At 70.7% G+C, this 56,778-nt stretch carries 51 protein-coding genes and 1 pseudogene (2 of these 52 cut by a window edge); 28 read left to right on the plus strand and 24 right to left on the minus strand.

The genetic code is table 11. The features are described 5' to 3' along the window. Positions 1–73: the 5' portion of a hypothetical protein gene (locus ABZ434_RS21435; protein ID WP_359139057.1), read on the minus strand. The gene continues 1,031 nt to the left of window position 1, outside the view; the window shows 73 of its 1,104 coding nt (coding positions 1–73); it begins with the start codon at positions 71–73; its stop codon lies beyond the left edge, outside the window. A gap of 68 nt (positions 74–141) precedes the next feature. On the opposite strand from ABZ434_RS21435, the gene ABZ434_RS21440 reads away from it, so the two are divergent. Continuing rightward, complete coding sequence (locus ABZ434_RS21440) at positions 142–1,287, plus strand: cystathionine gamma-synthase (protein ID WP_359139060.1); 1,146 nt, start codon at positions 142–144, stop codon at positions 1,285–1,287. Between the two features lie 115 nt (positions 1,288–1,402). Here the strand turns inward: ABZ434_RS21440 and ABZ434_RS21445 are convergent, their stop codons facing one another. The 6 genes from ABZ434_RS21445 to ABZ434_RS21470 form a co-directional block, all read right to left on the minus strand. After that, positions 1,403–1,594, minus strand: a complete 192-nt coding sequence (locus tag ABZ434_RS21445; RefSeq protein ID WP_329540659.1) for a DUF1059 domain-containing protein — start codon at positions 1,592–1,594, stop codon at positions 1,403–1,405. A gap of 57 nt (positions 1,595–1,651) precedes the next feature. Continuing rightward, positions 1,652–2,797: a DUF6596 domain-containing protein gene (locus tag ABZ434_RS21450; protein WP_359139064.1), complete on the minus strand. Its 1,146-nt coding sequence runs from the start codon at positions 2,795–2,797 to the stop codon at positions 1,652–1,654. Between the two features lie 16 nt (positions 2,798–2,813). After that, on the minus strand, positions 2,814–3,221 hold the full coding sequence (locus ABZ434_RS21455; protein ID WP_359139067.1) for a YciI family protein: 408 nt from the start codon (positions 3,219–3,221) through the stop codon (positions 2,814–2,816). A gap of 155 nt (positions 3,222–3,376) precedes the next feature. Beyond that, positions 3,377–3,628: a hypothetical protein gene (locus ABZ434_RS21460; RefSeq protein WP_359139070.1), complete on the minus strand. Its 252-nt coding sequence runs from the start codon at positions 3,626–3,628 to the stop codon at positions 3,377–3,379. Beyond that, positions 3,625–4,119: a sigma factor-like helix-turn-helix DNA-binding protein gene (locus ABZ434_RS21465; RefSeq protein ID WP_359139222.1), complete on the minus strand. Its 495-nt coding sequence runs from the start codon at positions 4,117–4,119 to the stop codon at positions 3,625–3,627. The genes ABZ434_RS21460 and ABZ434_RS21465 overlap by 4 nt, the downstream gene beginning before the upstream one ends. An 80-nt stretch (positions 4,120–4,199) precedes the next feature. Then, a complete protein-coding gene (locus ABZ434_RS21470) occupies positions 4,200–4,730 on the minus strand; it encodes a MarR family transcriptional regulator (RefSeq protein WP_359139073.1) in 531 nt (176 codons plus the stop codon). Positions 4,731–4,886: 156 nt separating this feature from the next. Here ABZ434_RS21470 and ilvA point away from each other — a divergent pair, with 156 nt between their 5' ends. The 3 genes from ilvA to ABZ434_RS21485 all read left to right on the plus strand — a co-directional run bounded on the left by ilvA (position 4,887) and on the right by ABZ434_RS21485 (position 8,115). Further along, on the plus strand, positions 4,887–6,116 hold the full coding sequence (ilvA, locus tag ABZ434_RS21475) for a threonine ammonia-lyase (RefSeq protein WP_359139076.1): 1,230 nt from the start codon (positions 4,887–4,889) through the stop codon (positions 6,114–6,116). Positions 6,117–6,262: 146 nt separating this feature from the next. Beyond that, positions 6,263–7,267 carry an ATP-binding cassette domain-containing protein gene (locus ABZ434_RS21480; RefSeq protein WP_359139079.1) on the plus strand — a complete coding sequence of 335 codons (1,005 nt, stop codon included), beginning with the start codon at positions 6,263–6,265 and terminating at the stop codon, positions 7,265–7,267. Beyond that, on the plus strand, positions 7,264–8,115 hold the full coding sequence (locus ABZ434_RS21485) for an ABC transporter permease (RefSeq protein WP_359139082.1): 852 nt from the start codon (positions 7,264–7,266) through the stop codon (positions 8,113–8,115). Before ABZ434_RS21480 ends, ABZ434_RS21485 begins: the two co-directional genes overlap by 4 nt. A 70-nt stretch (positions 8,116–8,185) precedes the next feature. On the opposite strand, the gene greA is transcribed toward ABZ434_RS21485, so the two are convergent. After that, the gene (gene greA, locus ABZ434_RS21490; RefSeq protein ID WP_356320081.1) at positions 8,186–8,683 is read right to left on the minus strand and encodes a transcription elongation factor GreA; all 498 of its coding nucleotides are present in this window, start codon (positions 8,681–8,683) and stop codon (positions 8,186–8,188) included. Positions 8,684–8,872: 189 nt separating this feature from the next. Continuing rightward, positions 8,873–9,283 carry a DUF4307 domain-containing protein gene (locus tag ABZ434_RS21495; protein WP_359139086.1) on the minus strand — a complete coding sequence of 137 codons (411 nt, stop codon included), beginning with the start codon at positions 9,281–9,283 and terminating at the stop codon, positions 8,873–8,875. A gap of 97 nt (positions 9,284–9,380) precedes the next feature. On the opposite strand from ABZ434_RS21495, the gene mca reads away from it, so the two are divergent. Then, positions 9,381–10,262 (plus strand): mycothiol conjugate amidase Mca, encoded by an 882-nt coding sequence (gene mca, locus ABZ434_RS21500; RefSeq protein ID WP_359139089.1) that lies wholly within the window; start codon positions 9,381–9,383, stop codon positions 10,260–10,262. 1 nt (position 10,263) lies between these two features. Beyond that, positions 10,264–10,509 carry a hypothetical protein gene (locus ABZ434_RS21505; RefSeq protein ID WP_359139092.1) on the plus strand — a complete coding sequence of 82 codons (246 nt, stop codon included), beginning with the start codon at positions 10,264–10,266 and terminating at the stop codon, positions 10,507–10,509. 221 nt (positions 10,510–10,730) lie between these two features. On the opposite strand, the gene ABZ434_RS21510 is transcribed toward ABZ434_RS21505, so the two are convergent. Next, positions 10,731–13,964 (minus strand): tetratricopeptide repeat protein, encoded by a 3,234-nt coding sequence (locus ABZ434_RS21510; protein ID WP_359139095.1) that lies wholly within the window; start codon positions 13,962–13,964, stop codon positions 10,731–10,733. A 126-nt stretch (positions 13,965–14,090) separates the two neighbouring features. Between ABZ434_RS21510 and ABZ434_RS21515 the strand changes: the two are divergent. Together ABZ434_RS21515 and ABZ434_RS21520 are read left to right on the plus strand one after the other, a co-directional pair. Continuing rightward, positions 14,091–14,462, plus strand: a pseudogene (locus ABZ434_RS21515) (monooxygenase); the annotation flags it as partial. Positions 14,463–14,545: 83 nt separating this feature from the next. Next, the gene (locus ABZ434_RS21520; RefSeq protein WP_359139098.1) at positions 14,546–16,579 is read left to right on the plus strand and encodes a thioredoxin domain-containing protein; all 2,034 of its coding nucleotides are present in this window, start codon (positions 14,546–14,548) and stop codon (positions 16,577–16,579) included. Between the two features lie 46 nt (positions 16,580–16,625). Here ABZ434_RS21520 and ABZ434_RS21525 read toward each other — a convergent pair whose 3' ends face one another. The 3 genes from ABZ434_RS21525 to ABZ434_RS21535 form a co-directional block, all read right to left on the minus strand. Continuing rightward, entirely contained in the window at positions 16,626–17,258 is a 633-nt protein-coding gene (locus ABZ434_RS21525; RefSeq protein ID WP_359139101.1) for a TetR family transcriptional regulator, read from the minus strand. 11 nt (positions 17,259–17,269) lie between these two features. Further along, positions 17,270–18,787 carry a DHA2 family efflux MFS transporter permease subunit gene (locus ABZ434_RS21530; RefSeq protein WP_359139104.1) on the minus strand — a complete coding sequence of 506 codons (1,518 nt, stop codon included), beginning with the start codon at positions 18,785–18,787 and terminating at the stop codon, positions 17,270–17,272. Between the two features lie 140 nt (positions 18,788–18,927). Continuing rightward, entirely contained in the window at positions 18,928–19,629 is a 702-nt protein-coding gene (locus tag ABZ434_RS21535) for a hemolysin III family protein (RefSeq protein WP_359139107.1), read from the minus strand. Positions 19,630–19,838: 209 nt separating this feature from the next. Here ABZ434_RS21535 and ABZ434_RS21540 point away from each other — a divergent pair, with 209 nt between their 5' ends. Further along, on the plus strand, positions 19,839–21,665 hold the full coding sequence (locus ABZ434_RS21540) for a phosphoenolpyruvate carboxykinase (GTP) (protein WP_359139109.1): 1,827 nt from the start codon (positions 19,839–19,841) through the stop codon (positions 21,663–21,665). 421 nt (positions 21,666–22,086) lie between these two features. Here the strand turns inward: ABZ434_RS21540 and ABZ434_RS21545 are convergent, their stop codons facing one another. From ABZ434_RS21545 to ABZ434_RS21560, 4 genes are all read right to left on the minus strand, one after another. Then, a complete protein-coding gene (locus ABZ434_RS21545; protein WP_359139111.1) occupies positions 22,087–22,503 on the minus strand; it encodes a hypothetical protein in 417 nt (138 codons plus the stop codon). 82 nt (positions 22,504–22,585) lie between these two features. After that, complete coding sequence (locus ABZ434_RS21550) at positions 22,586–23,797, minus strand: pyridoxal phosphate-dependent aminotransferase (protein ID WP_359139114.1); 1,212 nt, start codon at positions 23,795–23,797, stop codon at positions 22,586–22,588. A gap of 237 nt (positions 23,798–24,034) precedes the next feature. Then, positions 24,035–24,862: an arylamine N-acetyltransferase gene (locus ABZ434_RS21555; protein WP_359139117.1), complete on the minus strand. Its 828-nt coding sequence runs from the start codon at positions 24,860–24,862 to the stop codon at positions 24,035–24,037. A gap of 100 nt (positions 24,863–24,962) precedes the next feature. Further along, positions 24,963–25,187, minus strand: a complete 225-nt coding sequence (locus ABZ434_RS21560) for a DUF4287 domain-containing protein (protein ID WP_359139120.1) — start codon at positions 25,185–25,187, stop codon at positions 24,963–24,965. A gap of 142 nt (positions 25,188–25,329) precedes the next feature. Between ABZ434_RS21560 and ABZ434_RS21565 the strand changes: the two genes are divergently transcribed. The 5 genes from ABZ434_RS21565 to ABZ434_RS21585 all read left to right on the plus strand — a co-directional run bounded on the left by ABZ434_RS21565 (position 25,330) and on the right by ABZ434_RS21585 (position 30,082). Beyond that, the gene (locus tag ABZ434_RS21565; protein WP_359139123.1) at positions 25,330–26,196 is read left to right on the plus strand and encodes a GyrI-like domain-containing protein; all 867 of its coding nucleotides are present in this window, start codon (positions 25,330–25,332) and stop codon (positions 26,194–26,196) included. Positions 26,197–26,390: 194 nt separating this feature from the next. Further along, complete coding sequence (locus tag ABZ434_RS21570) at positions 26,391–27,230, plus strand: type II CAAX endopeptidase family protein (RefSeq protein ID WP_359139126.1); 840 nt, start codon at positions 26,391–26,393, stop codon at positions 27,228–27,230. Next, positions 27,227–28,381: a histidine kinase gene (locus ABZ434_RS21575; protein ID WP_359139129.1), complete on the plus strand. Its 1,155-nt coding sequence runs from the start codon at positions 27,227–27,229 to the stop codon at positions 28,379–28,381. Before ABZ434_RS21570 ends, ABZ434_RS21575 begins: the two co-directional genes overlap by 4 nt. Continuing rightward, positions 28,378–29,037, plus strand: a complete 660-nt coding sequence (locus ABZ434_RS21580; RefSeq protein ID WP_359139131.1) for a response regulator transcription factor — start codon at positions 28,378–28,380, stop codon at positions 29,035–29,037. Before ABZ434_RS21575 ends, ABZ434_RS21580 begins: the two co-directional genes overlap by 4 nt. A gap of 115 nt (positions 29,038–29,152) precedes the next feature. Next, a complete protein-coding gene (locus ABZ434_RS21585; RefSeq protein ID WP_359139134.1) occupies positions 29,153–30,082 on the plus strand; it encodes a serine protease in 930 nt (309 codons plus the stop codon). A gap of 55 nt (positions 30,083–30,137) precedes the next feature. On the opposite strand, the gene ABZ434_RS21590 is transcribed toward ABZ434_RS21585, so the two are convergent. The 3 genes from ABZ434_RS21590 to ABZ434_RS21600 form a co-directional block, all read right to left on the minus strand. Then, a complete protein-coding gene (locus ABZ434_RS21590) occupies positions 30,138–30,965 on the minus strand; it encodes a DUF1206 domain-containing protein (RefSeq protein ID WP_359139137.1) in 828 nt (275 codons plus the stop codon). A gap of 76 nt (positions 30,966–31,041) precedes the next feature. Further along, positions 31,042–32,676, minus strand: a complete 1,635-nt coding sequence (locus tag ABZ434_RS21595) for a D-aminoacylase (RefSeq protein WP_359139139.1) — start codon at positions 32,674–32,676, stop codon at positions 31,042–31,044. A 143-nt stretch (positions 32,677–32,819) separates the two neighbouring features. Continuing rightward, positions 32,820–34,136 carry an alanine racemase gene (locus tag ABZ434_RS21600; protein WP_359139141.1) on the minus strand — a complete coding sequence of 439 codons (1,317 nt, stop codon included), beginning with the start codon at positions 34,134–34,136 and terminating at the stop codon, positions 32,820–32,822. A 171-nt stretch (positions 34,137–34,307) separates the two neighbouring features. On the opposite strand from ABZ434_RS21600, the gene ABZ434_RS21605 reads away from it, so the two are divergent. The 4 genes from ABZ434_RS21605 (at position 34,308) to ABZ434_RS21620 (ending at position 38,261) form a co-directional block, all read left to right on the plus strand. Then, positions 34,308–35,399 (plus strand): sugar kinase, encoded by a 1,092-nt coding sequence (locus ABZ434_RS21605; protein WP_359139144.1) that lies wholly within the window; start codon positions 34,308–34,310, stop codon positions 35,397–35,399. A 64-nt stretch (positions 35,400–35,463) separates the two neighbouring features. After that, on the plus strand, positions 35,464–36,222 hold the full coding sequence (locus ABZ434_RS21610; RefSeq protein WP_359139147.1) for an IclR family transcriptional regulator: 759 nt from the start codon (positions 35,464–35,466) through the stop codon (positions 36,220–36,222). A 6-nt stretch (positions 36,223–36,228) separates the two neighbouring features. Next, on the plus strand, positions 36,229–36,648 hold the full coding sequence (locus tag ABZ434_RS21615; RefSeq protein WP_359139150.1) for a RidA family protein: 420 nt from the start codon (positions 36,229–36,231) through the stop codon (positions 36,646–36,648). Positions 36,649–36,785: 137 nt separating this feature from the next. Continuing rightward, positions 36,786–38,261, plus strand: a complete 1,476-nt coding sequence (locus ABZ434_RS21620) for a gluconate:H+ symporter (RefSeq protein ID WP_359139153.1) — start codon at positions 36,786–36,788, stop codon at positions 38,259–38,261. Positions 38,262–38,301: 40 nt separating this feature from the next. Here ABZ434_RS21620 and ABZ434_RS21625 read toward each other — a convergent pair whose 3' ends face one another. The 4 genes from ABZ434_RS21625 to ABZ434_RS21640 all read right to left on the minus strand — a co-directional run bounded on the left by ABZ434_RS21625 (position 38,302) and on the right by ABZ434_RS21640 (position 45,179). Next, positions 38,302–40,584 (minus strand): protein kinase, encoded by a 2,283-nt coding sequence (locus ABZ434_RS21625; protein ID WP_359139156.1) that lies wholly within the window; start codon positions 40,582–40,584, stop codon positions 38,302–38,304. A gap of 217 nt (positions 40,585–40,801) precedes the next feature. Further along, entirely contained in the window at positions 40,802–42,532 is a 1,731-nt protein-coding gene (locus tag ABZ434_RS21630; protein ID WP_359139159.1) for a glycoside hydrolase family 18 protein, read from the minus strand. Between the two features lie 562 nt (positions 42,533–43,094). Further along, on the minus strand, positions 43,095–44,666 hold the full coding sequence (locus ABZ434_RS21635; RefSeq protein ID WP_359139162.1) for a trypsin-like serine protease: 1,572 nt from the start codon (positions 44,664–44,666) through the stop codon (positions 43,095–43,097). A gap of 120 nt (positions 44,667–44,786) precedes the next feature. Beyond that, positions 44,787–45,179, minus strand: coding sequence for a hypothetical protein (locus ABZ434_RS21640; protein ID WP_359139165.1), 393 nt, complete (start codon positions 45,177–45,179; stop codon positions 44,787–44,789). A gap of 535 nt (positions 45,180–45,714) precedes the next feature. Here ABZ434_RS21640 and ABZ434_RS21645 point away from each other — a divergent pair. The 10 genes from ABZ434_RS21645 to ABZ434_RS21690 form a co-directional block, all read left to right on the plus strand. Then, the gene (locus tag ABZ434_RS21645; RefSeq protein ID WP_359139167.1) at positions 45,715–49,305 is read left to right on the plus strand and encodes a colicin D domain-containing protein; all 3,591 of its coding nucleotides are present in this window, start codon (positions 45,715–45,717) and stop codon (positions 49,303–49,305) included. Between the two features lie 46 nt (positions 49,306–49,351). Then, on the plus strand, positions 49,352–49,588 hold the full coding sequence (locus ABZ434_RS21650) for a hypothetical protein (RefSeq protein ID WP_359139170.1): 237 nt from the start codon (positions 49,352–49,354) through the stop codon (positions 49,586–49,588). Between the two features lie 519 nt (positions 49,589–50,107). Continuing rightward, complete coding sequence (locus ABZ434_RS21655) at positions 50,108–50,968, plus strand: hypothetical protein (protein WP_359139173.1); 861 nt, start codon at positions 50,108–50,110, stop codon at positions 50,966–50,968. 171 nt (positions 50,969–51,139) lie between these two features. Beyond that, a complete protein-coding gene (gene cpaB / locus ABZ434_RS21660) occupies positions 51,140–51,850 on the plus strand; it encodes a Flp pilus assembly protein CpaB (protein WP_359139176.1) in 711 nt (236 codons plus the stop codon). Positions 51,851–51,857: 7 nt separating this feature from the next. Beyond that, positions 51,858–53,129, plus strand: coding sequence for an AAA family ATPase (locus ABZ434_RS21665; protein ID WP_359139178.1), 1,272 nt, complete (start codon positions 51,858–51,860; stop codon positions 53,127–53,129). Between the two features lie 16 nt (positions 53,130–53,145). Further along, positions 53,146–53,553, plus strand: a complete 408-nt coding sequence (locus ABZ434_RS21670; RefSeq protein WP_359139181.1) for a TadE family protein — start codon at positions 53,146–53,148, stop codon at positions 53,551–53,553. A gap of 3 nt (positions 53,554–53,556) precedes the next feature. Then, a complete protein-coding gene (locus tag ABZ434_RS21675; RefSeq protein WP_359139183.1) occupies positions 53,557–53,934 on the plus strand; it encodes a TadE/TadG family type IV pilus assembly protein in 378 nt (125 codons plus the stop codon). A gap of 63 nt (positions 53,935–53,997) precedes the next feature. After that, positions 53,998–55,335, plus strand: a complete 1,338-nt coding sequence (locus ABZ434_RS21680) for a CpaF family protein (RefSeq protein ID WP_359139186.1) — start codon at positions 53,998–54,000, stop codon at positions 55,333–55,335. A gap of 10 nt (positions 55,336–55,345) precedes the next feature. Then, a complete protein-coding gene (locus ABZ434_RS21685) occupies positions 55,346–56,284 on the plus strand; it encodes a type II secretion system F family protein (RefSeq protein WP_359139189.1) in 939 nt (312 codons plus the stop codon). Positions 56,285–56,298: 14 nt separating this feature from the next. Continuing rightward, on the plus strand, positions 56,299–56,778 hold the 5' portion of the coding sequence (locus tag ABZ434_RS21690; RefSeq protein ID WP_359139192.1) for a DUF5936 domain-containing protein. 405 nt of this gene lie beyond the right edge of the window; only the first 480 of its 885 coding nucleotides appear in the window; it begins with the start codon at positions 56,299–56,301; its stop codon lies off the right edge, out of view.

The raw sequence follows: 56,778 nt of genomic DNA on the forward strand, positions 1-56,778 counted from the left end.
GACGGCGCAGCACGAAGGGGCCGACGACCGCGGCAAGCATGCACAGCGCGAGCAGGAACCACAGAATCTCCATGCCCCCATTGTCACCGGACGGCACGGTGCCCGGTCGAGCGCCCTCACGACGAACTACGCTCGGTGCCCATGAGCGACCAGCACAGCTTCGAGACTCTCGCGATCCATGCGGGAAACACCGCCGATCCCCTCACCGGCGCCGTTGTTCCGCCCATTTACCAGGTGTCCACGTACAAGCAGGACGGTGTGGGCGGTCTGCGCGGCGGCTACGAGTACAGCCGCAGCGCCAACCCCACGCGCACCGCGCTGGAGGAGAACCTCGCGGCCCTGGAGGGCGGCCGCCGCGGACTCGCCTTCGCCTCCGGCCTCGCCGCCGAGGACTGCCTGCTCCGTACGCTGCTGACGCCCGGCGACCACGTGGTCATCCCGAACGACGCCTACGGCGGCACGTTCCGGCTGTTCGCGAAGGTCGCCTCGCGCTGGGGCGTGGAGTTCTCGGTCGCCGACACCTCGGACGTGGCGGCGGTACGGGCGGCGATCACCCCGCGCACCAAGGCGATCTGGGTGGAGACCCCGTCCAACCCGCTGCTCGGCATCACCGACATCGCGGCCGTCGCCGACGTGGCCCGCACGGCGGGCGCGCGCCTGGTCGTCGACAACACCTTCGCCAGCCCCTACCTCCAGCAGCCCCTCGCCCTGGGCGCCGATGTCGTGGTCCACTCCACCACGAAGTACATGGGCGGTCACTCGGACGTCGTCGGCGGCGCACTGATCGTCAACGACCCCGACTTGTCGGAGGAGTTGGCGTACCACCAGAACGCGATGGGAGCCGTCGCCGGGCCGTTCGACGCCTGGCTGGTGCTGCGCGGCATCAAGACCCTCGCCGTCCGGATGGACCGGCACAGCGAGAACGCCACCAAGGTCGCCGACCTGCTGACCCGCCACCCCAAGGTCACCCAGGTCCTCTACCCCGGGCTGCCCGAGCACCAGGGGCACGAGATCGCCGCCAAGCAGATGAAGGCGTTCGGCGGGATGGTGTCGTTCCGCGTCGCGGGCGGCGAGGAAGCGGCCGTCGAGGTCTGCAACCGCGCGAAGCTCTTCACGCTCGGTGAGTCGCTCGGCGGCGTCGAGTCGCTGCTGGAGCACCCGGGCCGGATGACGCACGCCTCCGCCGCCGGATCCCCGCTGGAGGTCCCGGCCGACCTGGTCCGGCTCTCCGTCGGCATCGAGAGCGGCGACGACCTGCTGGCCGACCTGACGCAGGCGCTCGGCTGAGGCCTGCCGTCGGATCATGCCGCGCCGGCCCCGCGGGGGCCGGAATGCGCCTCTTCGGCGTGATCCGTCAGGGGCGGGGCCGGACGACCCGGTCCCGCTCCTGACCTTCCCGTCCTCAGACAGAGACCTTCTCGTCCTCCAGCGAGGCCCTGACCTGCTCCCGCAGCTCGGGGCTGTCGGTGTGCTCATGGACGGAGACCGCGTGCTCGGTCGCGGCCCGCACGACTTCCTCCTCCTCGCCGGAGATGGTCAGCGAGCAGTTCGACACGCTCGGATACTTGCGGCAGTCGGCGATCTTCCTGGTCATCACAGCCTCCTCGGCCGATGCCTTTCCAGGATAAATCGGGTGGCCCCGCGCGACCCGTCAGTCACCTCGGCGGGCATTGAGCCGGGCGGCCTGGCGCGTCAGGTGATCACGCTCTGCGAGGTTGGGAGCCCGGTGGGCCGCCTCCGCGTACAGCCGCGCCGCCCTGCCCAGGTCGCCGTCACGTTCGTGGAGGTACGCCGCCACCGCAGTGTGGCGGGGCAGTGACGTGTCCAGCGCCGCCAGTGCCGCCAGTCCGGCGCGCGGCCCGTCGGCCTCCCCGACGGCGACCGCGCGGTTGAGCCGGACGACCGGGCTGTCGGTCAGGCGCGCGAGCTCGTCGTACCACTCGACGATCTGCACCCAGTCGGTCTCCTCGGCGGCCGGCGCATCGGCGTGGAGGGCCGCGATGGCGGCCTGGGCCTGGAACTCGCCCAGCCGGTCGCGGGCGAGAGCCGCCTGAAGGATCCCGACGCCCTCGGCGATCGACGCGGTGTCCCACCGGCGGCGGTCCTGCTCGGCGAGCGGCACCAGGCTGCCGTCGGACGCGGTCCGGGCCGCCCGTCGGGCGTGGTGGAGCAGCATCAGGGCGAGCAGCCCCGCCACCTCGGGGTGGTCGACGGCGGACGCGAGCTGCCGGGTGAGCCGGATGGCCTCGGCGGCCAGGTCGACATCGCCGGAGTAGCCCTCGTTGAAGACCAGGTAGAGGACGCGCAGCACGGTGGCGACGTCGCCGGGCCGGTCGAACCGCACGTCGGAGACGGTGCGCTTGGCCCGGCTGATGCGCTGGGCCATGGTGGCCTCGGGCACCAGGTAGGCCGCGGCGATCTGGCGCGTGGTCAGCCCGCCGACCGCGCGCAGGGTGAGCGCGACGGCCGACGCCGGGGTCAGCGACGGGTGGGCGCACAGGAAGTAGAGCTGGAGCGTGTCGTCCCCCGCGGGCGCCGGCCCGGGCACCGGCTCCTCCTCGACCCGGTCCTCGCGGCGGCGGCGCGCGGTGTCGGCGCGCGTCGTGTCGAGGAACTTGCGCCAGGCCACGGTGATCAGCCACCCCTTGGCATCCCGGGGCGGGTCGGCCTCCCAGACCCGGAGCGCCTCCACCATCGCGTCCTGCACGGCGTCCTCGGCCGCCGCGAAGTCGGCTCCGCGGCGGACGAGGACGGTGAGCACGCCCGGTGTGAGGCTCCTGAGCAAGACCTCATCCATCGGATTCATCCGGGAGTCACTCCGAGATGGTGGGCGGCTCGGTCAGGAACGGGCGCAGCTCCAGCCACTCGTGGATCGGCTTGCCGCCCGCGCCGGGAGCGGCCGACAGTTCCCCGGTCAGCTCGACGGCGCGTTCGTAGCTGTCCACGTCGATGATCATCCAGCCGGCGATGAGGTCCTTGGTCTCGGCGAACGGTCCGTCGGTGACCGGCGGGCGCCCCTCACCGTCGTAGCGGACCCAGGCACCCTCGGGGGCGAGCGCCTGGCCGTCGACGAACTCCCCGGTCTTCTCCAGCCGGGCCGCGAAGTCGTTCATGTACCGCATGTGGGCCGAGATCTCGTCCGGCGTCCACTGGTCCATGCACACGTCGTTCACCGCGGCCGGGGCGCCGCGGTAGTGCTTCAGCAGCAGGTACTTGGCCATGATGGATCTCCTTGGTGCTCGTGCGACCCGCTGTGGTCGCGTTCACCCCGGGGACGGAGCCGGTCACGGGTTCTCGACATCGCCGGCCGCATTGTTTTTCCCGAGTTCGCGGACGAGCGTAGGGGAGCCGTTGGGTGATTCCCGGGTCCGCCGCCCTACCAGCCGTCCAGCGGCGGCGTCGTCTCGGCGGGCGGCACCTGCCAGGGCTGGACCATCACCGCCCACACGAGGAACGCCACGACTGCCGCGCCCGCCGTCACCAGCCACAGCCGGCGCAACACCCGCCCACGGCGCAGCAGCCGGGCGCCGCGCTCCACCGCCCGCGCCGGCAGGTCCGCCGGCACCTGCGGACGGGAGGCCTCCAGCATCCGCCGGACCTCGTCCTCCCTGCGCCCGGTACCGCTCACGGCGCGGCCCGCGAGGACCGGGAGCGGCCCCGTCGCACCGTCGGGACCCGGGTGCCGCGCATCGTGGCCACCGCGCGGTTGCAGACGGCGCGGATCCGGTCCACCGGAACCCCGAGCAGCGCCGCCGTCTGCTCCTCCGGGACACCTTCGTACAGGCGCAGCACCAGGACCAGCCGCTCCTGCGGGGTCAGCCGGTCCAGCAGCCCGCCGCGCGGCCGGTGGTGGCGCCACGTCTCCCGGGCGAACCGGACTGCCAGGTCCTGCCGGGTGCGGTTGTAGGGGTCCTCGCCGTGCAGCCGGTCCCAGTCCGCGTACGTCCGGGCCAGCGCGGCCGTCAGGATCCGCTGCGCGCGCCTGTTGGCCCCGGGCGGGTCCACCGGTTCGGCCGTGAGCAGGGTCGCGGTGTGCAGCAGCCGGCCCGCCGCGCCCGCCATGAAGGCCTCGAACTCCCGGGCACGCTGCCGCTGCAGGACCGCCTGACGCTCTCGCACGAGGTCCATCGGAGCGCTCCTCGGGCCCCGGGTCAACCCCCAGGGGCCCGGTGGGATCGAGCCCTCCGCAGCGAGAGGCCCTAGCCCGCCGACGGGGGCTGGTGCGCCGCCTGCCGGGCGGCGAGGGCACCGTTGAAGCGGGTGAGCAGCGCGCAGAACGTGTCCCGTTCGTCCTCGGTCCACTCGTCCGTCACCTGGGACATCAACTCGCGCCGCGAGGCCCGGACCTCCTCCAGCCGCGCCTGACCGCGCGGGGACAACTGGAGCACGACCGCACGGCCGTCCTCCGGATGCGAGGTGCGCTTGACCAGACCGGTGTCCACGAGCGGTGCGACCTGCCGGGTCACCGTCGAGGAGTCGATCCCCATGCCGGCGGCCAGTGCCTTCACGCCCATGGGGCCCTCCCGGTCCAGCCGGTTGAGCAGCAGATACGCGGCCCGGTCCATGGAGTTGCGCACCTGGCCGACGCCGCCGAGGCGGGTCTGCTCGGCACGCCTGGCGAAGACCGCCACCTGGTGCTGCAGAGCGTCGAGAAGGTGATGGTGACCCGGGTTCTCCGGGGCGGCGCCCCCGGAAGGAGACGCGGCAGTCGTCATGTCCTGAGGGGGCATGGCCGGGAGCTCTCTTCGTGCGGTGTCGGATGGGTGGGGGACAGAGTACGCGGCCCCGGGGCAACGCGTACCAGTGCCGCACAAACCTGCGGACATCGACGCAGGAGGGGACCGGCCGCGGCGGCTGCAACCCCTTTCAGCTGCAAGACTTGCGGTATGAACTTCCCGCCGCCCGGCCGTTTTCCCCCGCTGATCCTCGATGACGTCCGGGGGGCGCAGAAGATGCTCTCCGGGGTCTCCAGGGTCACTCCGCTGGAGGGCAGCCGCCATCTGTCGGCGCTGGTGGGTGCACCCGTCCGCTTCAAGTGCGAGAACCTGCAGCGGACCGGTTCGTTCAAACTGCGGGGCGCGTACGTACGTATCTCGGGTCTCACTCCGGTCGAAAGGGCTGCGGGTGTCGTCGCCGCGAGCGCCGGAAACCATGCGCAGGGTGTAGCGCTCGCGTCTGCACTCCTCGGCGTACGGTCAACGGTCTTCATGCCGGTCGGAGCACCCCTGCCCAAGGTCGCCGCGACCCGTGAGTACGGAGCGCAGGTGCGGCTGCACGGTCATGTCGTCGACGAGACGCTCGCCGCGGCGCAGGAGTACGCGCACGAGACGGGCGCGGTCTTCATCCACCCCTTCGACCACCCGGACATCATCGCGGGGCAGGGCACGGTGGGCCTGGAGATCCTGGAGCAGTGCCCCGAGGTGCGCACGATCGTCGTCGGCATCGGCGGCGGCGGGCTCGCGGCGGGGATCGCCGTGGCGGTGAAGGCGATCAGACCTGAGGTGCGGATCGTCGGTGTGCAGGCGGCCGGCGCCGCCTGCTACCCGCCGTCGCTGGCAGCCGGCCACCCCGTGTCGATCGGTTCGCTGCAGACGATGGCGGACGGCATCAAGGTGGGACGCCCCGGCGACGTGCCGTTCGGCCTGGTCCAGGAGCTGGTCGACGAGGTCCGTACGGTCTCCGAGGACGAGCTGTCCAGCGCCCTGCTGCTCTGCCTGGAGCGGGCGAAGATGGTGGTGGAGCCGGCCGGGGCGAGCCCGGTGGCCGCGTTGCTCAGCGACCCGAAGTCGTTCCGCGGGCCGGTGGTGGCGCTGCTGTCCGGCGGCAACGTGGACCCGTTGCTGATGCAGCGCATCCTGACCCACGGCATGTCGGCGGCCGGGCGCTATCTGAGCCTGAGGCTGCGTCTGACGGACCGTCCCGGCGCGCTGGCGACCATGCTGGGCGTGCTCACGTTGGCCGATGCCAACGTCCTGGACGTCAGCCATGTGCGTACCGACCCCCGCCTCGGCCTCAGTGAGGCGGAGGTGGAACTGCATCTGGAGACGAAGGGCCCGGAGCACTGCGAAGAGGTCGCGGCGGCGCTGCGCGGGGCGGGATATCTCGTGATGGGCTGACCCCTTGTCGGTCGCGATGTATCGCGTTAGTGTGCCTCCGCCCGACCCGGGCGTACGCGCGTTCGTCTCGTGTTCACCGGGCGCGGAAACTCGGGCAAATCTAGGATCTGTGAGGAAGTCACCCGAACGCACTGGGGGAATCCCATATGCCAGGCGCCATCTACGCCGAAGGTCTGGTGAAGACCTTCGGCGACGTACGAGCACTCGGCGGCGTCGACCTCGACGTGCCGCAAGGCACCGTCCTCGGACTTCTCGGCCCCAACGGGGCCGGCAAGACGACCGCCGTACGCGTCCTCACGACGCTGCTCAGGCCCGACAGCGGCAGCGCCTTCGTCGCGGGCATCGACGTACTGAAGAATCCCAACGAGGTGCGGCGTTCGATCGGGCTCTCCGGCCAGTTCGCCGCCGTCGACGAGTACCTGACCGGCCGTGAGAACCTGCACATGGTCGGCCAGCTCTACCAGATGTCCTCACGCGCCGCGAAGGCCCGTGCCGGGGAACTGCTGGAGCGGTTCAACCTCGCGGACGCGGCCGACCGCACCGCCAAGACCTACTCCGGCGGCATGCGCCGCCGGCTCGACCTCGCGGCCGCGCTCGTCGTCTCCCCGCCGGTCATGTTCATGGACGAGCCCACCACCGGACTCGACCCGCGCAACCGGCAGCAGCTCTGGGAGGTCATCGAGGAGCTCGTCGCCGGCGGCACGACGCTACTGCTGACCACGCAGTACCTGGAGGAGGCGGACCGCCTCGCCCACGACATCTGCGTGATCGACCACGGCCTCGTCATCGCCCGCGGCACCTCCGACCAGCTCAAGGCCCGCACCGGCGGAGAGCGCATCGAGGTCGTCGTCCAGCAGCGCGACCGGATCGACGCGGCCCGCGACGTCCTCGCCCATCTGGGCAAGGGCGAGGTCGCCGTCGTCCCGCACATGCGCAAGCTGACCGTCCCGGTCGACGGCGGCGCCAAGCTCCTCGCCGAGGTCATCCGGGACCTGGACGGCCGCGGTGTGGAGATCGACGACATCGGACTGCGCCGTCCCACCCTCGACGACGTGTTCATCTCCCTCACCGGCCACGCCGCCGAGCAGGAGAAGAACGACGAGAACGGGGCGGTCACGCCGACCGCCGCCCCGACGGAGGCAGAGAAGTGAGTGCCGTTACCGAGACGACCGCGACTCCCGCGCCCCGCTCCGGCGGCGGCGTCGGCCAGTCCGTCCGTGACTCGCTGGTCATCGCCCGTCGCAATCTGATCCGGATGAGCCGGATTCCGGAGATGATCCTCTTCGGGCTCATCCAGCCGGTCATGTTCGTCGTGCTGTTCAGCTACGTCTTCGGCGGCTCGATGGTGATCGGCGGCTCGACCAGCGCCGCCGAGTACCGCGAGTTCCTCATGGCGGGCATCTTCGCCCAGACGGTCACCTTCGCCACGGCCGGCGCGGGCGCCGGTATCGCCGACGACATGCACAAGGGACTCATCGACCGCTTCAGGTCGCTGCCCATGGCGCGCGGCGCGGTCCTCACCGGCCGCACACTGGCCGACCTCGTCCAGACCACGCTCACCGTCGTCGTCCTCACGGTCGTCGCCCTGCTCGTCGGCTGGCGCATCCACGAGGGCATCCCGAAGGCACTGGGGGCCTTCGCTCTCCTGCTCCTCCTCGGCTACGCCTTCTCCTGGATCGGCGCCCTGATCGGTCTGTCCGTCCGGACCCCCGAGGCCGCGACCTCGGGCGGGCTGATCTGGCTGTTCCCGGTCACGTTCATCTCGAACGCGTTCGTACCCACCGAGAACATGGCCGGCTGGCTGCAGCCGATCGCCGAGTGGAACCCCTTCAGCGCGACCGTCCAGGCGTGCCGCGAGCTGTTCGGGAATCCGGGTGTCTCTCCCTCCGACGCGTGGCCCATGGTGCATCCCGTGTGGGCCTCGCTGATCTGGTCCGTGGTGATCATCGTGGTATTCCGGACCCTCTCGGTCCGCAAGTACCGCTCGGTCGCCGTCTGAGCGCAGCACAGCAGGAAGCCCCGGCCGTCTCGTCCGGCCGGGGCTTCCCGCTGTGCGTGAGGTGCGCGGATCAGCCGGAGTACGGCTTCGCCGAAAGGATCTTCACCGTGGCGGTCTTGCCGTTCGGCAGCTCGTAGTCCGCGCTCTCGCCCATCCGCTTGCCGTTCACGCCCACACCGAGCGGAGACTGCGGGGAGTAGGTCTCGATGTCCGCGCTCGCGTACTCGCGGGAGGCCAGGAGGAAGGTCGTCGTGTCGTCGTCATCGCCGTCGAAGGCGATCGTCACGACCATGCCGGGCTCGACCACGCCGTCGTCGGCCGGCGCCTCGCCGACCTTCGCGTGCTCCAGGAGCTGGGTCAGCTGGCGCACCCGGAGCTCCATCTTGCCCTGCTCCTCCTTGGCGGCGTGGTATCCGCCGTTCTCGCGCAGGTCGCCCTCTTCACGGGCCGCCGCGATCTTGACGGCGATCTCCGTGCGCGCGGGACCAGACAGGTACTCCAGCTCGGCCTTGAGCTGGTTGTACGCCTCCTGCGTGAGCCAGGTGACGTTTTCGCTGGTCTGGGTCACAGGGTGCTCCTCGTCGGTACTGGGAATACAAAGCATCGCCCTACCCCGAAGCATGCGCTTCCACGGGTGGGCGAAACCACGAGCCTAACAATTCGCCGGGAAAAGGGGGAGAAGGTAAACGGCTGAGAGTGTTGAACCACAGGTCAGGGCGGCCGGGAGTCGCTCAGGTCACCCGTGCGGCGGTCAACGCTACGCCCCTTCGTCGTCCGTGCACCCCAGCAGCTCGATGGCTGTCGCCCTGGACGTCGTACGCAGGGTGAGGACCTGGTCGATGCGGTCGGTGGGGCCGTCGAAGCGGAAGTCCTTGCGGGCGACCTCCGCGCCGTCCTCGCTCTGCGAGCGGAGCGTGCAGTAGCCCTTGGCGTCCCGATCCTTGCGGACCTCCAGGTGCACCTCGACGCGATCGTCCGAGACGACCTTGAACTTGATCACCTCGGCGCTCAGACCCTGGCCGCTCACATAGCCGTAACCGATCCAGCCGACCACGCCCAGCAGGGCGACGCCCAGGACCGAGCCGATGATCTTGAGCTTGCGGTCCGCGCGCTGGTCCGCGGAGCGGCCGTAGCGGTTCTCGGGAAGCGCCTCGCGCACCGCCGTCATGATCGTTCCTCCCGTACCGGAGATCGAGGAATTTTCCACCCCCCGGTTCGGTCACTATAGAAGTTGCACTTCGCGACCAATCACTGAGGATCGAGTCTTGACTGAGCAGCTTCGACTGATGGCCGTACACGCCCACCCCGACGACGAGTCGAGCAAGGGCGCGGCCACCATGGCCAAGTATGTGTCCGAGGGGGTGGACGTGCTGGTCGTGACCTGCACAGGAGGCGAGCGCGGCTCCATCCTCAACCCGAAACTCCAGGGGGACGCGTACATCGAGGAGAACATCCACGAGGTCCGCAAGAAGGAGATGGACGAGGCCCGGGAGATCCTGGGCGTCAAGCAGGAGTGGCTCGGCTTCGTCGACTCGGGCCTGCCCGAGGGCGACCCGCTGCCGCCGCTGCCCGAGGGATGCTTCGCGCTGGAGGACGAGACGGTGGCGGCGGGGCGCCTCGTCGCGAAGATCCGTGCGTTCCGGCCGCAGGTCATCACCACGTACGACGAGAACGGGGGCTACCCGCACCCCGACCACATCATGACCCACACCATCTCGATGATCGCCTTCGAGGGAGCGGCGGACACCGAGAAGTTCCCCGAGGCGGAGTTCGGTCCCGCCTGGACGCCGCAGAAGCTGTATTACAACCAGGGCTTCAACAAGCCGCGCACGGTCGCGCTGCACGAGGCGCTGCTGGCACGCGGCCTGGAGTCGCCGTACGGGGACTGGCTGGAGCGCTGGAAGGAGTTCGAGCGCGCCGAGCGCACGCTGACGACGCACGTGCCGTGCGCGGACTTCTATGAGATCCGCGACAAGGCACTGATCGCCCACGCGACGCAGATCGACCCGGACGGCGGCTGGTTCCGCGTCCCGATGGACATCCAGCGGGAGGTCTGGCCGACCGAGGAGTACGAGCTGGCGAAGTCTCTCGTCGATACCTCCCTCCCCGAGAGCGACCTCTTCGCGGGCATCCGCGACAATGCCTGATATGTACGCGACTCAGGCACTGACGCACCTCGTCCCGCTCGCCGAGGAACTGGACAAGAACAAGGTGACCCCCGGGGTCCTCGGCTTCATCGTCTTCGCAGCGCTCGCCGTGGGCGTGTGGCTGCTGATGAAGTCCATGAACCGGCACATGGGGAAGGTCGACTTCGAGGAGTCGCCGCAGGAGCCGGGTGAGGCCGGCGCCGCGGAGGGGGCGGCGGAGCCCGCGGGTTCCGCGAAGCGGAAGTAGGTGGTGGGGCGGGGGTACCGGGTGGCCGGTGCCCCCGCCCCGGGGTGACGGGACGTCCTCGAGCGCCGGACGGGCTGAAGGCTGCCCTCAGCCCCTGAGCGGGCTGAAAGACGCCCTCGATCGCCGGGCGGTCCGGGTGTGGCCAAGGGGCCTGGAGCCCGCCCCGGCCGACGGGCCCGGTGCGGCCGGGGCCCCGGCCCGGTGGAGCCGGGGTGGGCCGGTCAAGGCCTTGGCGGGATCGCCACCCCCATGATTTCCCGGGCGTGGCGGGACGGGATGAGGCCCAGGCGCCATGCCTGCCAGCCGTCCTCCAGGTCCACGCCCCGGTTCAGGACCACCCGGAACGCCTCCGCGCAGTCCTCCAGCTTCGTGTCCCGCGTGGGATGGCCGGCCGCGGTCAGGTCGGCCAGTTCCTGCTGGGCCACCACCGTGCCCACCTCGATGCCGCCCGGCGAGGCGTACGGAAGCAGCGTGCAGCGCAGGAAACGGGCCCAGTCCGCGCCCCGCGCGTCGCCGTACGAGTCGAACAGCGCGGCCGCCTCGCCGCACAGCTCCAGGGCCTGCGGCGCGCGCTGGTTTCCCGCGTCGATCAGGGCCAGCTCCAGAGCCGTCCAGGCCTCCCCGTGGGCGACCCCGATGCGGCGGAAGTCGGCCCGCGCGTCGACCAGCAGCTGGCGGGCGAAGCCGGAATTGCGCAGGTTGCCCGTCTGGGCGGCCCGCTGGTCGCGGGTGACGCGCCCCGAGTGGTGGCGGGCGCACGCCAGCCCGTACACGTCCCGCATCCGGGAGAACATCGTGCGGGCCCGCTCCAGCTGCCGCACCGCCTGGTCGGTGTCGCCGGCCTCCTCCAGGGCCTGGCCGAGGTAGTAGAGGGTCCACGCCTCGCCCCGGGCGTCCTCGCTGTCGCGGTGGCGGGCCAGAGCGGTGTTCAGCTGCTCGACCGCCGGGGCCGGATCGCCGTCCAGCAGCCGGGCCCGGGCCAGCTGGGTCAGCGCCCACGCCTCGCCCCGCTCGTCCCGCGTCCGCCCGTAGAGATCCAGGGCCGTACGCAGTGCGCGCTCGGCCCGCTCCACATCGCCCATCCGCAGGCACACCTGCCCCAGCTGGAACTGCGTCCACGCCTCCCCGTGCAGCGACTCGCCCTCGCGGTGCAGGACCAGCGCGGTGTCCAGGAGCTCCAGCGCCTCGGCCAGGTGGGCCCGGTCGCGCTCCACCGCGGCCAGCGCGTGCAGCGACCAGGCCCGGTCCTCCGCCTGCGCCGCGGAGGACTGCAGCTCGATCGCCTCGCGCAGCCTGGCCGCGGCCTCCGTCAGGTTGCCCTGATGGTGCAGGGTGATGCCGAGCGAGCACAGCGCCAGGGCCGTACCCGAGTCGTTCTGTGCCTCGCGGTACAGGCCGACGACGGACGACAGCGTGGTGCGGGCCTTGTCGAGCTCGCCGAGCTGGCGGGCCGCGATACCGGTCCGCCACTGCACCGACCGCTCCAGCAGCCCCTGGTCGACCGCCTGCGTCAACTCGCTGATCTCCCCCAGCCGGTAGAGGTCCCCGCGCAGCAGGCAGTAGTCGCACAGCGCGCCCAGCAGGTCGAGTACCGCGCCCTGGTCGACGCCCTCGCTGTGCCGCAGCGCCGAGGTGATGAAGCTCGACTCGTCGTCCAGCCAGCGCAGCGCCGCGTCGAGGGAGCCGAACCCGTGCGGTCCGAACTGCCCGGCCCGGGTGGACATCTTGCCGTCGACCATCCGGATCACCGCACCCGCCAGTTCGGCGTAGTTCGCGATGAGCCGCTCCTGCGCCGCCGTGCGGTCCGCGGCCTCCTCCTCGTCGTTCAGCCGGGCCAGGGCGAAGCCCCGTACGAGATCGTGCAGCCGGTAGCGCGAGCCCCGCACATGGTCCAGCAGGCCGACCTCGGACAAGGCGGTCAGCAGCCGTCCGGCCTCCTGCTCGTCGGCCGAGAGGAGCGCTGCGGCCGCTGCGGCGCCGAGGCTGGCACGACCGGCCAGCGCGAGCCGGCGCAGCAGCCGCCGCGCCTGCTCGGACTGATCGGTGTAGCGCAGCCACAGGGCTCGCTCGACCGGTGGGACCGGTCCGTACGCGGCCAGGCCGGCGGCCAGGGTGCCCGGGGTGCGTTCCCCGAGCGAGGAGCCCGCGATCCGCAGGGCCAGCGGCAGGCCGCCGCACAGCTCGGTGATCGCCTCGCCGGCCGGGTAGTCGTACGGGCCCTGCCCGTCCTCCTGGGACGCCTCGCGGAGCAGTTCCTCGGCGCCCGCCGCGTCCAGCGCCCCGACCTCCAGCTGATGCACCCGGGCCGGCACGGACTCCGGCAGGACGAGCGGTTCACGGGCGGTGACCAGGACGAGGCTGTCCGAGCGTTCCGGGATCAGGGTGCGGACCTGTTCGGCGTCACTCGCGTCGTCGAGGACGACCACCACCGGGGTGCCCGTCAGGTGCTGGTGGTACAGCTCGCTGAGCCGGCGCACCTGCTGCTCGGCGGAGGAGCTGTCGCGGAACAGCAACTGCTCACGGGGCGCGCCGAGCCGGTTCAGCAGATGCAGCAGGGCGTCCCGGGTCGGCAGCGGTGGTTCGTCGTCCGCGCCGCCGCGCAGATCGACCACGCACGCGCCCCGGAACTGGTCCTTCAGGCTGCGCGCCGCCCGCACGGCCAGAGTGGTGCGTCCGGCGCCCGGCGGTCCGTGCAGCACGACGAGGGTCGGCTTCGTCTCCGTCGACGCACGGGCGGCCTGCACCCACTGGGCGATCCGCGCCAGTTCGGCCCGCCGGCCCGCGAACGTGCCGTCCGTTGTGGGGAGATGGCTGAACGACTGATCGAGGAGCGAGCGCATGCGGGCTGCCGCGCTGCGGTCGCCGCCGCGCAGCTGCGGTGCGGACCGGTCGGCTGCGGCCTTCTTCTTCGCCGGGGCGCGGGTCGAGGCGGTCAGCATGCGCTGCTGGTCGACGAAGGGGCGGATGCCCCGTACTTCCAGGGCCGTCAGCCACTGGAGGCGCAGCTGTTCCGTGCCGCCGGGCTGCCCGAGGGCTCCGGCCCGGCGGTGCGCTGCCGGCCAGTGCGAGGCGGTGACCTTGGCGACGGTGGCGGTGGCGCCGGCGACCGCGACGACCGCGCCCGCGCCGAGCGCCAGTCCGGAGGCCGTACCGAGTGCCACGTCCGCCCCGAAGGCCGCTGCGGCGGCAACCCCCGTGACCAGCAACGGAGTTCCGAGCGCGGCCCGGTTGAACCGTCGCGCCAGTGGTTGCTGTCCGGCCGCCTCGGCGTCGAGAGCCTGGGTGTACGCGGCGTACTCCTCGCCCGCCCCGGCCGCCAGCGAGTCGAGCGCGGCGCGACCGCGTGCCATCAACGGGCCGGGGTCGGTCCGGCCGCCCGAGCGGCGCACCTCTTCCTCCACGGCCCGTGCCAACAGCCGTTCGGCTTCCGGCCGGTGGCTGTCCCGCATCGGCATGAGTCCCCCTCGGTTCCTGCCCCTTCGGCCGGTCCCGCATCCGGCCGCACGAGCTATCAGTCTCCTGCCTGGGGCCGGTGTGCGACAGGGAGTCAGCGAGACTGCGCCGATCAGGCCCTCGGAGGAAGCGGGGCACGGATGCCGCAGCAGGGGGTGCGCCGCGTCCGGATCGTCGAAGAGGGCGGGGACTTCGGAGGCACCTGATACGGGAACCGGTACCCGGGCGTCCACTGCGACATCGAGTCACACGTGTATCTGCCGGTGCCGGACGAGACGGGGTACGCACCGGAGTGGACGTACGCCCCGGCGAGGAGATCCGCCACGCGGTGCGGATCGCCCGGACGCCCGAGCTCCACGAGGACGCGCCGTCCTCCACCGGGGCCGCCGAACCGTCCCGGGACGAGACCGCGGAGACGTGGACGGCGGCCACGGACCGCGGTGACGCCTTCCGGGCCACGTACGCCGCCACCGCCCACCCTCACCGGCCCGAAGCTCCCCAGGACCGCCCCTCGCAGCTGACTCACGCGCATGCCCCCGTGGCGCGTAGGCGGTGCTTCGGGGCGTGCGCAAGGATGGGGACCATGGCCAACCGACTCGTGCACGCCACGTCCCCGTACCTCCTGCAGCACGCGGACAACCCCGTCGACTGGTGGCAGTGGGAGCCGGCCGCCTTCGAGGAGGCCCGCAGGCGCAACGTGCCCGTCTTCCTGAGCGTGGGATACAGCGCCTGCCACTGGTGCCATGTCCTGGCGCACGAATCGTTCGAGGACGAGGTCACCGCCGCGTACATGAACGAGCACTTCGTGAACGTCAAGGTCGACCGTGAGGAACGCCCCGACGTGGACGCCGTGTACATGGAGGCGGTGCAGGCGGCGACGGGGCAGGGCGGCTGGCCCATGTCGGTCTTCATGACGCCGGACGGCGAGCCCTTCTACTTCGGTACCTACTTCCCGCCGGAGCCCCGGCACGGCATGCCGTCGTTCCGGCAGGTGCTGGAGGGGGTCGAGGCCGCGTGGAGCAGTCGGCGCGACGAGGTCGGCGAGGTCGCGGGGAAGATCACGCGCGACCTGTCGGCGCGGCAGATGGAGCACGGGACGGGAGAGCTTCCGGGCGAGGAGGAGCTCGCCCAGGCTCTGCTGGGGCTCACCCGGGAGTACGACCCGGGGAGTGGCTGGCTCGGAGGCGGCAACACCAGGTTCCCGCCGAGCATGGTGATCGAGTTCCTGCTGCGGCACCACGCCCGGACGGACTCCGAGGGGGCGCTGGAGATGGCCCGGGGGATCTGCGACGCCATGCTGCGCTCCAGCCTCTACGACCAGCTGGGCGGCGGCTTCCACCGCTACGTCCTGCGCCAGCAGGCGGACGGGGCCCTGGTGCCCCACTTCGAGAAGATGCTCTACGACAACGCGCTGCTCTGCCGCGTGTACGCCCACCTGTGGCGCTCCACCGGATCGGAGTCCGCCCGCCGGGCAGCGCTGGAGACAGCCGACTTCATGGTCCGTGAACTGCGCACGGCCGAGGGCGGTTTCGCCTCCGCGCTGGACGCCGACAGCGAGGACACCGACGGCAGGCACGTCGAGGGCGCCTACTACGTCTGGACGCCCGCACAGCTGCGCGAGGTGCTGGGCGAGGAGGACGCCGTGTTCGCCGCGGAGTACTTCGGGGTGACGGAGGAGGGCACCTTCGAGGAGGGGTCCTCGGTGCTCCAGCTCCCGCGGCCGGACGTGAGTGACGCCGACAGGGCCGCCGATGTGCGGGCCCGGCTGCTCGCCGCCCGTGAGCTGCGTGCGCGGCCGGGCCGCGACGACAAGGTGGTCGCGGCGTGGAACGGGCTGACGATCGCCGCGCTCGCCGAGACCGGGGCGTACTTCGGCCGCCCCGACCTCGTCGAGCGCGCCACCGAGGCGGCGGACCTGCTGGTCCGACTCCACATGGGCCCGGTCGCCCGGCTGGTCCGCACCTCGAAGGACGGCCGCGCCGGTGCGCACGCCGGGGTGCTGGAGGACTACGGCGATGTCGCGGAGGGCTTCCTGGCCCTGGGCGCCGTCACGGGCGAGGGGGCCTGGCTGGAGTTCGCGGGCTTCCTGACCGACATCGTGCTCCAGCACTTCACCGGCGAGGGCGGACAGTTGTACGACACGGCGGACGACGCCGAGCAGTTGATCCGCCGCCCGCAGGACCCCACCGACAGCGCGACCCCGGCCGGCTGGACCGCGGCGGCCGGTGCGCTGCTCTCGTACGCGGCGTACACCGGATCGGAGCCCCACCGCACGGCCGCGGAAGGGGCGTTGGGTGTCGTGAAGGCGCTGGGTCCGCGGGCGCCGCGGTTCATCGGCTGGGGGCTCGCGGTGGCCGAGGCGCTGCTAGACGGGCCGCGCGAGGTGGCGGTGGCCGGACCGGTCGGCGGGGCGATGCACCGTACGGCCCTGCTCGGGCGGGCACCCGGCGCGGTGGTCGCGGCGGGGGAGACGGCGGGGTCGGAGTTCCCGCTGCTGGCGGAACGCCCGATGCTGGACGGCGTGCCGACCGCCTACGTGTGCCGCCATTTCGTCTGCGAGGCGCCGACCACGGACCCGGAGGCGCTGGCCCGCGCGCTGGGCGCCACCGGATCCTGAGGCGGCGCACAGCCGGAGGACGCTCGGGCAGCCTCCGGCACGCGGCTCACAGCCGCAGGCCGCCCTCCAGCGCGTCCAGCGCCTCGTCGATCATCGTGAGCAGGTCGCCCTCCTGGCCGTGCTCGCCCCAGTACAGGGTGACCTCGCGCAGCGCACCGAGCACCGCCGCGATGAAGACGCGGACCCGCAGGTCGTCCGCGCTGCGGCCGGTGCGGTCGGCGAGTACCCCGGAGAGCAACTTGGCGGTGTCGGACATGCTCTCCGTCATCCGGGCCCGGATGGCGGGGATCTCCACCATCAGCCGGGTGCGCTGGCGCAGTTCCTCGTCCTCCGCGGTGACGAACGACGTCAGCGCTTCGCGCATCATCAACCGCAGGGACTCCAGCGGAGGTTCGTCCAGCGGACGGCTGCGGAGCACGGCTTCCATGATGGGGTCGTACTCGTCGGTGAGGACGATGTCCTCCTTCGTCGCGAAGTAGCGGAACACCGTGCTCGGCGACACCTCGGCCGCCTCCGCGATCTGCTCGATGGTCGTCGCCTCGTAGCCCTGCTCCTGGATGAGGCGGTAGGTCGCCTGCCGGATCGCGACCCGCGTCTTGAGCTTCTTGCGCTCGCGCAACCCCATCGGGGGCTGCGCATCGGGTGCGGCGAAGGAGGGCGTACGGGAGGTGGCGGCCATGGTGGCAATTATCAGGCATCGACGGGGGCGGCGGCCACGTCCGCGCGCTCCGCCGGCCGCCGGTCCGCCGTGCTCAGGAACGCCCCGACGAGCAGGGCACTGACCAGGGCCGTCGCACCGATGACGAGCAGGACCAGGCTCATCCCGTGCACGTATGCCGCGTCGGCGGATTCCGCGAGCCGCTGCGCGCCGAGCCGGGCGGCGACGGCGTGGGCGGCGACGACGGAGTCCCCGGCCGTGTCCGCTGCGGCCGCCGGGACGCCCGCGGTGTCGAGCCGGCCGCCGTAGGCCCCGGCCAGCAGGCTGCCCAGCAGGGCGATCCCGAGGGCGCTGCCTGTCTGCCGCACGGTCATCAGCAGCCCGGACCCACTCCCCGCGCGGTCCGGCGGCAGGGTTCCGAGCGCCGCGTCCATGGCGGGGACGACGGCGAAGCCGAAGCCGATGCCGGCGACGGAGAGCCAGAGCGCGGTGAAGCCGTAACCGCTGTCGACGGTCGTACGGCTGCCGAGCAGGGCGGAGAAGGCGAGCACGACGAGTCCGGCCGACATGGTCGCGCGGGCCCCGAACCGTTCGGTGACCGGCCCGCCGGCCTTCGCGGCGATGATCAGCCCGCCCATCATCGGGAGCATCCGCAGCCCCGTACCGAAGGCGTCGTGCCCCAGGACGGCCTGGAGGTAGCCGGGCAGGATGAACATCAGTCCCGCCATCACGAACATCACGAGCGTGGCGGCGAGCGTGCTGAGCAGGAACGCCCGCTGCCGCAGCAGGGACATGTCGAGCATCGGGCGGACGGCCTTGCGCTCCCGTACGACGAGCGAGGCGAGCAGTGCCGCACCGGCGGTCAGTACGGCGAGGACCAGCGGGTCGCCCCAGCCGCGGCCCGGCGCCTCGATGATCGCGTAGATCACGGCGCCGAGGCCGGCCGCGGTCAGTGCCGTGGAGACGACGTCGACCTCCGGGGAGGCGGGGTCCCGGGTCTCGGGGAGCAGGAACACGCAGGCGGTGATGCCGATGGCGACCATGGGGACGTTGACCAGGAAGATCGAGCCCCACCAGAAGTGGTCGAGGAGCCAGCCGCCGAGTATCGGGCCGAGCGGCATCCCGAGCGCGGAGGCGGCCGAGACGATGCCGATGGCCTTGATCCGGTCCTTCGGCTCACCGAAGAGCGAGGGCAGCACGGCGAGGGCCAGTGGCATGACGAGCGCGCCGCCGACACCCATGACGCAGCGGGCGGCGATCACGGCGGGCACGCCGTCGGCGAAGGTCCCGGCGACCGACCCGGCGAGGAAGACGCCGAGGCCGGTGATGAGCATCCGCCGACGGCCGAACCGGTCGCCGAGCAGGCCCGCCGGAAGCATCAGAGCGGCGAACACGACGACGTAGGCGTCGGCCATCCACTGCTGTTCACCCGTGGTGGCACCGAGATCGCCCGCCATGGTCGGCAGCGCCACATTGAGGATCGTCATGTCGAAGCCGAGGACGAGCATGCTCGCCACGAGCGCCCCGAGGGCCCACCAGCGTCGGTTCATGGGCTTCTCCTTTGAGAGTTGCAGTCAAGTGGTAGTAACTCTCAAAAGATGGTGAGTGTCAATCTGATCAAGTTGCCCGGACATGCGAGAGGGCCGCGGCTCGTCAGCCGCGGCCCTCTTCGGCGGGGCGTCGTGGGTGCTCAGTCGTGGTTGTAGGCCACCAGGGAGATGCCGACGTAATGGACGACGAAGGCGGCGAGGGTCAGGGAGTGGAAGACCTCGTGGAAGCCGAAGAAGCGCGGTGACGGGTTCGGGCGCTTGATGCCGTAGATGACACCGCCGGCGCTGTAGAGCAGCCCGCCGACGACGACGAGCACCAGCACGGCGATCCCGCCGGTCCGCATGAAGTCGGGCAGGAAGAACACGGCCGCCCAGCCCATCGCGATGTAGCAGGGCGTGTAGAGCCAGCGCGGGGCGCCGACCCAGAAGACCCGGAAGGCGATGCCGGCGACCGCCGCCGCCCAGACCGCCCACAGGAGCGGGGTCCCGGTGGACTCGGGCAGCAGGAGCAGGGTCAGCGGGGTGTAGGTGCCCGCGATGATCAGGAAGATGTTGGCGTGGTCGAGCCTGCGCAGTACGGCCTCGCCGCGCGGCCCCCACGTGCCGCGGTGGTAGACCGCGCTCACGCCGAAGAGCAGGCACGCGCTCAGGATGTAGATACCGCAGGCGATCCTGCCGCGGGTGCTGTCCGCCAGTGCGATGAGCACGATGCCCGCGATCACGACGGCCGGGAACATCCCGGCGTGCAGCCAGCCGCGCATGCGTGGCTTCAGCTCGACGTCGACGGTTCCGGCTGGTTCCAGCCCGGCGGGTTCGGGTGCGGCGGCGGAGGCAGCAGTCATTCCCGCATCGTACCTACGCCTCCGTAGGTATCGAATTCGAGTGGCGATGCTCACGTGGGCGGCCCCCTGGACATATGGGCGGAACGGTCGGATGATCAAATGAGTGCGGTCGGCACCGGATGAGCGCCAGGGAATTCGAAGGGGTAGAAGCATCCGGGTCGCAGCCCCCACGGGGCCTACCAAACAAACACCCTCATCAAGGAGCGATCGTGGCGCGCGACATCGCGGCTCCCCTCACTGTTCCCACCAACCACCAGGAGCTCGTCTCCTGGGTCGACGAGATCGCAGCCCTCACCGAACCGGACCGAGTGGTCTGGTGCGACGGCTCCGAGGCCGAGTACGAGCGCCTGTGCGGGGAGCTCGTCGCCAAGGGCACGTTCACCAAGCTCGACGAGATCAAGCGCCCGAACTCCTACTACGCAGCCTCCGACCCGAGCGATGTCGCGCGCGTCGAGACCCGGACGTTCATCTGCTCCGCCAAGGAGGAGGACGCCGGTCCGACGAACCACTGGAAGGACCCCGCCGAGATGCGGGAGATCTTCGTGGGGGAGAAGGGTGTCTTCCGCGGCTCCATGCGGGGCCGCACCATGTACGTCGTGCCCTTCTGCATGGGCCCCGTCGGCTCGCCGCTCTCCGCCATCGGCGTCGAGATCACCGACTCCGCGTACGTCGCCGTCTCGATGCGCACCATGACGCGCATGGGCCAGGCCGTCCTCGACGAGCTCGGCACCGACGGCTTCTTCGTCAAGGCCGTCCACACGCTGGGCGCACCCCTGGAGGAGGGCCAGGAGGACGTCCCGTGGCCCTGCAACTCCACCAAGTACATCTCGCACTTCCCCGAGGACCGCGAGATCTGGTCCTACGGGTCCGGCTACGGCGGCAACGCCCTGCTCGGCAAGAAGTGCTACGCGCTGCGCATCGCCTCCGTCATGGCGCGCGACGAGGGCTGGCTCGCCGAGCACATGCTGATCCTGAAGCTCACGCCGCCGCGCGGTGAGTCGAAGTACGTGGCCGCCGCGTTCCCGAGCGCCTGCGGCAAGACCAACCTCGCCATGCTGGAGCCCACGATCTCCGGCTGGACCGTCGAGACCATCGGCGACGACATCGCCTGGATGCGGTTCGGCGAGGACGGCCGTCTCTACGCGATCAACCCCGAGGCCGGCTTCTTCGGCGTCGCGCCCGGCACCGGCGAGCACACCAACGCCAACGCCATGAAGACCATGTGGGGCAACTCCGTCTTCACCAACGTCGCGCTCACCGACGACGGCGACGTTTGGTGGGAGGGCATGACCGAGGAGCTCCCGAAGCACCTCACGGACTGGAAGGGCAACGACTGGACCCCCGAGTCCGGTACGCCCGCCGCCCACCCCAACGCCCGCTTCACCGTCCCGGCGGGCCAGTGCCCCATCATCGCCCCCGAGTGGGAGGACCCGAAGGGCGTGCCGATCTCGGCCATCCTCTTCGGCGGCCGCCGCGCCTCGGCCGTACCGCTGGTCACCGAGTCCTTCAATTGGCAGCACGGTGTCTTCCTCGGAGCCAACGTCGCCTCCGAGAAGACCGCCGCCGCCGAGGGCAAGGTCGGCGAGCTGCGCCGCGACCCGTTCGCCATGCTGCCGTTCTGCGGCTACAACATGGGCGACTACATGAACCACTGGCTGAAGGTCGGCGCGGACAAGCCGGACCAGTCGAAGCTCCCGAAGATCTACTACGTGAACTGGTTCCGCAAGAACGACGCGGGCAAGTTCGTCTGGCCCGGATTCGGCGAGAACAGCCGCGTCCTGAAGTGGATCGTCGAGCGCCTGGAAGGCAAGGCCGAGGGCGTCGAGTCCCCGATCGGCATCCTGCCGGCCAAGGGCTCGATCGACACCGAGGGCCTGGACCTCTCCGAGTCCGAGCTGGACTTCCTGCTCACCGTGGACAAGGAGGTCTGGCGCGAGGAGGCGGCGCTGGTCCCCGAGCACCTCAACACCTTCGGTGACCACACGCCGAAGGCGCTGTGGGACGAGTACCGGGCGCTGGTCCAGCGCCTGGGCTGATCCCGCCCCCTGAACGCCCGCGGCCGGGCTCCCGACAACCGCCCTGACCTGTGGGGGTCAAGGCCCGCCGCGGCAGGGGCGTGCACGAACACGCCCCTGGGCCGGCCCCCGGAACCCTCATACGGTTCCGGGGGCCGGCCCTGTTTCCCGGCGGCGCCGGACACCGTCCGCGCGTCATCCGGCCCTCTTCGTGGCCGGGTCGTGACCGGCCGGAGCTGTCGGCGGGCTGCGCCCCGGCCTACGTTCGACGGGGCCGCGCCGGGGGGTGCGGGGGTTGTGGGGGGCCATCGGGGCACGCCTCAGTGCGTGCTCGCCGACGTGACCTTCCTGTCGACAGCCCTGGCCCGGCAGTCGGCGGGCGCGACGCGGTGAAGGGGTGGCACCCGGTCCACGCGCCTCGGCGGCACGTGGACCGAGGCCGTCAGAGGGCGCCGACCAGCCGCGACGGGGTGGCGGGGGAGTCGGCGGCAGCGGCCGACACCGCTGCGGTGTGCGCGTCCATACGTTCGGCCGAGAGGATCGCGACGACGGTGTCGGCGCGGGACGCCGCCACCACCAGGGCCCGGCCCGCGAGGGCGTGGGCACGACGGTGGAGGGTGGTCGCGGACGCGTCGCTCAGGCCGGCGTGCCGGGCGGGCGGTGCGCCGCGCAACCGGGCGACCTGCTCGGCGATACGGTCGCCCGCCTCGCCGAGACCCAGCTCGTCGGTGACCGCGAGCAGCGCGGCGAGGTGTCCGGCGAGCTGGATGTCCAGCTCCTCCTCGCGGGTGCGGTGCGGGAAGTCGGCGGCGTGGTCGGCCGGTGTGTGGACCGATTTGGTGCGGATCGGTTCGTACATGGATGGCCTCCTGGTGGTGCTGTGAGAACCATCCTAGCTTGGATTCAGTCTAAAGTTGTCTTTCTTCGAGACTCTGCTCCGGCTACACCTGGCCGTACCCGTCCAGGAAGCGGGCGATCCGGCCGATCGCGTCCGTCAGGTCCTTCGTCGAGGGCAGCGTCACGACCCGGAAGTGATCGGGCTCGGGCCAGTTGAACCCGGTCCCCTGCACCACCATGATCTTCTCGGCCCGCAGCAGGTCGAGGACCATCTGCCGGTCGTCCTTGATCTTGTAGACCTTGGGGTCGAGCCGGGGGAAGAGATACAGCGCCCCCTTCGGCTTCACGCAGGTCACACCCGGAATCTGCGTCAGCAGGTCGTACGCCACGTCGCGCTGCTCCAGGATCCGGCCGCCCGGCAGCACCAGGTCGTTGATCGACTGCCGTCCGCCGAGTGCGGTGGCCACGGCGTGCTGCGAGGGCATGTTGGCGCACAGCCGCATGTTCGCCAGGATCGTCAGCCCCTCGATGTACGAGGAGGCGTGCGCCTTCGGCCCGCAGACCGCCATCCAGCCGGAGCGGTAACCGGCCACACGGTAGTTCTTGGACAGCCCGTTGAAGGTCAGCACCATCAGATCGGGGGCGATGGTGGCGGTCGGGGTGTGCGTCGCTCCGTCGTACAGGATCCGGTCGTAGATCTCGTCCGAACAGACCACCAGGTTGTGCCGCCGGGCGATCTCCGTCAGCCCGCGCAGCATCTCGTCGTCGTACACCGCACCCGTCGGATTGTTCGGGTTGATGATGACGAGCGCCTTGGTGCGGTCGGTGATCTTCCGCTCGATGTCGGCCAGGTCCGGCATCCAGTCCGACTGCTCGTCGCACCGGTAGTGCACGGCCGTGCCGCCGGCCAGCGAGACCGAGGCGGTCCACAGCGGGTAGTCCGGAGCCGGTACGAGCACCTCGTCGCCGTCGTCGAGCAGCGCCTGCATCGACATCTGGATCAGCTCGGAGACGCCGTTGCCCAGGTAGACGTCCTCGACGTCGAGGTCGATGCCCTTGGTCTGGTAGTGCTGCATCACCGCCCGCCGCGCGGACAGCAGGCCCTTCGCGTCGCCGTAACCGTGCGCCCCGGAGAGGTTGCGCAGGATGTCTTCGAGGATCTCGGGCGGGCACTCGAAACCGAACGCGGCAGGGTTGCCGGTGTTCAGCTTGAGGATGCGGTGACCTGCAGCTTCCAGCCGCATCGCCTCCTCGAGCACGGGGCCCCGGATTTCGTAACAGACGTTGGCGAGCTTCGTGGACTGGATGACCTGCATGTCTGCGAGCTTACGACTGTGTTTCACGGGCTGCCCGGCCTTTCCGTACGCATTGACCCACCTGGGTCCGTCCATCCGCCGCCCCGGCTTCCATCGCCATGCGCCCGCGCCCGCGGACCGTGGGAACCCGGGGCGCGGGCCGGGCCGGGGCTTGGAATGGGGTGGAACGGGGACGTGACGGACCGGGCCGGGTGACATGCGCCACGGCGTGCCGAGGCCCGGTGCCGGCTGCCAGGCTCACCCGGGCAGCCGGGCGCCCTCCGGAAGCCGGATCCCGAACGTGTCCGCGAGGACGCGCACCACCTCCGCGGTGTCCGCCAGCTCCCGCTCGTCCCGCCCGCCGCCGACGGCCGTCACCACGAGCGTGCGGCCGGTGAGCGACAGATGGGCGTCGCCGGTGGTGCGCTGGACGTACAGCAGATGTTCGAACGGCGAGCGCGGGTTGGTCGCGATGTGCCAGTTGATGACCTCGAAGTCGGGAGCCTCGAAGGGTTCCACCGTGAACGCGTACTGCCCCTGCCACATCCCGTCGCCCGCTCGGGCCTGGAGCTCCCACAGCTCCAGCGGCCCGTCGTGCGGGGTGTGGACGAGCCGGTGGTGGCGCGGGGTGTCGTGCAGTTCGGCACCCGCGGTCAGCGGGATGGGTTCCAGCAGCGAACCCGCCGCACCGAAGCCGACATCGGCGAGAAACGGCGTCGCCTCGCCCGGTACCCCGACTCGCATCAGCATGTGCGTCCGCGGCCGGACGTCCCCGGGTCCGGCCCCCAGTACGACCCGGGCGCACAGCAGCGTGACCTCGAAGCCGAGAGCCCGCAGCGCGGCGGCGAGCAGCGTGTTGTGCTCGTAGCAGTAGCCCCCGCGCTCACTCCGTACGAGCTTCGCCTCCAGATCGGCCGGGGCCAGCGAGGGCACGGTGCCGAGAACGGGATCCAGGTTCTCGAACGGGATGCCCAGCGCGTGCGCACGGTGAACGGAGCGCAGCACGCCCACGGTGGGCCTGCGCTCCCCGCTCCAGCCGATGCGGGCGAAGTAGGCGTCGAGGTCGAGGGCGTGGTCGGAAGTCATGCTCCGACGGTACGCAGCCGAACCGGCCGGGCGCGTCCTTCCGGAGTCGCGACGTCGTGGTCCTCAGGTCCTGGTCCCCGGGCAGGACCCGCTCTTCCCTCTACTTGCCCTGGTCCGTTCCCTTGTCCTCGGCGAGAGTGTGGGCGACCAGCGCGTTGGCATGGCCGTGGCCCATCGCGTGCTCGGACTTGAGCCAGCCCACGAGCTCCATGTGCTTCGTCAACGGCGAGGCGCGGATCAGGTCCTTCCACTCCGCGACGGGGCGGCCGTACTTCTGCTCGATCGACGGGAAATAGCTCGCTGGGCCCTTCACTGCATCGGTCATGACGGAAGTCTGACAGCCGGGTCCGACAATCCCCCGCCACGACCGGCGTCACGGCGGGCACCCGACCGGACCGGGCACAGGATGTCGGGTGGGGCAGGGTGGTCCTTTCCTAGCGTGGTGGACGAAAGGGAAGGAGACCCGGGTGCTGGAGCGGCTGAACGAGGCCATGGAGTACATCGAGCACCGCCTCGACGACCGCATCGACGCCGCCGAGCTGGCCAGGATCGCCATGACGTCGGAGTACCACCTGCGGCGCATGTTCTCCGCACTCGCCGGGATCCCGCTGTCGGAGTACATCCGGCGCAGGCGGCTCACGGTCGCGGGCGCCGAGGTGCTGGCCGGTGAGCGGACGCTGCTGGAGGTCGCGGTGCGGTACGGCTACGCCTCGGGTGAGGCGTTCGCCCGGGCGTTCCGTGCCGTGCACGGCATCGGTCCGGGCGAGGCCAGGCGCACCGGGGCCGCGTTGCGGTCCCAGCCCCGGATGTCCTTCCGCCTCGTCGTCGAAGGGACCAGCAGCATGCGATACCGGATCGTGGAGAAGGAGGAGTTCCGTGTGGTGGGCAGGAAGGCGCGCGTTCCGCTGGTGCACGAGGGGATGAACCCGGCCATCGCCACGTTCGTCCGGAGCATCGACAAGGAGACCGTGGAGCGCATCAAGAGCCTGTCCGACCAGGAGCCGGAGGGGATCGTCCAGGTGAGTGACGATCTCGCGGACAGCAGGGCGGAGGGCACCGAACTGGACTACTACCACGGGGTGGTGAGCTCGGCGCCGGTCCCCGAGGACATGGACGCGCTGGCCGTGGCGGCGGGCGCCTGGGCGGTGTTCGACAGTTCGGGCGCCTTCCCGCAGGCGCTCCAGTTCCTGTGGCGGGACGTCTTCACCGAGTGGTTCCCGTCCAATCCGTACCGGAGCAGGCCGGGACCGGAGATCCTGCGTGTCCGCGTCTCGCCCGACGGGAAGCAGGCGGACGCGCAGCTGTGGATCCCGGTGGAACGCACCGGTGCCTGACGGGCGTTGACGCCGGTCAGGCTGCCGAACGGCCCCCGGCGCACGACCCGTTGGCAGGGGCGTGCGCCGGGGGACGTCCCCCGTGCGAGCTACACACAGGTGTCCACCGTGTGGTGACGACTCCCGCCCGCCGGATCCGTAGCGTCGGAGCGAAGCCGCGGGGAGACGTCCGCGGGCCCGGCAGAGGAGTGCGCATGAGAGTCGTCCTGCAGCTTTCGACCGTCGTCGCCGTGTGGATGATCGGGGGTCAGTGCGTTGCCGCAGCGGACGGGAATCCGTGGCTCACGCTGGTTCTCGGCCTGCTGACCGCGGCGCTCGCCGTGCCGGCCTACCGGTGGGCGGTGCGGCGGACCGAGCACCGTGCCGTCAGCGAGCTGTCCCGGGAGGGCGCGGGGGCGGCCACCGGCCGCGGGGTGCTGATCGGCGTCGCGTTGTTCGGGGCCGTCATCATGAACCTGGCCTTCTCCGGCAACTACCACGTCAACGGTCTCGGCTCGGTCACCGGCGCGGTGGGGCTGGTCGGCTTCATGGCGGCCGCCGCCGTGACGGAGGAACTGGTCTTCCGCGGGACGCTGTTCCGGCTCGTGGAGGAACGCGGCGGGACCTGGATCGCGCTCGCGCTGACCGGGACCCTGTTCGGCCTGATGCACCTGCTGAACCCGAACGCCGACCTGTGGGGCGCCGCCGCCATCGCGGTCGAGGCCGGTGGCATGCTCGGCGCCGCGTACGCGGCCACCCGCAGACTGTGGCTGCCCATCGGCGTGCACTTCGGCTGGAACTTCGCCGCCTCCGGCCTCTTCAGCACCGAGGTCTCGGGCAGTGACACTCCGCAGGGAATACTCGACGCCGCGACCTCGGGCCCGCAGCTGATCACCGGCGGCGACTTCGGGCCCGAGGCAAGTGTGTACTCGGTGGCGTTCGGTGTGGTGCTGACGGTGGTGTTCATGTGGCTGGCCCGTCGTCGAGGCCACCTGGTGCCCCGGCGCAGCCGGCGCGGCGCCGGGACCGGTACCGCCACTAAGGTTTCCGGGTGACCAGACTCCGGAGTCTTCCCGAAGTGTGGCGCCGGCTGGACGTCACGGTTCGCGATCTCCCCCTGGGGCTGCTCCTCCTTGCCGCGTCGCTCCTGCCGGCGCTCCACAACCGCGGGACGGAGATCGGCGGCATGCCGGCCCGCTCCCTCGACGCCCTGGGCGTGGTCGCCGTCTGCCTGCAGAGCCTCCCGCTCGCCGTGCGCCGGCGGTTTCCCCCGGTCGCTCTCGGCCTGGTGGTGCTCGGCTTCGTGCTGGACCAGCTCAGCGGCTACCACCTGCTCGCGGGTGCCGCGTTGCCCATCGCCCTCCTGAGCGGGGGGTCCCATCTGGAACGGCACCGGCGCGCCATCGTGCTCGTCCTCTCCTCGGCGTACGTGGCGCTGGCGGTCGCCCTCTCCCGGCTCGGTCCCGGTGAGAGCCTGGCCGGTTTCGGGGCCTTCTACCTGGCTCTGGCCCTCGCCTGGGGCGCGGGGTCGTGGCTGCGGTACACCCGGACCCTGGAGGCCGAACACCGCCGTCGGGTGGCTGAGGACACCCGCGTCGCCGAGCGCGCCCGCATCGCCCGCGAGCTCCACGACATCGTGACCCACCATGTGACGGCGATGGTCGTGCAGACCGAGGCGGCCCGCTGCCTGACCGCCGCACCCGACCGGCTTGACCGGACCCTGGCCACGGTCGCCGACACCGGCCGACGGGCCATCACCGACCTGCGGCATCTGCTCGATCTGCTCGACCCCGGCCACGGCGCCGAGGCCAGGACACCGACCGTCGGCCGGATCCTCACCCTCGTGGAACAGACCCGTCGAGCAGGGCAGGCGGTGGAGTTCACGGAGCGGGGCACGCCCGCGGAGTCGACCGGCAGTGCCGACCTCGTGGCCTACCGGGTCGTGCAGGAGGCCCTGACGAACGCCCTCAAGTACGCGCAGGGCAGCAACACCTCGGTCCAGGTGCACCACAGCGAAAGGGAGATCACCGTGGAGGTCAGCACGGACGGTTCCGGCTCACGGGCCAAGGTCGCGGGCGGGAGCGGGCGTGGCCTCGTGGGGCTCCGCGAACGCGTCGGCGTCCTGGGCGGGGACTTCAGCGCGGCCCCTCGTACGGGCGGCGGCTTCGTCGTCCGGGCGCGCATACCCGCCGGGAGCCCTTCGTGACCACGCCCGTCCGGGTCCTCGTCTGCGACGACCAGGTACTGGTACGCACCGGGCTGGCCACGATCATCGACGCCCAGCCCGACCTCGAGGTGGCGGGCGAGTGCGGGGACGGGCGGACCGCGGTGGAGATGGCCCTGCGACTGCGCCCGGACGTCGTCGTGATGGACATTCGCATGCCGGTGCTCGACGGCATCGAGGCCACCCGTCTGCTGGCGGGCGCCGGAGTGGACCATCCCGTCAAGGTGCTCGTGGTGACCACGTTCAATCTGGACGAGTACGTCTACGAGGCCCTGCGGGCCGGGGCGAGCGGCTTCCTGCTCAAGGACGCGCCCCCCTCCCAGCTGCTGCACGGGATCAGGACCGTGGAGACGGGCCAGGCGTTGCTGGACCCCGAGGTGACGCGCCGTCTGGTGGGCAGGTACGCCGCCCGGATCCGGCCCACCGGTGACACCCCGCAGGACATCCCGCTGACCCCCCGTGAACTGGAGGTCCTGCGCCTCATCGCGGACGGCTTCTCCAACAGCGAGATCGCCGTGACCCTCCTGATCAGCCCGGAGACCGTGAAGACCTTCGTGTCACGCATCCTCGCCAAACTCGGCCTCCGCGACCGCGTCCAGGCAGTCGTCTATGCCTTCCGCCAGGGCCTGGTGACCTGAATTCGCCCCTTGTGGGGTTCCCTCCAGTGCGCCACCATGCGCATGTCAAAACCGGAAGAACTTCGGTCGCAGAGGCTTCCCACGCTCTGCGCAGGTCACTTGAGGGGACCCCCACATGAAAAAGCCTCTCGTCGGTGCGCTCTTCGCGGTGCTGCTCCTCGGAGCCGGCACCGCGCCCGCGTCAGCGGCCACAAGCCACGACGCGGCAGCACCCAGCAAGGTCAAGGCGGCAGCGGCCACCGCGAGCCGCACCGCGGCGGACGCGGCGTCATCCGGCCACGCGGCCGTTCAGGCGCAGAAGGTCAGGCCCAAGGCCATCGGCTTCGCCGGGACCGTGGCGCTCAGCAACTGCTCGGGATCGGTCGTCCGCACACCCGGCTCCCAGCCGGGCGACCCCGCGCTCGTGCTCTCCAACGGGCACTGCATGGAGTCCGGGTTCCCCGGCCCGGGCGAGGTCGTCCTCAACCAGCGGTCCACCCGCAGCTTCACGTTGCTGAACGCCTCGGGCAGCGGCATCGGCACCGTCCGGGCGAGCAAGATCGCGTACGGGACGATGACGGACACCGACATATCGGTGTACCAACTCACCTCCACGTACGCCCAGATCGAGAACACCTACGGCATCAAGGCGCTGGAACTCAACACCGCGCACCCCGTGCAGGGCACCGCGATCACCGTCGCGTCCGGGTACTGGAAGCGCACGTACAGCTGCAACATCGACGGGTTCGTCTACCGCCTCAAGGAAGGGGAGTGGACCTGGAAGGACTCGGTCCGGTACACCTCCGCCTGCCAGACCATCGGCGGCACGTCCGGCTCGCCGGTGATCGACAACGCCACCGGCAAGGTGGTCGCCGTCAACAACACCGGTAACGAGGACGGGCAGGAGTGCACGGACAACAACCCGTGCGAGGTCGACGAGAACGGGCGGGTGACGGTCCGCGAGGGCATCAACTACGCCCAGGAGACCTATGGCATCGTGCCGTGCATCGGCACCGGCAACGTCTTCGACCTCAACCGTGCAGGGTGCACACTGCCCAAGCCGTAAGGGCGTGAGCGGGGCGGAAGGGCAGGTGCGTCCGCCCCGCTGTCGGCCTCCCGGGTCAGATTTTGCGCCATCGGGCATTCGCCCAGGAGAAGACGCCGAAGGCGGCCAGTCCGACGGCGATCAGGGCCAGCAGCCACGGGCCGGCCGGAGTCGCGCTGAACGACCGCAGGGTGTCGTCCATTCCCTTGGCCTCGCCCGAGCGGGCCTTCACCGCCGCGGCCACGGCGAATCCGCCGGCCACCGCGAAGACGAGTCCGCGACAGACGCCGCCGAACACCCCGGTGATGTCCACCGTGCGTCGTACGGCGGGCGACATCTCGCCCATGCGCAGGTGCTTGTGGAACTTCCGCAGGGCGGCACGGCCCGCGATCCACAGGCCCGCGCCGACGATGACCGCGCCGACCGCCCCCACGATCCAGCGCCCGCCCGACATGTCGAGCACCTTCGCCGTGACGTCCTTCGACTGGCTGTCACCGGAACCGCTGCCGCTGCCCCGCTCGCCGGCGGCGAAGGTCAGGACCGAGTACGACACGAACGCGTAGAAGACCGCACGCCCCGCCGATGCGAGGCGCTTGGTCGCCTTGCGCCCGTCCGGGCCGGCGGCGCCGAACGCCGCCTCGGACAGCCGCCACAGGGCCATGCCCACCAGGGCGATCCCCAGGGCCCACAGCAGGACGGAGCCGAAGGGCTTCTGCGCGATCTCCGCGAGTGCCCCGCCCCGGTCCGCCTGCTTTCCGCCGCCGGCTTCTCCGCTGTCGCCGAACGCGATGCGCAGAGCGAGAATTCCGACGAGGAAATAGATCACTCCACGGGCGACGAAGCCCGCACGGCCGCCCGCCTCGACGGCCGAACTGTTACCTGCCCGTCTCGCCTTTCCGCTCATTCCCTTTCCTTGGCTTCTTCGCGCTGTCGCAGAGATATTCATACGCAGCCGGATGCCCCGGCCGGGAGCCGGGAAACTACCGGGCCGCGGCGGCGGCCGCCCTGCCGGACCGCACCGACCGGCCCGCCAGTACCTGTGTCCGCTTTCCGTCCTCGATGACGAAACGGCCGTCGATGAGGACATGCGGAATGCCGGTCGGCAGGGTGCGGGGCTCGTCGAACGTCGAGCCCGCCGCCACCGTCGCCGGGTCGAAGAGGACCAGGTCGGCGCGGTAGCCCTCGCGTACGTACCCGCGGTCGGGCAGCCGCAGGCGGGCCGCGGGCCGGGAGGTGAGGTGGGCGACGCACTCCTCCAGGGAGAGGATGCCCAGCTCCCTCGCGTACCGTCCGAGATACTGCGGGAACGTGCCGTACGCGCGGGGGTGCGGCTTGTCGCCCTGGAGGATGCCGTCGCTGCCGCCGGTGTGGACGCGGTGGCGCATGATCTGCCGGACGTTCTCCTCATGGCCCACGTGCTGGAGGATCGTCGTCCCCAGCCGGTCGTCGACGAGCAGCCGCCGCGCGGTCACCCAGGGCTCCTCGCCCCGCAGGCGCGCGGACTGCGCCACCGTACGGCCGACGTACGCGGCGAGGGCCGGCACGCTGACGCCGGAGATCTCGATGGTGTCCCACTCGATCGGCACCCCGTGGCAGCCGTCCGACCCCACGACCTCCAGGTCATGACGGATCCGCGCGGCCGTGGCGTCGTCGGCCAGGCGTGTCAGGACCGACTCCGGCCCGCCCTCGCTCGCCCAGCTGGGCAGCATGGCGACCAGGGTGGTGCAGCCCGGGGTGTACGGGTAGGTGTCGAGGGAGATGTCGGCGCCCTCGTCGAGGGCGCGGTCGAGGAGGCCCAGCAGCTCCGGGGCGCGGCCCTCGTTCACGCCGAAGTTCATGGTGGCGTGGGCGAGGTGGAGGGCGCAGCCCGCGGAGCGGGTGAGGCGCACCATCTCCTCGTACGCCTCCAGGGCCCCGGCGCCGTACGAGCGGTGGTGGGGGCAGTAGTAGCCGCCGTGCTCGGCCACCACCCGGCACAGGGCCGTGAGTTCGGCGTCGTCCGCGTACATGCCCGGGGTGTAGGTGAGCCCCGACGACATGCCGACGGCGCCCTCGGACATGGACTGGGCGACGAGCTGCTTCATCCGGGTCAGCTCGGCCTCGGTGGCGGGCCGGTCCTCCCAGCCGACCGCGTACATCCGGACGGTTCCCTGCGGGATCAGATAGGCGGCGTTCACCGCGATGCCCTGCCCGCCGAAGTTGCGGTCGAGCCGGTCGAGGTACTCGCCGACGGTGCGCCAGTCGAAGTCGATGTCGCTCCCGTCGCCGTTCCACCCGGTGATGGCGCGGCGGACCTCGGCGAGGGTGCGGTCGTCGGCGGGGGCGTACGACAGCCCGTCCTGACCCAGGACTTCGAGGGTGACGCCCTGCGCGGCCTTCGCGCTGTGATCGGGGTCGCGCAGCAGCGCGAGGTCGCTGTGGGCGTGCATGTCGACGAAACCGGGGGAGAGGGCGAGGCCGTCCGCGTCCAGGATGCGGGCGGCGGCCGGGCGCGGGCCGGGGGAGTCCTCGCGGTGGATCTCCGCGATGCGGCCGTCGACGAGGGCCACGTCGGCGCGGTAGGAGGGGGTGGCGGTGCCGTCGATGACGCGGGCGTCGCGGATGACCAGGTCCATGGGGAGTGCCTTTCGCAATCCGGCGTCGCCGGCGTGTGAGGCGCGGCCCGGGGCGGAGCCCCGGTCACGGGAAGGGGGGTGGGGTGGGGCGGGGGTGCTTCCCCGCAGGGGAAACACCCCACCGGGGAAGCGGCCCGCAGGGATCAGAAGAACGTGCGGATGTAGTCCGTGACCGTGCCGTCCGCCTCCACCAGCGGGATCAGCTGCCACTTGTCGAAGCTCGTGCACGGGTGCGAGAGCCCCATCCCCACCCAGTCCCCGACCTCCAGCTCGGCGCCCTCGTCCGTCCGTACCCACGCGTGCTGGTCCGACAGGCCGGTGACCTCGATCCCCGACGCCTCACGCACCGAGCCGTCGCGCCCGGACCGCACGACCTGTGCCTGGGGCAGGTCGAGGTCGTAGGCGGCGTCCCGCTTGCCCGCGTTGAGGAACGCCTGCTCGCCCGTCGGACGCGACACGACCTGGGCCCAGAGCCGGAAGGCCGGCTGCAGGGCACCCTCCTCGGGGACCCGGTTGAAGGGGGTGAGGTGGCGGTAGTGCCCGTCGTCGTGCGAGACGTACGCCCCCGAGCGGAGCAACTTGAGGACGGGGGAGGTGAGTTCGGGAATCGTCGCGAACACGTCCGCGACCGCGTCGAACCACGCGCTGCCGCCCGCGCTGATCACGACCGGCTCACCGGCCTCCAGCGCGGCGAACCGCCCCGCCGCGTCGAAGTCCGCGGCCAGGGCGACGAGCCGGCGCAGCCAGTCCCGCACCCGTTCGCCCGTCGCGTCCGGCACCTCGCCCTCGTAACCGGCCACGCCCACCAGGCGCAGCGTCCCGGCACCGGCCACCGCGTCGGCGACCGCGGCGCAGTCGGCCTCGGTACGGGCACCCGTGCGGGCGCCCTCGCCCGCGCCGAGCTCCACGACGACGTCCACCGGGCGGGAGGCGCCCGCCGCGCTCAGGGCCTCGTCCATCAGCTCGACGCCGCGCACCGAGTCGACGTAACAGACGAAGCGGAAGTCCGGGTCGGCGTTCAGCTCGCCCGCGAGCCAGGTCAGCGCGGCCGCGTCGACGAGCTCGTTGGCCAGGAAGATCCGCTGGATCCCGAACGCGCGGTAGACGCGTGCCTGGTGCGGGACCGCGGCGGTGATGCCCCACGCGCCGTGCCGCAGCTGGCGGTCGAACAGCTGAGGGGACATCGAGGTCTTGCCGTGCGGTGCGAAGGCGAGGCTGTGGCGCTGCGCGTACGTCTCCAGCAGCGCGAGGTTGTGCTCGACGGACTCGGCCGACAGGGCGAGCACCGGGGTGGTGAACCCGCCGGTGAAGAGGTTGCGCCGCTCGGCGGCCAGGTCGCCGACGGTCAGACCGGCCGCGTCGGGCGGGAGTGCCTTGAACCGGTGGTCGACCCGCTCGGCGGCGAGTCCGGCGAGGCCGGTGTGTGCGGTGTGTCCGGCGACGGGGTGTTCGGCGGCCATGGAGGTGCCTCCTCGATCTGATTCGTGCGAAGTGAATGCGGCAGGCCACTGCGCTGTCGTTGCAACATATGCAACACCCATTGCGTATATCGCTCAGGGCTGTCTAACATCCGAGCCGACGCCCGGTCAATGACGAGACCGGCACCGCCCGCCCGACCACGAGGAGCCCGAGTGTCCGGAACCCCGGCCAGGACCGACGCCGAAGCGGCCACCGATGTCGTGTGCCTCGGCGAGTCCATGGTGACGTTCCTGCCCTCGCAGCCCGGACGCCTCGCCGACGTCCCCTCCTTCGGCCGCGGCATCGGCGGCGCCGAGTCCAACGTGGCCTGCGCCCTCGCCGCGGCCGGGCACCGCACGGCCTGGGTGAGCCGGGTCGGGGCGGACGGCTTCGGCGACCACCTCGTCGGCGCGATCTCCGCGTACGGGGTCGACACCTCCGCCGTACGGCGCGATCCCGACCGGCCCACCGGCATCTACTTCCGTACGGCGACGGACCGCGGCACCGATGTCCACGAGGTGGCGTACTACCGGGCCGGGTCCGCGGCCTCGGCGATGTCGCCCTCGAACGTCCCGCACGAGGCACTGTTCGCCGGCCGGGTCCTGCACCTCTCCGGCATCACGGCCGCACTCTCCGCAGGCTGCCTGGAGCTCCTGCGCGAGCTGACGGCCCCCCGCGCCGGCCGCCCGCTCGTCTCCTTCGACGTCAACCACCGGCCGGGGCTGTGGCGGGGCGCCGACGCGTCCCCCGGCGTCCTGCTGGACCTGGCCCGCGGCGCGGACCTCGTCTTCGTCGGCGAGGACGAGGCGGAGGAGGCGTGGGGGGTGAAGGGCGCCGACGCGATCCGCGAGGCGCTCCCGGAGCCGGCAGTGGTGGTCGTGAAGCGGGGCGCGGACGGCGCGACGGTCTTCTCGGGACGGGGCGAGGCCCCGCGCGGCGGGGAGCGGCCCGCCCCCGACGCCGCGGCCCCGGACACCGTCACCGACGTCCCCGCCCTCCACGTCGACGTCGTCGCCCCCGTCGGCGCCGGTGACGCCTTCGCCGCCGGCTTCCTCTCCGCCACCCTGCGCGGGCTGCCCGTTCGCGACCGGGCCCGGCACGGCCACCTGATGGCCGCAGCCGTCCTCACCGTCCCCGGCGACCTGACCGCCCCGCCCGCGCGCGACCGGGCCGACCGCCTCGCCGCCCTCGACGACACCGACTGGGGGAGACTGCGTCTCGGCCCCGGGTGGACGGGGGACGACACGGAGGTACATACGCGATGAGCGAGCGACCCGACAAGAGGGGCGTCATCGGCGAACGCCGGACCGAGGGCAGCGAGGCGGACGCATGAGCCAGACCGTCGACCGGGCGCTGAGCATCCTGCCGCTGCTCGCCCAGGGACCCGCCGACCTCGGACAGGTCGCCGAGCGGCTCGGCGTGCACAAGTCCACGGCCCTGCGGCTGCTCCGTACGCTCCACGAGCACGGGCTCGTCTACCGCCAGCAGGACCAGCGCTACCGCCTGGGCGCACGGCTCTTCGCCCTCGCCCAGGAGGCCGTCGAGAACCTCGACGTACGGGAGATCGCCCACGCGCACCTCGTCGAGCTCAACGCGAACTGCGGACACACCGTCCACCTCGCCGTGTACGAGGAGAACGAGGTCCTCTACATCGACAAGGTCGAGAGCCGCTACCCGGTCCGGATGTACTCCCGCATCGGCAAGCCCGTGGCGATCACCGTCGCCGCGGTGGCCAAGCTCCTGCTCGCGGACCTGAGCGAAGCCGAGCGGCGCGCCATCGCGGAGAAGCTCGACTACCCCATGTACACGTCCCGTTCGACCCCCGGCCCCGGCGCCTTCCTCAAGGAACTCGCCACCGTGCGCGAACAGGGATGGGCCACCGACCTCGGCGGCCACGAGGAGTCCATCAACTGCGTCGGCGCCCCCATTCGCGGCGCCGACGGGCGCGTCGTCGCCGCGATGTCGGTCTCCGCACCGAACGTGGTCGTCACGGCCGAGGAACTCCTCACCCTGCTCCCCCTGGTCCGGCGCACCGCCGACACCATCAGCCGGGAGTACTCCGGCACCAACCGACCCAAGAGAGCCTGATCAGCGATGACCGACAAGACCGTGAAGACCCCCCTCACCCCGAGCACCCACACCACCCCGCCCGCGAAGTTCTCGCACGGGGTGAAGAAGGGGAACATCCTCCAGGTCGCCGGACAGGTCGGCTTCCTTCCCGCCGTGGAGGGCCAGGCGCCGACACCGGCCGGTCCGACCCTGCGCGAGCAGACCCTCCAGACCTTCGCCAACGTCAAGGCGATCCTGGAGGAGGGCGGCGCGAGCTGGGACGACGTGATGATGATGCGCGTCTACCTCACGGACGTGGACCACTTCGCCGAGATGAACGAGATCTACAACTCCTACTTCGGCGAGCAGAACCTCAAGGAGGCCCCCGCCGCCCGCACGACGGTCTACGTCGGCCTGCCCAAGGGACTGCTCATCGAGATCGACGCCCTCGCGGTCCTCGGCTGATCCGGACCCACTGAGCCCGATCCCCTTGCCCTACCTGCTCCACCGCCCCACAGCGCCCGGCACGGCGCCCCGCACCCCAGCGGCGCCGTGCCGCGGTCCGCCCTGCCCGGAAACCATGGACGACAACGGAGTTACCCATGCTGCTCGCCGCAAGCCCCCCACCGGTCGAGACGCCACCCCACACCGGTGGACTCCTCCTCCTCATAGACGGGACGGCCGGTCTGCTGACCGTCGCCGCCCTCGGCATCGCGCTCCTCCTCTTCCTGATCATCAAGGTCAGGCTCCAGCCGTTCGTCGCCCTGCTCGCCGTCTCCATAGCCGTCGGCCTGGGCGCCGGGCTCTCCGTCACGGAGCTCTTCGGCACGGTGCAGAAGTCCGCCGCCGTCTCCGTCATCGAGTCCGGCATGGGCGGCATCCTCGGCCACGTCGCGATCATCATCGGGCTCGGCACCATGCTCGGCGCGATCCTCGAAGTCTCCGGCGGCGCAGAGGTGTTGAGCGCACGCCTGCTGAACCTCTTCGGGGAGAAGCGCGCCCCGCTCGCCATGGGCCTGACCGGTCTGATCTTCGGTGTCCCGGTCTTCTTCGATGTCGGGATCTTCGTCCTCGCGCCGATCGTGTACGCGGCCGCCAAGCGCTCCGGCAAGTCGATCCTGCTCTACGCGATGCCGCTCCTCGCGGGCCTGTCCATGACCCACGCGTTCCTGCCGCCGCACCCCGGCCCGGTCGCCGCCGCCGGTCTCTTCCACGTCTCGCTCGGCTGGGTCATCCTGATGGGCGCCGTCGTCGGCATCCCGTCCGTCCTGGCCGCCTGGGGCTACGCCGCCTGGATCGGGAAGCGCATCTTCGTCGAGGTACCGCAGGACATGGTCGAAGCCGCCGCGGAGGCGAAGGCCGCCGTCGTCGCCGAGCAGCGGGCCGCCGGGGTCACTCCGCACGAGTCACCGGTCGCGCTCTCCACCGTCCTCGCGATCATCGGCACCCCGCTGGTGCTGATCCTCGCCGCGACGTTCTCCTCCATCGCGCTCGACCCCTCGACGCTCCGCTCGGTCATCGAGTTCTTCGGCAACCCCTTCGTCGCCCTGACGATCGCGCTGCTGCTGGCGTACTACCTGCTCGGCATCCGGCGCGGCTGGTCCCGCAAGTCCCTGGAATCCGTGTCGACCTCGTCCCTCAAGCCGGTCGGCAACATCCTGCTCGTCGTCGGTGCGGGCGGCATCTTCGGAGCCGTGCTCAAGAGCAGCGGCATCGCGGACGCGCTCGCCGACACCTTCAACGACGTCGGGCTGCCCGTCATCCTGCTGGCCTGGCTCATCTCGGCGGTCCTGCGCATCGCCCAGGGCTCGGCGACGGTCGCCATCGTCACGACCGCCGGCATCGTGGTCCCGCTCGTCGAGGACCAGGACTTCTCGCAGCCCCACCTGGCGCTGATCATCATGGCGATCTCGGCCGGCTCGATCATCGCCTCGCACGTCAACGACGGCGGCTTCTGGATGGTGTCGAAGTACTTCGGCATCTCCGAGCGCGACACCCTGAAGTCCTGGACGGTCCTGGAGACGGTCCTGTCGGTCGCGGGCTTCGCCGTGGCGGCGCTGCTCAGCCTGGTGATCTGAGACCCGTGGGCGGCCCGGTCCGGCACGGTGACCGGCCGGATCAGGCCGCCGACGCGCAGATGATGCTCCGGCCCTTGTTCACCTGCCAGTACCAGAACTTCTCGCCGCGCCCCGACGGGCAGGTCCAGTTCTGGCCCGCCGTGGGAGCGCGGTAGAACCCGGTGATCCGCAGGATCGACTGGCCCGCCTTGGGCACGGTCGACGCGTTGCAGCGCCAGACCACCGTGAGATCGGCGTTGGTGGCCCCGGTCACGTCCGCGGGGAAGCACTGGCCCACCTGGTACACCCGGTCGAGGCAGAGCGTCCTGTCGACCCCGTCGTCACCGGATCTGCTCCACCAGGTGAAGCCGGCGCCGGTGTCGCAGGAACTGGAACCTCCGGAACGGGTGCTCACACGGTTGACGTGCATGTACGCGTTGGAGGCACTGCAGCTCACCCGGACGGGGCGGTCGGCGCTCATGTCGTCGTGCCCGTCGTTGTACACGTCGAGGCAGTCACCGGCCCGCACAGCGGCGAACGCCCGGTCGCCGGCATCCGGAGTCGGGGTCGGGGTCGGGGTCGGCGTGGGAGTGGGCGTCGGCGTCGGTTCGTCCACGGTGTCACTGCCGGAGTCGTCGTAGGTGTTGTCGCTGTCGGTGCCCGTACCCGTGTCGTCCGACCGGGTGCCGCTGCCGGTGTCGGACGATGCGGAGCCGCTGCCACCGGAGCTGGACGAACTGCCTCCGCTGCCGCTCCCGTTGCCCGTCGTCTCCCAGGGCTGCCAGGCCAGCAGCCCGATGACGACGGCCACGGCGACCAGCCAGCCCAGCGCAGAGGAGTTCCCCGTGGAACCGGTCCGCGGAGGCGTCGGACGCGTCACGCCCGGCCCGGTCGGGGCGGTGCTGGGCGAGGACGTGCGCGCCCGGGCGGCCCGCCGCGCCGCCTCCTGTTCGGCGCGTACCCTCGACGCCCGCGCGGCCTCCTCCCTTGCCGCGCGCTCCCGCTCGGCACGCTCCCGCGCCGCGCGCTCCCGCTGGACCCGCTCCTGCTCGGCACGCCTGCGCACGCGCTCCTGCTCGGCACGCGCCTGTTCCTGCGCCGCGCGCTCCCGTTCACGCCGTGCGCTCTCGGCCTCCTGGCGCTGGGCCGCCTGCCGCTCGGCCTCCTGGTGGGCCGCCTCGACGCGTTCCCGTTCGGCGCGCTCCTGTTCGGCCTGCTCCGCGCGCTGCCGCTCCGCCAGTTCCGCGAGTGCCGCCATTTCCTGCCGTGTGCGGTCGCGGCGTGTGCGGTCGCGGGCCGCCCGGGCCTGGCGCTCCGGCGGATAGATCAGCGTCGGCGGCGGGGGCGGCACCACGTTCGTGCGCTGGATGAGGGTCGGGGCCGCCGGGTTGGACGTCGGCGGCCGCGGTCGGCTCGTCCGGCGGTCGTCGGCGAGCTCCAGGCCCTGGGTCGCGTACGCGCCGATCAGCGCCGTCCACCGCGGAGGCAGCCACCGGGTGCCGCTGTGGGAGGCGGGCAGATGGGCCTGGGCCTCGCGGAAGCGGGCGAGCAGGCCGGCGGGCTCGGGACGCCGGCCCGGGTCGACGGCGAGACACGGCCGGATCGTCGTGACGAGCTCCTTCGGCAGCCCGCCGAGGTCGAGTTCGCCGCGCTGGACACGGGCCAGGAGCCGCAGGGTGTCGCCGTCGGAGGCGTAGGGCGGCCGTCCGGTGGCGAGCAGGAACAGGGTCGCGCCCAGCGAGTAGACGTCGGAAGCGGCGGTCGACTCCTCGCCACGCGCCTGCTCGGGCGAGGTGAAGGCGATCGTGCCGAGCGTGAGGCCCGTGAGAGTGAGATCGCTGGCGTGCGAGATGCCGAAGTCGATGACGCGGGGGCCGTCCAGCGGCAGCAGCACGTTCTGCGGCTTCACATCGCGGTGGACGATGCCCACGCCGTGGAGCGTCACCAGGGCCTCCGCGGTGCCGGCGGCTATCCACCGTACGGCCGAGGCGGGCAACACCCCGCAGGTCCGCACCAGTTCGGACAGCGGGGGCGCGGCGATGTAGTCGATCGCCATCCACGGCCGCTCCGCGTTCGGGTCCGCGTCCCGGACTCGCGCCGTGTACGCGCTGGCGACCCGCTGCGCGACCGCCACCTCGCGCGCGAAGCGCCGCCGGTCGACGTCGCTGACGCTCCCCTCGGCCAGCAGCGTCTTCACGGCGACGAGGCCCCGCCCGCCGCGATCCCCGCCGCGGGCGAGATAGATCCGTCCCATGCCGCCGGACGCGAGCCGTCCGATCAACCGGTACGGTCCGAGCGTCGCCGGATCGTACCCGCTCAGCGCCTGAACCCGCGCCCCGGCCATGTCACTCCCCCTGTCGCACCACCACCGCGCCCGACAACGGTGCCACGAGGCTGCCCGAACAGCCATGGAATGCGGCAATTCCCGTTCACTCTGTTGCGGGGCCGGTACAGGCCCGGGACGCCTGCCGCACCCCGGACGTGCAGCAGCGCCACCGGGGGAGCGGCGGCGCTGCTGGTCAGTGATGCGCCTGGTTCAACAGGCTTGGTGCGAAGGCGGGTTACGGGAGGCCGTGGACGTGCGGGCCGACCGCGTTCGACCAGGCGTTGCCCGATGTGGCGTCCCAGTTGGTCGACCAGGTCATCGCTCCGCGCAGACCCGGGTAGGTCTTCGAGGGCTTGAAGGAACCGCAGCCGGTGCCCTTCGCGAGGCAGTCCAGGGCCGCGTTCACGACCGAGGGGGCCACGTAGCCGCTGCCCGCACCCCTGGTGGAGGCGGGGACGCCGAGGCCGACCTGCGACGGGGCCAGGCCGCCCTCCAGCTGGATGCACGCCAGCGCGGTGAGGAAGTCCACCGAACCCTGCGAGTAGACCTTGCCGTCACAGCCGAGCATCGAACCGCTGTTGTAGTACTGCATGTTGACGACGGTCAGGATGTCCTTGATGTTGAGCGCCGTCTTGAAGTACTCACCCGAGGTGGACTGCATGTCGATGGTCTGCGGGGCCATCGTGATGACGAGGCCGGAGCCCGCCTTCTGCGACAGCGAGCGCAGCGCCTTCGTCATGTAGGTGGAGTTGAGGCCGTTCTCCAGGTCGATGTCGACGCCGTTGAAGCCGTACTCCTGGATGAGGGAGTAGAGGGAGTTGGCGAAGTTGGTGGCGGAGGCGTCGCTGTTGACCGCGACGGAACCCTTCTCGCCGCCGACCGAGATGATGACGTTCTTGCCGGCCGCCTGCTTCGCCTTGATGTCGGCCTTGAACTGGGCGACGGTGTAGCCGTTCAGGCCCGCCGAGTCCAGGTTGAAGGTGACGGCGCCGGGCGTGGCCGTGGCGTCGGCGAAGGAGACCGCGATGATGTCGTAGTTCGCCGGCACGTCGCTGAGCTTCTGCACGGTCGCGCCGTTGTTGAAGTTCTGCCAGTAGCCGGTGACGGCGTGCTTGGGCACCGAGGTGCCGGGGTTGGGTTCACCGCCGCCGGACTTGGCGGTACGCCCGCTGACGGTGGCGGACTTCACGGACTCACCGGCCGCGTTGGTGGCGGTGACGGCGAACTGGTAGGCCGTGTCGGCCGACAGCCCCGTGATCGTCGCCGAGGCGCCGGTGGAGGTGGTGGCCTTCGCGCCGTCCTTGTAGACGGTGTAGCCGGTCGCGCCGGACACCCCGTTCCAGGACAGGGCGAGGGAGGAGGAGGTCGCGGTGCCGACGGCGAGACCGGCGGGGGCCGCGGGGACCGTCGGTGCGGGGTCGGTGCCACCGCCGCCGTCGGGCCCGGTGACCGAGACGTCGTCGACGAGGTAGGCGGGCTGCCCGTACCAGCCGTGCGTGTACACGGTGACGGAGGTGGTGCTGGGCCCGGTCGTGAAGCTGGTCGAGAGCTGGCTCCAGCCGCTGGAGCCCGGGGTCCAGGTCGAGACGTCGGTGGTGCCGGTGCCGCTGGCGCCCAGGTACACGTAGGAGCCCTGCACCCAGGAGCTCAGGGAGTACGTCGAATTGGGCTTCACGGCGACGGTCTGCGTGCACTGGGCGTTGTCCAGCCCGGCCGGCGTGGCCTTGAGGGCGGCGGTGCCGCTGTGCACGGGGGAGGAGACGGTGGCACCGCTGCCGCCGGAACAGGTCCAGTTGGCGAGGCCGGACTCGAAGCCGGCGTTCTTGGCGACGTTGACGTCGGCGGCCTCGGCGCTGCTGACGAGACCGGTGAGGGTCAGCGCGCCCGCGGCCACCACGGCCATGGCGGAACCGAGGAGCGGGCGGGTGTGACGTCTTCTGCGGCTGGTTGCGGGGGAACGTTCCACTTGCTGCCTCCGTGGGGAAGTCGGGGGATGGCGGGGAAGCGACACGGGGATGCCGGGGGTGCGGCACGGGGGTGCCGGGGTGTGGAATCGAGGAACGGTGGCCACCGCTGGGCGCTAAAACTGGTCCAGACCAATCAAGTTGTCAAGACCTCTGGCAGCGTCCGGGCGCAAAGAGCGTCGTGATCGTGTCGGGGAGCCGTCCCGGAGAGCGTCGCGAAGCATGGGGGAAAGCGTCGCGAAGGGGAGCTGCGCATCTCGGTCCGGTTCGCCCGCGCGAAGCCGGTCGACCGGTGCGGGCTCGTGTGCCGGTCGTGTGCGCCCGTAGGTGCGTGGCCACGCTGGACGCGGCGATCGGAGCGTATCTGTGGGCCGGGAACGTCACCTCAGGCCGAGCCGGAGGCGGACAAGGAACATGCGGGACGGGTGAGTTCGGTCGACGCCGAGGCGGTCCGCGGATCGCGAGCCGTAACGGTCGACGCCTCATCGGGGCCGACGCGACGTACCGCCCGGACCGACAGTCGCCGGTTCGGGCGGTACGTGGGTCATCTGCGGGGCCGGGGGCTCAGGAGTCCGCGGGCCACAGAGTGGTGCCGACGGCGAGGGCGCCGGTGCCGTCTCCCCGGTACAGGCTGAAGTTGTGCTTGGGGAAGATGACCGGACCCGTCAGGTACCAGTAGGCGGCCAGGTCGCCCTTGCCGTCACCGTTGAAGTCACCACCGGCTATGGCTTCCATGCCACTCCAGCTGTTGTCGTGCCACATCTGCCGGGCCGCGGCGAAGGAACCGCTCGCGTTGCCGACGTACAGGTCGAGCCTTCCGGTGGCATTGACCGCCGCGATGTCGTCCCGGCCGTCGGCGTTGAAGTCCGCGGTGGCGAAGTGTGTCTTGCCACCCCACGTGCTGTCGTGCCACATGTTTCGCTTGGTACCGGTGAGAGCGCCGCTGGGACCGGTGGTGTAGGCGTACAGCGAGCCGTCCCCCCAGACGGTGATCAGGCCGTCGCGCCCGGAGGCGTCGGCCTTGTAGCGGGCGATGTGCCGCACGGTGCTCCAGCTGGTGTCCTTCCACATCGAGATCCGGGCGCCGAGGTATCCGTTCGCGGAGCCGGGGTAGAGGAAGAACTGACCGTCGCTCGACATCGCGGCCACGTCGCCCGTGCCGTCACCGTTGAAGTCACCTCCGATGATCCTGGAGAAGGCGCTCCAGGTCGCGTCCTTCCACAGGGGCCGGCCGTATTCGAGGATCCCGTCCGTTCCGGCGTAGAAGGCGTGCAGGGTGCCGTCGGTCAGCACCGCGGCGACATCGGTGCGGCCGTCACCGTTGAAGTCGGCGGAGGTGACGGTCTTGGTGGTCAGGTGGTCCACGTTGGTCAGGCGGGTCCGCCCGATCCAGGAACTGACGTTGTCGACGCGGGTGTCCACGGCACCGTCACGGGTTTCCTCGGAGTTGTAACAGCCGGATCCCCAGGAGCGGGAGTGAATGCCCACCAGTTCCGGCGTTCCGTCCGCCCTCGTACGGAAAGTGGGACCGCCGGCGTCGCCCTTGCAGATGCCCACGCTATCGGTTGCCGTGCCGTTCAGGGAGAGGCTGGTCTCGTCGACGGCGGTGAGCGTGGGGGTCGCGGTGTGAGCGCTGTCCGTCACCCACTGGGTCTTCGTGCGTCCGTAGCCGGTGACCCGGATGTCCTCGCCGGCCGTCACCGGTGTCGAGGCGACCGCGATCGGGGCGGCCTGGAACACGGGATGGATGGTGAAGGGGAACGACGAGCTCAGGCGGACCATGGCCAGGTCACGGTCCGGGTGGGGAATGATTTTGGTGGCCGTGACCGTGATGGGCAGGGTCGACGGCCTACCCGCAGTGACCGTCGTCCCTTCCGGAGCGTCCCCGGAAGGGACCCGGCCGGTGCTGTCGGCGAAGCAGCTGGCGGCCGTCAGGACCCATACCGGGTCGACCAGCGCTCCCGAACAGCTGCGCTCGCCGTTCGCGATGTCGAGCTTGGCGGTGAAGGCGTAGTCACCGGTCTTGACCGTGTCGCCACCGACCGCGACCGCGGCGGCGGAGGAGAGCAGGCAGGCTGCCACGGAGGTCGCGAGCAGGCCGATCGTCCACGAGGTACGAGATCTTCTTTCGGGCACGATTTTCCTTGACTGATTCAGAAGGCGAGGGGCCGCGCTGGACGGATGTCCGCTTGGTTCCGGTGCGGCAGGCCGTCCACGGACGTGCGGCGTTTCCGGGATCGGTACGTGGGTTCGGGGTCAGCCGGTGACGCGGATCTCGACGAGTACGGACTGGGCGCCGCCGACGGTGCCCTCTCCGACGGACTCGAAGCCGCCTTCGGGCAGGTCGATCGTGGCCGTCTGGCCGTTGGCGGTGAGGTCGGCGCTGATGGGGTGGTCCGCGGCTTCCAGAGCGAACACCCGGGGAAGCGACAGGGTGATGAAGCCCGTCGCGGCCGTGGCCCGGAAACAGTAGGTGCCGGCGCGGCCCACCGTGTCGTCCTTGACGGTCAGGACTCTGATCTGCTCGGCCGCGGGGTCGCAATCGGCCAGCAGGACATGCCCGTCGCCCTTCTTCAGTTCGATGCCCTTGGTCGCGAGGATCTTCGCGGCGCCGGGGTACGAGAAGTCCTCCACGGCGAAGGGCGGCATATCCTCAGCGGCTTGCTGGGCGGGCTCACCGGCGGCAAAGGCCAGGGGTATTCCGGCCCCCGCCACGAGTGCGCACACGGCTGCGGCAATCAGTGTTCTACGGGTGCGATGGGCCACAGGGAGTCCTTCCGGGCATGGCGCCTGCGCATCCGGAGGCCCCCGCCAAGATGTGATGATCAGGAAAAGATGTCGCTGGATGCTAAACGTCACCTTTCAGGGCGTCAAGAGCAGTCCACGGCAGACGAGTTGTTTCGCCTTCGCGCACATTGACCGTTGGTTTCAGCCAGTTCGGTGCGATCCGGGCACGAGGAGCCAGCCCTTCGTAGGGAGAACAAAAGCCGCCCATCGGAGGTTCTCCAAAGAAAGCACCATGTGGCGAGAAGGTAACCCTCTTGTAAATGACCGCAGTTATCATCTGCGCGCATCGATTCAGCACACACCGATACAAGTTGACGTGGAGACGGAACGCGTGAGATTGAAACGACGATTGCATGGGCCGGGTGGCGCCGGGAGAGCGCCGCGCGCGATACGCGCAGTGATCACCACCCTGTTGCCGCTCGCTCTGGTTGCGGGCCTGTTCGGGGCCGCACCGGCCGCAGCGGAGGACGTTCCGCCCGAGATCGTCCCGGGCACCATGCTGGTGGTCCCCACCGACCGGGGCATGGTCGTGGAACTCTGGAAGTCGGGCGGGCCCGGCGTCAAGGCCGCGGCCGAGGCCGCGCTGACGGGGACCGACGCCGATGTGCAGGCGTTCCTGGACGCCTCCTCGGACCTGGACCTCCAGGACAACCGGGTCCTGACGGCCCAGCTTGCCGGCGTCGGCGGTACCGAGCTCCTGGCGGCCGCCCGCGCGGCGCTCGCCGGAACGCCCGAGGATCTGGACGACTTCCTGCTGTACGGCTGGCAGTCTCCGCTGGAGCAGGACCAGCGGGTGCTCGTGGCGCAGGTCATGAGCGTGGGTGGCCCCGGTGTCCAGGAGGCGGGGCGGGCCGCGCTGAACGGCACGGCCGAGGATGTGAAGGAGTTCCTGGACTCCGGTCAGTACAGCCAGCGTGAGCAGGACAACCGGGTCCAGCTGGTGCAGGTCATCAGTGTGGGCGGGCCTGCCGTGCAAGCGGCCGGGCGGCTGGCGCTGGGAGGGACCGCGCAGGACATCGCGGAATTCCTGGAAGTGGGCCAGTTCGTGGCACGCTCCCGGGATCAGGAGCATGCCACGGTTGCCCAGTTGGCGGCGCAGGCGCAGGAGGCCGGGCGCCAGGCAGCCGGTGAGACGGCGGCGGCCAAGGAGGCGTCGGCGCAGGCGGTCGAGGCGGCCAAGCTGGCGAAGGAAGCGGCTCAGCTGGCTGCCGCGGAGGCGGAGGCGGCCAAGGGCGACACGGAAAAGGCCGCGCAGGCCGCCGGGCGTGCGTCCAAGGCCGCGTCCCAGGCCGCGGCCGCTGCACAGAAGGCCATCAACGCGGCCAATGCCGCGAGCAATTCGGCGCGGATCGCGGCGAGTGCCGCGTCGCAGGCGGCGGCAGCCGCCGCCGGTGCGGCACAGGCAGCGGCGAAGGCGCGCGGGGCGGCGGCGGACGCGGCTGTGGACGCGGGCAACGCGGCGGCGGCGCGTAAGGCGGCGGAGAACGCGCGCGGTGCCGCCAAGGGCGCGAACCTGGCGGCTGACGCGGCCGATCAGGCGGTGGTGGCAGCCACGGCGGCCGGGGACGCGGCGGCTTCCGCCGCAGGTGCCGGGGCGAACGCCAACCTTGCCGCGGACGCCGCGGTGGAGGCGAGCGGGTACGCCGGTCAGAGCAGCGCGCAGGCTGCGCAAGCGCGAGCCGCGGCCGCGGCCGCACGCCGGCATGCCACGGAGGCGAACCGCGCCGCGGCTGCCGCGGAGGCGCTGGCCCGCAAGTCCGCGACGGCGGCCGGGGAGGCACGTGACGCGGCCAGGTCGGCGGCGACACACGCGAACAACGCGGCGGAGGCTGCCGATGACGCCGCCGACCATGCGGGTGAGGCTGCCACGGCGGCGACGAAGTCGACCGCGCACGCGAACGCGGCCACCGCGGCCGCGAATGTGGCGTCCACCATGGCTGCCAAGGCCGAGGACGTGTACGCGCTGGCCCGCGAGGTCGAGGCGGAGGAGCTGCTGGGCCGCACCAACGCGGGTATCGAGCTGGCCAAGGACGCCAAGGCCGAGGAAGAGGCGCGTCGGGCCGAGCAGACCCGTGCGGACCAGGAGAGCAAGGACCGCGACGCCGAGGCTCAACGCCTGGCCACCGCGGCTGCCCAGCCCGCGGCCGACTTCGCGGCCATCGCCGCCGACGGCCGTGAACTGGCCATGCTGACGATGTCGAGGGGCACCCCCTGGGGGCGGGCCGCCGCCGAGTCCGCTCTCACCGGCACGGACGCGGTCGTCATCGAGTACCTGCGTAACGGATGGCGGCTGGCGGCGGAGCAGGACGAGCGTGCCCATGTGGAGCGGCTCGCCGAAGACAGCTCCATCAAGGCGGTACGGGATGCCGCGGAGGTGGCCCTGGACGGGGGCGCCGCCGAGGTCAAGGCTTTCCTGACGGAGGGTCAGTACCAGGCGGGTGAGTCGGACTTCCGGGTCGCCATCGCCCAGGCCGTCTCCACAGGCGGGCCCGAGGTCCAGCGGACGGGGCGGGCCGCACTGTCGGCCGGGACGATCGCCGCATACCGCACGTTCCTGACGAGCACGCTGGACACAGCGCGCGGTGAGGACGAGCGAGTACGGGCCGCACAGCTGATCAGCAGCGGTGGTCCCGAGGTGAAGTCCGCGGCACGGATCGCGCTGGAGGGCTCGACGCAGATGCTGCACGCGTTCATCGAGTCGGGCCAGTACATGGCCCAGCGCAAGGACCTCCTCGCCGCGACCCACCTCGCGCTGGTGCAGGAACTGATCTCGGAGGCGGTGAAGGTCGCCGCGCTCGCGCAGAAGGACGCGGCCACCGCGCAGAAGGTCGCGGCCCTTGCCCGCAAGGCCGACGCAGACGCGGAAAAGTACGCGAAGCAGGCTCAGGATTCGGCCGACGACGCCAAGGAAGCCGCCGACGAGGCCGAGCAGCACGCCAAGGACGCAGAGACCTCGGCGGCCGCCGCGGCCGCGTCCGCGAAGACCGCCCGGGCCGCGGCGGACCGTGCCGACCGTGACGCCGACAACGCGGCCGCATCCGCCACCACCGCTACCGTCTCCGCCGAGAACGCCCAGGCATCCGCCACCCAGGCATGGTTCGAAGCCGATCAGGCACGCGCCTCGGCCATTGCGGCCGGCAAGGACTCCGCGGCGGCTCTCGAAGCGGCGACGCAGGCCTTCACCATCTCCGTGCAGAAGCGCAAGGAGGAGGAGGAAGCCCGGCGCGAGGAACTGCTGAAAGCCAAGGAAGCCGCGGAGAACGATCCGGGGGCGCAGGCTCGCAAGCAGTACCGCTGCGGTGTCCTGGACCCCACCTGCGAGATGACCGACAACCCCGTCCGGTGGTGCGTGCAGAACGAACTTCTGTGCCAGATCATCTCCGTGGGCCCCGCCTTCAACGACGCCATGCAGCAACTGTGGGAGGTCACCGCAACGCTCACGGGGCTCACTCAGCTCGAGAACTGCGCCATGAAGAAGGACCTCTGGGCCTGCGCGGAACTCACGACGGACGTCATCGTCCAGTCCAAGCTGAAACTGCTGACCCGGTCGTACGAGGCACTGCGCAACCTCAAGCGTGGCTGCAAGACCGTCGACAGGGCGAGCTTCGGTCTGCTCCGGGTCCTCGACCTGCCACCGCCCGCTTCGGCCGGGTGCGGCACCTTCTGGATGGAGGAGGACAGGGCCGCGCACCACTACATGTCGCTCAACAACCAGGGTGTCAAGCACGCCGAAGACTTCGGGGTGCACGGCAACTACAATAAGTTGAACGAGGAGAAGTTCATCAAGGCGATCGAAAGCCTGGTGACGAATCCGGGCACCCGCAGGATCGAGGGAACGTACCGGGGCAAGCCCGCCACCCACTTCGTGGACGAAACCGGCCTGCACGTCTCCTTCGCCCGGAACGGGCCGGATGTGGGCATGTATCTCGGCGGCTGGCGATCGGACGGCGACCAGCTCCTGTACTTGCTGCGGGACGGGAAACTGTGATGGCGGAGAATCGCCGTGAGGGTGCCCTGCAACGGGAAGGTGCGGCATGAGGATCGAGTTGTCGCAGGACCAGGCGCTGGTGCTCTCCGACTGGATGGACCGGGTGCTGCACACGAAGGATTTCGCGGCCCAAGTCGACGACCGGGCGGTATGGTCCGCTTTGTTCGTCATCAGCGGAGCCCTTGAGACGTCCTTGCCGGCTATCTTCGCCGCCGACTACGACGAGCAGTTGGAGGCGGCGCGTGAGCGGTTGCTCCCTCAATTGGGTGATTTCGGAAAGTAACACCGCGCGCTGAGCGTGCGCCGGGACGAGCGGCCGCCGGCCTTCTGTCGGCGGCCGTTGCGTTGGCCGGCGGCCGTCGCGTTGACCGGCGGGGGCCTTCGGCGTCCGCGAGGGGGTTCTGCGTGACCCCGTGTGGGCCCGGGGGCCCCAATTCGGGCCCAGAGTTCACGCGGGGCCCATCGGGAGCGCCGATGGTGGCCGAAGGGGCGCGCTCTCACGCCTCCGACGTGCGCGGAAGCAGAAAAAGATCATGAATTGTCTCGGCATTCGCAACTTAGGCGCCGAATAGTACGGAATTTAACTACCAGTCACTTGGGGTGATTTGTCGGGCGAACGTCCTGTGGGGAGTTCGTGAGCCCTGCCTCACTGGGCCCCCAAAGGTGTTCTCTGCCTCCCCGGACGTGGATAAAGTGCTGAGGCAGGAGCGCCCGAGCAAGGAGCACCTGGCAGGAGCGATTGCGGCCGGCGGTACGCGGCGGCCGGAGCCGAACGGGGAACAGCGTGCCGACAGCAATAGCAGTGACCAGTGCTGACCTCGTGCTGCCTCCGACCGATCAGCAGACGCCCACGGCTGTGGTCCTGAGGGCGCCGGACGAGCAGCCGCTCGACCAGGCACTGACGGACATGCACCTGCTCCTGGAGCAGCACGGCTACGTCATCGCGGTGTACCCCGCCAGCATCTCTGCCGCCCATGAGCGGCGACTGCACACGATCCGCTCGGTGCTGGAAAGTGACCGCATCGCGCTGATCAAGTCGGATCTGCCCCCCTTGGGGGTGGCTGTGCTGGTGCGCCAATTGCGGCAGTTGTCCATCTGTGACTTCAGTGCCGGGGTCGTCGCCTCCGCGGCGCGCCTGCTCTCCCACTACATCCACTCGGGCGGGCTCCTGAACTCGGTCACCAAACTGGACCGGGTGCCCGTCAGCCTGAAGGCCCACGCGAAGTCATGGGTCCCCGGATCGCAGTTCGGCGTGCTGGCCAATCCGAACCCCCAGCTGATCAAGATCGGCTCGGGGGACCTCACCGGCCCCGAATTCGCCACCCATCTGCTGGTGGCCAAGGGGCAGTTGCAGTCCGACTGGGTGACGTCCACGATCGCACCTGCCTGGCAGGTGCAGGCGGTTCACGAAGTCGCTTTGCCGGCGGATTCGCCCACGTGGTGGGGTACTCCGAAAATGATCGAATTCGCCGCCTTCCTGCCCGATATCTCACTGATTTATCAGCTGGTTTCTTCGGTCCGCAGGGAGGTCTGCACCTGGTGCGGAAATGAACTCATCGGCGACCGCTGCGGCCTGTGCTCGGCTCCGCTGAAACCGCCGGAGAACCAAACGCACGGTTCCGGTGTCCTGAACCAAGGAACACCCATGCACCACGGGTCGTGAGCCACCGCGACGGCGGTGTGCCGCTGCTGCACCCACAGCCCGGCGAACAGCGCACGGCACCGCCCCGTTCCGTACGGGCGGAACGCCGCAGCGAGACCCGCGACGGCCCGACCCCGCTCCGCTCCTCTGTCCGCTCATCGGTCCACGTCTCCCAACGAGGTTGCTCCGCTCATGAACTCACGGCAACGCCGCGGCATCATCCTTCTCCTCCTCTCGGTCCTCTGTGCCTTCGGTGCGTTCGCCGGTGTGCTCTCGGTGATCAGTGATGTGAACTCGAAGGTGGGTCCGGAGGTGACTGCCTACCAGGTCAAAAAGGAAATACTTCCCTACCGGCCGCTGGACCCGGGGCAGTTCGAGAAGGTCTCGATGCCGAAGCGCTGGCTGTCCAAGAACGCCGTCACCGACCTGTCGGTGCTGGACGGCAAGATCGCCGTCACCAAGCTCCGGGAGGGCTCCCTCCTCCAGGAGGACATGCTCGTCAAGCGCCCGGCGCTGGAGAGCGGGCAGCAGGAGATCGCCATCATGATCGACGCCGCGACCGGCGTCGCCGGCAAGATCCGGCCGGGCAACCTGGTCAACATCTACGCGACCTTCGGTGGCCAGAACGACAAGGAACAGCCCACCTCGCGCGTCATCGTGCCCAACGCCAAGGTCATCGACGTCGGCCAGCTGACCTCCCTCGACCCGAAGGAGGACTCACGCAGCGGCCCGACCGAGGCCGTGCCGATCACCTTCGCCCTGGACACCACCGACGCGCAGCGCGTCGCCTACGCCGAGTCCTTCGCGGAGCACGTCCGGCTGGCCCTGCTGCCGAACGACAGCCCGACCACGCTCCGTCCGGGCGAGGGCAGCTACAACCTCGACGAAGACAAGAACAAGTGAGGACCGGATGAGCACACGAATCCTCCCGGCTGTCGGCGATGCCGACGCCGCCCGATCCATCACCACACTGCTCAGCCAGCTCCCCGACGCGGAGCCGGCCGGGCCACTGGGTGACTCCACCGCGCTGCTCGACACCCTGGCCCGGCTCGCCGCCGAGTCACTGGACGAGCTGCCCGAGGTCGTGCTGGTGCACGAGCGGATCGGTCCGGTTCCAGCCCTTGAGCTGATCCGGGAGGTGGCCCTGCGCTTTCCGGCGGTCGGGGTCGTGCTCGTCACCGCCGACGCGAGCCCCGGGCTCTACTCCGCAGCCATGGACTCCGGCGCCCGCGGCCTGGTCGGCCTTCCCCTCTCGTACGAGGAACTGGCCCAGCGCGTCCAGGCCGCCGCCGGCTGGTCCGTCGGAGTCCGCCGCCACCTGGGGGCGGGCGCCGAGGTCTTCACCGGCCCCGGCGGCACCGTCGTCACCGTCAGCGGCGCGAAGGGCGGCGTCGGCGCGACCGTCACCTCCGTCCAGTTGGCCCTGGCCGCCCAGGCCTCCGGCCACACCGTCGCCCTGGTCGACATGGACCTGCAGTCCGGCGACATCGCCTCGTTCCTGGACGTGCAGTTCCGCCGCTCCATCGTCGACCTGGCCGCGATCAGCGACATCTCCCCCCGCGTCCTGGCCGATGCCGTGTTCAGCCACCCCAGCGGGCTCGCCCTGCTGCTGGCACCCGGCGAGGGCGAACGGGGCGAGGAGGTCAGCGACCGGTCCGCCCGGCAGATCGTCAGCGCGCTGCGTTCGCGGTACGAGGTCGTGGTCATCGACGGCGGCAGCCAGATGAACGGCGCCAACGCCGCAGCCATCGAGATGGCCGACCTCGCCCTGCTCGTCACGACGCCGGACGTGGTCGCGGTACGCGGCGCGAAGCGGCTCGTACGGATGTGGGACCGGCTCCAGATCCGCAAGGCGGAGGAGACGACCACGCTCGTCAACCGCTACAGCCGCAACACCGAGATCCAGCCCCCGCTGATCCAGAAGATCACCGGGACCCGGATCGCGGGAACCGCGATTCCCGCCAACTTCAAGGAACTGCAGGGCGCGGTCGACGCCGGCCGCATGCACGAGCTCGACTCGAAGAGCGTCGTCAAGCAGGCGCTCTGGGCCCTGGCGGGCGAGCTCGGGCTGGTGAAGATGCCCGCGGGCGCGGAAGCCGGCGGCAAGTACAAGAACGACCGAGGTTCGATCGGGCGCTCGCGCAGGCGGGGCGATTCCGCGGGCCGTGGCAAAAACGACTGAGGGGGCAGGTTGATTCATGGCCACCATAGAGATGGCGGACGGGCGGATAGGCAGGAGGCGTGAACGCGACCGCGGACAGACGGCGATCGAGTTCGTCGGGGTGACGCCGCTGATCATCCTGATGCTCATTGCCCTGTGGCAGTGCGCGCTGTTCGGCTACACGTTCATCCTGGCCGGGAACGCGGCGGATGTGGCAGCGCGGGCCGGGAACGGTTCGCAGTGGAGGCAGACGGCTGCGTGCCAGGAGGCCGGGAGGGAGGACCTGCCGAGCGCCTGGCAGGGCGAGGCCGATTTCGACTGTGGCGGATACGAGCCTGGCCTGTACAAGGCGAAGGTCCACCTCACCGTGCCCGTCCTGGTGCCCGGAGTACTCAACTGGGGGCCGAAGGTCACCGGCGAAGCCGCTTCGGCGAAGGAGGGCTGACCAATGATCGGGAGCAAGCGAAGGTCACCGCGCGACCGCGGCCAGGTCGCCTTCGAGTACATGGGGTTCGTCCCGCTGTTGCTGCTGGTCGGCCTCTGCGCCATCCAGCTGGGCATCGCCGCGTACGCGGCCAACCAGGCGGGCACCGGCGCTCGGGCGGCAGCGCGTACGGCCAGTCACGATCTGCCGGACATTCCGCCGACGCTGGCAGGTCACCGGGCCATGAGCAGCTGGATCTCCAAGCACGGCAACGCATATTTCGTTCCCTCGTACGGGGCCGACACCGTGACGTACACCGCCAAGGTCAAGATCCCTTCGATCATCCCGTGGGTCGACGACTTCGGCACCGCCACACGTAGCTCGACCATGCCCCGCGACTGACGCGGCGCAGCCGCCCCACCCACACCGCACCACACCGGCAAGCCGGATCTAGGAGTCAGCGAAATGAGCCTGCGGGCACGCATCACCGCCCCCGAGGAGCAAGCCGGGGGGCGGGAAGACGGCCACATGGTCGCCTCCTACCGGGCCAAGCTGCTTGAGGAGATCGACCTCGCGGAGATGTCCTCGCTGGCCGCTGCCGACCGGCGGGCCCGCCTGGAGCGCGTACTCGGGCACATCATCAGCCGGGAAGGCCCGGTCCTCTCGACCGTCGAGCGGTCGCAGCTGATCCGCCGGGTCGTCGACGAGGCCCTCGGCCTCGGCATCCTGGAACCGCTGCTCGAGGACGCGTCCATCACCGAAATCATGGTGAACGGCCCCGACCAGATCTTCGTCGAGCGCAGCGGCAAGGTCGAACAGCTCCCGATGCGCTTCGGTTCGCACGACCAGCTGATGCAGACCATCGAGCGCATCGTGTCGACCGTCAACCGGCGCGTGGACGAGTCCAACCCGATGGTGGACGCCCGTCTCCCCAGCGGCGAGCGTGTCAACGTGATCATTCCGCCGCTCGCCCTGACCGGTGCCACGCTCACCATCCGACGTTTCCCCAGGGCCTTCACGCTCCAGGAAATGATCAACTTCGGTTCGCTGGACGAGCAGATGCTGATCCTGCTCTCGGGACTCGTCCAGGCCAAGCTCAACATCATCGTCTCCGGAGCCACCGGCACCGGCAAGACGACCCTGCTCAACGCACTCTCCGGGCTGATCCCCAACAACGAGCGCATCATCACCATCGAGGACTCCGCCGAACTGCAGCTCCAGCAGAACCACGTCATCCGGCTGGAGTCCCGCCCGGCGAACGTCGAGGGAAAGGGCCAGATCAGCATCCGCGACCTGGTCCGCAACTCCCTGCGTATGCGCCCCGACCGCATCGTCGTCGGTGAGGTCCGTGGCGGCGAGTCCCTCGACATGCTCCAGGCGATGTCGACGGGTCACGACGGCTCCCTCGCCACCGTCCACGCCAACAACGCCGAGGACGCGCTGATGCGTCTGCAGACCCTGGCTTCGATGTCGGAGATCAAGATCCCCTTCGAGGCGCTGCACGACCAGATCAACAGCGCCGTCGACGTGATCGTCCAGCTCACCCGACACGCGGACGGTGGTCGAAAGATCACCGAGATCGCGATCCTCGACTCGCACGGCCGCGACAACTACCGCATCGTCAGCGTCGCCCGCTTCATCCCCCAGCCGATGGCCGCCGACGGGCGGATCTACGGCCAGTTCCAGTACCTCCCGCTCCCGCGCAAGATCGCCGAACGCCTCTACATGGCCAGCCAGCCCATTCCCCAGGCCTTCGGTGTCGCCTCGTCCGACGAACAGCTCGCCACCCGAGAGGCCAAGTAGGTACCGCCCCATGACCAATCTCCCCCTTCTCACGATCGGCGTCACGCTCGTCTGCGGCGTGCTCGGCGTCATGGGTCTGCACGCGTACGCCGGCGGCAAGGCCGACCGCGACGCCCTTGTCGACCGCCTCTCGCACACCGGCCAGATACAGGCCGCCGGACGCCACCGCCGCTTCCAGGGCGTCGACCGCAGACTCCGCAAGACCGGGCTGGGCCGCAGGATCGAGCTGAAGCTCGCCGCCACCGGCATGGAGATCACCCCCGGCGAGTTCTTCGTCTACGCGCTGATCGCCATGGCAGGCCTGTGGATGGTCGCCTCGTCGATCCTCGCCTCCTTCTTCGGGCCGGTCGCCGCGCTGGTCGGGCTCTGGGGCACCAACGCCTTCCTGAACTACCAGCGGACCAAGCGCACCGAGCGCTTCATCAACCAGCTCCCCGAGCTCTCCCGCATCCTCGCCAACGCCACCCAGGCCGGACTCGCCCTGCGCACCGCGCTCTCCATGGCGGCGGACGAGCTGGAGGACCCCGCCGGAGAGGAACTCGCCCGGGTCGCGCGCCGCCTCAGCGTCGGTGAATCCCTCGACGACGCCATGAGCGAACTGACCGAGCGGCTGCCGTCACGCGAACTCGTCGTCCTGGTCACGACCCTCGTCCTCTCCAACCGGGCCGGCGGTACGGTCGTCAGCTCGCTCCGCAACCTCACGGAGACCCTGGAGGAGCGCAAGGAGACCCGGCGAGAGGTCAAGACGCAGCTCTCGCAGGTCACCGTCACGGCCTACGCCGTCCCCGGCTTCGGCATCGGCGCCATGCTCCTGATGAACGCCGTCATGCCCGGTGCTCTCGACCGTATGACCGGTGCGTTCATCGGCCAGGTCGCGGTCATCGTCTCGCTCGTCCTGTACGCGATCGGATTCATCGTGATCCGCCGCCTGTCCCGTATCGACGTCTGAGGGGAGGAGCGGACATGGACTTGTTGCTCGCACTCGTTGTAGGTCTTGCCGTGTACGGCGCCATCGCCGGTATCCGGATGTACCGGGCCGACGCCAAGCTGCCCGGCGACCTCGCGGTCGCCCTGGAAGTCGGCTCCAGCCGCACCAGCGCGGTCGGCTCCGGAATCGACCGGATGGGCATGCGGTGGGCTCCCGCGGTGCTCAGGATGATGGGCCCCAAGGCCGTCAACAAGAAGCGCCACCAGATCGACATGGCCGGTAACCCCGGTGGACTCACCATCGACCGGTACGCCGCCCGGCGTGCGGTCTACGGGGCACTCGGCGTGTTCGGCGCCCTGTCGACCCTCATGCGCGGCCAGATCTTCGTCTCCATCCTGCTCCTCGCGTTCGGTGCCTTCTGGGTGGAGGTCGGCATCTGGTCGGCCGTCCGCGTCCGCAAGGAGCACATCGAACGCACGCTCCCCGACTTCCTCGACGTCCTCGCGGTCGTCGTC

This window comes from Streptomyces sp. NPDC005761, assembly GCF_040630635.1.
GTDB lineage: Bacteria > Actinomycetota > Actinomycetes > Streptomycetales > Streptomycetaceae > Streptomyces.

What these genes read in the sequence shown, in the direction of transcription:
- ABZ434_RS21440 (WP_359139060.1), top strand. Translation starts at nt 142, where the DNA reads ATGAGCGACCAGCACAGCTTCGAGACTCTCGCGATCCATGCGGGAAAC.
- ABZ434_RS21445 (WP_329540659.1), bottom strand. Translation starts at nt 1,594, where the DNA reads ATGACCAGGAAGATCGCCGACTGCCGCAAGTATCCGAGCGTGTCGAAC.
- ABZ434_RS21450 (WP_359139064.1), bottom strand. Translation starts at nt 2,797, where the DNA reads ATGGATGAGGTCTTGCTCAGGAGCCTCACACCGGGCGTGCTCACCGTC.
- ABZ434_RS21455 (WP_359139067.1), bottom strand. Translation starts at nt 3,221, where the DNA reads ATGGCCAAGTACCTGCTGCTGAAGCACTACCGCGGCGCCCCGGCCGCG.
- ABZ434_RS21470 (WP_359139073.1), bottom strand. Translation starts at nt 4,730, where the DNA reads ATGCCCCCTCAGGACATGACGACTGCCGCGTCTCCTTCCGGGGGCGCC.
- ilvA (WP_359139076.1), top strand. Translation starts at nt 4,887, where the DNA reads ATGAACTTCCCGCCGCCCGGCCGTTTTCCCCCGCTGATCCTCGATGAC.
- ABZ434_RS21480 (WP_359139079.1), top strand. Translation starts at nt 6,263, where the DNA reads ATGCCAGGCGCCATCTACGCCGAAGGTCTGGTGAAGACCTTCGGCGAC.
- ABZ434_RS21495 (WP_359139086.1), bottom strand. Translation starts at nt 9,283, where the DNA reads ATGACGGCGGTGCGCGAGGCGCTTCCCGAGAACCGCTACGGCCGCTCC.
- ABZ434_RS21505 (WP_359139092.1), top strand. Translation starts at nt 10,264, where the DNA reads ATGTACGCGACTCAGGCACTGACGCACCTCGTCCCGCTCGCCGAGGAA.
- ABZ434_RS21510 (WP_359139095.1), bottom strand. Translation starts at nt 13,964, where the DNA reads ATGCCGATGCGGGACAGCCACCGGCCGGAAGCCGAACGGCTGTTGGCA.
- ABZ434_RS21520 (WP_359139098.1), top strand. Translation starts at nt 14,546, where the DNA reads ATGGCCAACCGACTCGTGCACGCCACGTCCCCGTACCTCCTGCAGCAC.
- ABZ434_RS21525 (WP_359139101.1), bottom strand. Translation starts at nt 17,258, where the DNA reads ATGGCCGCCACCTCCCGTACGCCCTCCTTCGCCGCACCCGATGCGCAG.
- ABZ434_RS21530 (WP_359139104.1), bottom strand. Translation starts at nt 18,787, where the DNA reads ATGAACCGACGCTGGTGGGCCCTCGGGGCGCTCGTGGCGAGCATGCTC.
- ABZ434_RS21535 (WP_359139107.1), bottom strand. Translation starts at nt 19,629, where the DNA reads ATGACTGCTGCCTCCGCCGCCGCACCCGAACCCGCCGGGCTGGAACCA.
- ABZ434_RS21545 (WP_359139111.1), bottom strand. Translation starts at nt 22,503, where the DNA reads ATGTACGAACCGATCCGCACCAAATCGGTCCACACACCGGCCGACCAC.
- ABZ434_RS21550 (WP_359139114.1), bottom strand. Translation starts at nt 23,797, where the DNA reads ATGCAGGTCATCCAGTCCACGAAGCTCGCCAACGTCTGTTACGAAATC.
- ABZ434_RS21555 (WP_359139117.1), bottom strand. Translation starts at nt 24,862, where the DNA reads ATGACTTCCGACCACGCCCTCGACCTCGACGCCTACTTCGCCCGCATC.
- ABZ434_RS21560 (WP_359139120.1), bottom strand. Translation starts at nt 25,187, where the DNA reads ATGACCGATGCAGTGAAGGGCCCAGCGAGCTATTTCCCGTCGATCGAG.
- ABZ434_RS21570 (WP_359139126.1), top strand. Translation starts at nt 26,391, where the DNA reads ATGAGAGTCGTCCTGCAGCTTTCGACCGTCGTCGCCGTGTGGATGATC.
- ABZ434_RS21585 (WP_359139134.1), top strand. Translation starts at nt 29,153, where the DNA reads ATGAAAAAGCCTCTCGTCGGTGCGCTCTTCGCGGTGCTGCTCCTCGGA.
- ABZ434_RS21590 (WP_359139137.1), bottom strand. Translation starts at nt 30,965, where the DNA reads ATGAGCGGAAAGGCGAGACGGGCAGGTAACAGTTCGGCCGTCGAGGCG.
- ABZ434_RS21595 (WP_359139139.1), bottom strand. Translation starts at nt 32,676, where the DNA reads ATGGACCTGGTCATCCGCGACGCCCGCGTCATCGACGGCACCGCCACC.
- ABZ434_RS21600 (WP_359139141.1), bottom strand. Translation starts at nt 34,136, where the DNA reads ATGGCCGCCGAACACCCCGTCGCCGGACACACCGCACACACCGGCCTC.
- ABZ434_RS21610 (WP_359139147.1), top strand. Translation starts at nt 35,464, where the DNA reads ATGAGCCAGACCGTCGACCGGGCGCTGAGCATCCTGCCGCTGCTCGCC.
- ABZ434_RS21615 (WP_359139150.1), top strand. Translation starts at nt 36,229, where the DNA reads ATGACCGACAAGACCGTGAAGACCCCCCTCACCCCGAGCACCCACACC.
- ABZ434_RS21620 (WP_359139153.1), top strand. Translation starts at nt 36,786, where the DNA reads ATGCTGCTCGCCGCAAGCCCCCCACCGGTCGAGACGCCACCCCACACC.
- ABZ434_RS21625 (WP_359139156.1), bottom strand. Translation starts at nt 40,584, where the DNA reads ATGGCCGGGGCGCGGGTTCAGGCGCTGAGCGGGTACGATCCGGCGACG.
- ABZ434_RS21640 (WP_359139165.1), bottom strand. Translation starts at nt 45,179, where the DNA reads ATGCCGCCCTTCGCCGTGGAGGACTTCTCGTACCCCGGCGCCGCGAAG.
- ABZ434_RS21650 (WP_359139170.1), top strand. Translation starts at nt 49,352, where the DNA reads ATGAGGATCGAGTTGTCGCAGGACCAGGCGCTGGTGCTCTCCGACTGG.
- cpaB (WP_359139176.1), top strand. Translation starts at nt 51,140, where the DNA reads ATGAACTCACGGCAACGCCGCGGCATCATCCTTCTCCTCCTCTCGGTC.
- ABZ434_RS21665 (WP_359139178.1), top strand. Translation starts at nt 51,858, where the DNA reads ATGAGCACACGAATCCTCCCGGCTGTCGGCGATGCCGACGCCGCCCGA.
- ABZ434_RS21670 (WP_359139181.1), top strand. Translation starts at nt 53,146, where the DNA reads ATGGCCACCATAGAGATGGCGGACGGGCGGATAGGCAGGAGGCGTGAA.
- ABZ434_RS21675 (WP_359139183.1), top strand. Translation starts at nt 53,557, where the DNA reads ATGATCGGGAGCAAGCGAAGGTCACCGCGCGACCGCGGCCAGGTCGCC.
- ABZ434_RS21680 (WP_359139186.1), top strand. Translation starts at nt 53,998, where the DNA reads ATGAGCCTGCGGGCACGCATCACCGCCCCCGAGGAGCAAGCCGGGGGG.
- ABZ434_RS21685 (WP_359139189.1), top strand. Translation starts at nt 55,346, where the DNA reads ATGACCAATCTCCCCCTTCTCACGATCGGCGTCACGCTCGTCTGCGGC.